Source organism: Flavobacterium sp. DW-iso2 (genome assembly GCF_058725285.1).
In genome coordinates this window covers 1-57,671 of record NZ_JBZXDY010000020.1, presented here as the reverse complement: position 1 = coordinate 57,671, position 57,671 = coordinate 1, and the positions used below count along the sequence as shown (strand labels likewise).

Below are 57,671 nucleotides of genomic sequence, written 5' to 3'. Positions count from 1 at the left end.
GGTGTTGTTCCGCAACAACCACCAATGATATTTACTAAATTATCGTCGAGATATGTTTTTATTTGTGCTTGCATTTCTGCGGGTGTTTCGTCGTATTCTCCAAAGGCATTGGGCAATCCTGCATTAGGATGCGCTGATACATTGAACGACGTATTTTGCGACAAGGTTTGTAGATATGGTTTCAATAAATCGGCACCAAGGGCGCAATTAAATCCTACACTCAATAACGGAATATGCGAAACCGAAACTAAAAATGCTTCTACTGTTTGTCCTGAAAGTGTTCTTCCTGAAGCATCAGTAATCGTTCCTGAAACCATGATTGGAATATCGATATTGCGTTCGTCTTTGACTTCTTCGATGGCAAAAAGTGCCGCTTTAGCATTTAAAGTATCGAAAATAGTTTCGACCAATAAGATATCACTTCCTCCGTCTATCAGCGCTTCCACTTGTTGCTTGTAAGCAATACGCAAATCATCAAAGGTTACGGCTCTGTATCCTGGATCGTTTACGTCTGGTGACATGCTTGCAGTCCGGTTTGTTGGACCTATTGAACCCGCTACAAAACGAGGTTGATCTGGATTTTTGGCTGTAAATTCATCGGCTACTTCACGGGCTATTTTGGCAGATTCATAATTGAGTTCATACACCAAATCTTCTAAATGGTAATCGGCCATACCTATTGTGGTGCCTGAGAAGGTATTGGTTTCTACAATATCTGCTCCCGCTTCAAAATAGGCTGCGTGAACGGCGCGAATCGCTTGTGGCTGGGTTATAGACAACAAATCGTTGTTTCCTTTTAGAGAATGTGGAAAATCTTTGAAACGTTCTCCTCTAAAATCTTCTTCGGAGAAATTATAGCGTTGCAACATGGTTCCCATAGCTCCATCGAGGATGAGAATGTTTTTTTTAATGGCTTCGTGAATATTGGACATAACTTTTTATTTCTTGAAAATCACAATCGGAATTGGGATTTTTACTTTTGATTACTAATTACAAAAGTTCACTATATAAATTCTTTAGCCCTGATGGAAGCGGCATCCTTTTATTCTGGGGTTCAGAATAAAAGATATAGCGTACAGCAGGAAGGATGATGGCAAAAAGCACCAATCATTCGCTCTAAAAAAAATAATATAAAAGTTGTCAAGAAAAGGTTTGAGAAATACTATGGAAGTATTCTTGTGTTATCTATCTTAGATACTGAAGTAAGTTCAGCATAAAGTAGAATGTAGCACCTTCTTTATAAGATAAAGGGTTGCTAAGGTTTCATTGGGTCTTTCCCTCCGCCTTTCGTGATAACGATCAATAAATATAGGAACACTGCAAAGAAAAGATATAGCGCTAACACTTGCAAGTATTAACGCCATATTTTTTTATTGGTTTTTATGCGAATTGTTATACAATGGCTTTAACCACTGCTTTTGGAGCTTCTTTACGAGTCCCGTCAAAACCATCAACTCCTGAAACTGTTGTGTATTTTAGCACATATTTCTTACCTGGATTGATAATTTGATAGGCAGCCTGACACATTAATGTCGCCTCATGAAAACCACAAAGAATTAATTTTAATTTCCCTGGGTACGTATTTACATCACCAATGGCGAAAATCCCTGGAATATTCGTCTGGTAATCCAATGCGTTGTCTACTTTGATGGCGTTTTTCTCAATTTCTAGTCCCCAGTTTCCTATTGGCCCTAATTTTGGTGTCAATCCGAAAAGAGGAATAAAGTAATCTGTAGGAATGGTTCTTCTTGCGCCATTTTCATCAAGTACAACGGATTCAATATGCTCTGCACCATTAAGCCCTACTACTTCAGCAGGTGTAATCAACCTGATTTTTCCAGCATCTTTTAATTCCTGCACTTTTTCTACAGAATCCAATGCTCCTCTAAATTCATTTCTTCTGTGAATTAAAGTTACTTCGGAAGCAATATTCGAAAGGAAGATACTCCAGTCTAAAGCGGAGTCTCCTCCACCAGAAATAACGACTCTTTTATCTCTAAATTTTTCTGGGTTTTTGATAAAATACTTCACGCCTTTATCTTCATAAAAATTGATTCCGTCGATAAGTGGTTTTCTTGGCTCAAAACTTCCCAAGCCTCCCGCTATCGCCACAACCGAAGCATGAATTTGCGTCCCTTTATTAGAGGTAACAATGAAACTTCCGTCTTCTTGTTTGTCTATTGTTTCAGCACGTTCTCCTAGTGTAAAACCTGGCTCAAATTGCTTTATTTGTTCCATTAGATTATCTACTAAATCCCCCGCTAAAACCTCTGGAAACCCAGGGATGTCGTAGATCGGTTTTTTAGGATATAGTTCTGAAAGTTGGCCACCCACTTGTGGTAACGCGTCTAATATGTGACATTTTAATTTTAATAATCCTGCTTCAAAAACGGCAAATAAACCAGTAGGACCGGCTCCTATAATAAGGATATCTGTTTTAATCATTTCTATATTCTTCATGTACTTTCTATTATGCTAAACTAATTTAATGCAAATTAACGATTGAATTTTACTTCATCAAATGATATTTATCATTCGCTTATTTTTATCTCTATTTATTTTTTAACGCTGCGGTAACCTCATTCATTTTTTGAACTTTCTCTTCAAAATTCCCTTTTAGGGTTTTGCGGTATTCATTCAGGTTCAAAACCATTTGGTTGATATCTTCTGGTATTATTTCTTCAAAAAACTCGCGCAATCTTTTGGCTGTTGTAGGTGATTTTCCATTTGTTGAAATCGCAATTTTGACATTTCCTTTGGTTACGATTCCTCCCAAATAATAATCGCATAATTCTGGCGTATCAGCGATATTGCAAATTAAATATCTTTCCCTACATAAATCATAAATTCTTTTATTCACTTCAAGATCATCCGTACAAGCAATAACCATATGCCTTTTCTTGAGCATCTTTTTCTTGAATTTCTTCATGGTCAGTTTTACCGAATCATGCTTATTGACTAACTCAATTAATTCAGGTAAAAATTTTGGAGCAACAACCTCAACATTAGCATTAGGACTAGATTTTAGCAAAAACGAAAGTTTTTCTAAGCCCACATTTCCTCCTCCTACAATAAGTACTTTGACTTGATGCATTTTTAAAAATATAGGATATAATTCATTCCTTTCCATATACCAATACTGTATTGTGGTTTGATTTTAATTCTTTATAAAAACCTGCTCTTTTCTTACTATCACCAACCACTTCTCCAATTACAATTATGGCAGGCGAACTTAATTTATTCTCCGCTACAACTTTCTGGATTGTATCGATAGTTCCAATTCCCACTTTCTCTTCTGGCGTAGTTCCGTTTTGAATAATCGCAACGGGCATTGCTCCTTTGGATTCGTTTTGGAATAACGCCACAATCTGATCCAGCTTGCTCATCCCCATCAAAATGACGACTGTTGCCGTCGATTGGGCCGCTAAAGCTACATCTGTAGATAATTTTCGTGCTGAAGTAGTTCCAGTAATCACCCAAAAGCTCTCTGAAACGCCTCTTTTTGTCAAAGAAATTCCTTGAGAAGCTGGAACCGCAATAGACGATGAGATACCAGGAATTACAAATGTAGGAATTCCAAAGCTTTCTACGAATTCTATTTCTTCACTTCCTCTTCCAAAGATAAAAGGATCACCACCTTTTAATCGTACTACATTACCATAAGTAAGTGCGTTATCTACAATTAACTGGTTGATTTCATCTTGAGAATACGCATGACATCCTTTTCTTTTCCCAACAAATATCTTCAATGCTTTTTTAGGAGCAAAAGACAACAGTTCTTCATTAGCCAAAGCATCATACAAAACGACATTCGCTTCAGCCAATGCTTTTGCCCCTTTGATAGTCAATAAATCCGGATCTCCCGGACCCGCTCCTACTAGTGTTACCTGAGGTTCTATTTTATTTTTCATCTTTTAGGTCTTTAAGTCTGAATGCTTCGATGGTGTCAAAGAAAGCAATTGCTTCTTGAATGTACTTTACAGCAAATTCTTCAGATGGTTCATTCTTATTGATTTGAAATACTAAGTCCTTTAATGTGGATTGCAATGGAATTTTATTCGTTTCTACAAAAACAGTATCAAATAAATCTATTATTCCCGCTTGATGGTTTGTTTTTTGGTTTTCTGAAAGTAACAAGGCTTTAGCACCATTTACAAAACCTGCATAGGCAAGATAAATAGCATCTGCCCAGTTTTTATCTTCGAAAGCTTCTTGTGCAAAAGTCAATTTATCTTTGGCCTCCAATAATAAAGTGGCCACTAAATCAATTACAACACCCGCGCATTCTCCAACTCCAACCGCTTTAACATAGTTATCAGCATTTCCCCAATCAATAAAATCAGCATCGACAAGATTTGTTGTGTCTGCCAATGGCTTTAGGAATTCGTAGAAATACTTTTCGCCTTGAGCGTCGTAATAATCTAAAAATGATTTACCATTCGCATTGGCACTAAAGTCATTTAAGATATAACGCAATGCATCAGGTCCTCTACGGCTTGGAATTTTAATAACTTTATCTGAAAAACGTCCTTTCCCATCTCCAAGGATTCCTCCTCCAAGTAATACTTGTAATGCTGGTGCCACTAATTTACCTGCATTAATAGACATTCCTTGAAAACCTATTGATGACATATTGTGTTGCCCACAAGCATTCATACAACCACTAATTTTTATCGTGATTTCTTGATTCTCTTTATATTGTGGGAATTCTAATTTTAAAACTCTTTCTAATTCTTCTGCAATTCCGGTACTGCTTGCAATTCCGAGATTACAGGTATCTGTTCCTGGGCATGCGGTTATATCGTTAATTGTATCGTAACCTAGTGTCACGAAGTCTAATTTGGCTAATTCTTGGTAAAAGAAAGCTAGGTTTTCTTCTTTTATATTTCGAAGTACAATGTTTTGTTTTAGTGAAAAACGCAATTCATTAGCACCGTAATTTTTGATTAAATCAGCTAATGCTCTGGCTTTATCTGTATAAAAATCTCCTAAAAGTACTTTGATACCAATGGCGTAATACCCTGCTTGTTTTTGAGCAATTACATTCGATTTTTTCCAAGCTTCAAAAGCGGCTGTATCTTCAATAGTTACTTTTGGCACTTCTAATAAAGTCACTGGAATAGTAACATCAAAATCAGTTGTGTCAATTTCGTAAAACTGGTATGACAGTGCTTTTTTCTCTTCGTCAACTAAACGTAAAAATTCATCGCGACCAATATCTTTGATTAGAAATTTCATACGTGCTTTTAAACGTTTGGCTCTTTCGCCAAAGCGATCAAATATTCTCAAAACCCCTTCAGTTGTTGGGATAATTTGGTTTACAGGAATAAATTCTGATAATAATTCGGCATGATGTGGCTGCGAACCTAATCCTCCTCCTAGCATTACTTTGAATCCGCGCTCACCATTAACAATCTTTGGAATAAATCCTAAATCATGCAAATAACTCAAGGCAGTATCTTTATCTGAAGATGAAAATGACATTTTGAATTTACGTCCCATTTCTTGACAAATAGGATTTCTCAAGAAAAACTGAAACATGGCGTGTGCATAGGGCGAAACATCAAAAGGTTCATCTACATCAACTCCTGCTAATTCACTTGCTGTAATATTTCTAACAGTGTTACCACAAGCCTCGCGAAGTGTAATGTCATCGATTGCTAATTGTGCCCAAAGTTCTGGAGTTCTATCTAAACTCACATAGTGAATCTGGATATCCTGACGCGTTGTGATATGCAAACGCCCCGTAGAATATTCATCAGAAACTTTACTAATACGTATTAATTGCTCGCTGCTTACTTTACCAAATGGCAATTTAATACGAATCATTTGTACGCCTTCTTGACGCTGACCATAAACACCACGTGCTAAACGCAGCGAACGAAAACGTTCCTCATCAATTTTACCATCTTTGAATAAAGCAATTTTTCTTTCTAAATCGATTATTTCTTTTTGAACAATCGGATTCTCTATTTCGGTTCTAAAACTTTCCATACCTATTTTTACTATTATCCTCCCCCCAGCCCCCTCCGAAGGAGGGGGAGCCGTTGAGGAGCTTTATTATGTTATATTCTGGTTCTGAATTTTCAATTCATCTTTACTATTCAATTTCAAAAAGACAAAAGCCATTGAGGAGTTTGATTCTTGTTATAACCTAGTCTAAAATACTTAACCACCAAGTTTATCTACAAACATTTTCGACAATCTCTCCCTCCCCTTCGGGGAGGGCCGGGGTGGGGATTACCTAATAAACCCTACTCCTGCTGTTGTATTGGTTGCTGCATCGATTAAGATAAAAGCACCATTTGATTTATTATCGTTGTATGCATCAAAATAAATTGCTTTGCTTAACTTGATATTTACTTCTCCTATTTCGTTAATTGCTAATTGAGACGCTTCGGTTGTTCCTGAGAAATCAGTTGCAATCACGTTTTTCACGCTGTCAATTTTAGCCAAAACTCTATTGGTGTTATGTTGCACAAAATATTTTGCACCTGGGACGAGTTTTTTACTGTCCATCCAACAAACTGTAGTATTAATGTCTTTTTCAACTTTAGGCAATTCAGATGATTTTACTATCATGTCTCCTCTAGTTACATTAATGTCATTTTCTAATTCGATCGTAATTGAAGATCCCACAGAAGCTTCATCAAATTGTTTATCAAAAAAGTGAATTTTAGACACTTTCGATTCTGTTAAAGAAGGTAATACAGTCACTGCATCTCCCACTTTAATATTGTTTCCGTGTAGTTTACCAGCATATCCTCTAAAATCGTGGTACTCTTCTGTTTTCGGTCGGATTACTGTTTGAACAGGGAAACGTGCTTTCCCTTTTTCATAAACATCTGCTGGCTCTAAAGCCTCGAGGTGTTCTAAGATTGTTTGCCCTTCGTACCACGGCATTCCACCCAATGATTCTACTACATTATCGCCAGTCAAAGCACTTAATGGAATGTAACTTACATTTTGTTCTTTAAAAGTACTTTTGGCGTTTAATGCTTCAAAGTCGGCTTTAATTTTATTATAGATTTCTTCTGAATAATCAACTAAATCCATTTTATTAACCGCAACAATTACTTCTTTTACTCTCAATAAATTATTGATAAAAAAGTGACGGTACGTTTGCTCAATTACGCCTTTACGAGCATCAATCAAAATGATAGATACTTGCGAAGTTGAAGCTCCTGTAACCATGTTACGCGTGTACTCAACGTGCCCTGGAGTATCTGCAATAATGTAACTTTTCTTAGCTGTAGAAAAATAAATGTGCGCCACATCAATGGTGATTCCTTGTTCTCTCTCTGCCACTAAACCATCTGTAGCTAAAGAAAAATCTAGATAATCGTATCCTTTTTGCTTGCTGCTTTTTTCTATTGCTTCTAGTTTGTCTGTAGTCAAAGATTGTGTATCGTACAATAACCTTCCGATTAATGTACTTTTTCCGTCATCTACACTTCCTGCCGTTGCTATTTTTAAAACTTCCATTTTATTTTTTGTTTAAAGTTTAAAAGTTTAAGGTTTCATTGATTGCCTTTATAAAAACCTTTAAATCTGAATGTTTTTATTTTTATTTTGTAAACAGATTTTAATCTGAATTATATTTTAATTTTATGAATGAGGCTGAATCTAATTATATCTCTATTAAAATAATCAACTCCGTTTACTCTTTCTTGAAAACTATTTAAATAACCTAATTCTAATGCAACGTTTGGACTAACCCCTATTTGCACTGCTGCATAAATTCGATTTTGATCAAATGTATTTTTGATAATTTTGTTTCCACCATTAATCATTATTTCATCATAAAATATCGCTTTTAAAAATCGTTTATCTTTTTTCCAAAAAGTCCAATCACCATAAATTCGGTATCTAAACCTTAGGTAAAATGTAGTTCCATCTTCTAACTGCAACTTACTTGCATTGCGGATAAACCGCTCTTCTAATTGGTACCTATGCGTTAGATTTACTTTTCCTAAAGCCTGCCTTATGCTTACATCCTGCTGCGCTCGATATTCTGGTACATGAAACTCATTTTTAACTTCAGGATTTTGTGTTGCCACAGAGAAATAAGCAAACCCAGCTCCTAACTCTACCTTATCTGTTATTTTATTCCTGATTTGAAGCCGACTAACAAATGTGTTTTGCGTTACTGGATTTATAAAAATCCTATTATCAATTTCAGTGTGAACGGCCCATTTAGCATTTAATTCCAGCTGATTGTAATATCGCACCCAAAGTAAACTTTGTTTGTCTACCACTTTCTCTGTTTGCGCCTTTACCCCAATACTCATCAAAAACAAACTCAACAGTATTTTAATTAACTTCATTCTAAAAGTATCCTTGTTGCTTTCTTTTCTCCATTGCAGCTTCAGAACGTTTATCATCAATTCTGGCACCTCTCTCTGATATAGTTGATAATCTAATTTCGCCTACCACTTCAGATATTGTAGCTGCATAAGAATCAACTGCTGCTGTACAACTCATATCTCCAACGGTTCTAAAACGAACAATTCTTTCTTCAATTTCTTCGTTTTCTTCTTGGTATACATAAGGAGAGTGTGACCAAATCATTCCGTCTCTCAAGAATACCTTACGTTTGTGAGAAAAGTAAATGGATGGAATTTCGATTTGTTCTTGTTCGATATAACTCCAAACATCTAATTCAGTCCAGTTTGAAATAGGAAAAACGCGCACATTTTGACCATTTTCAATTTTCCCGTTTAATAAATCGAATAACTCCGGACGTTGGTTTTTTTCATCCCATTGACCAAAATCATCACGTACCGAAAAAATACGTTCTTTTGCTCTTGCTTTTTCTTCGTCTCTACGTGCACCACCAATACAAGCATCAAATTTAAATTCTTCGATAGCATCTAAAAGTGTTGTGGTTTGCAGGCTATTTCTACTAGAATATTTTCCGGTTTCTTCTACTACTTTCCCCTCGTCAATTGCATCTTGTACATTTCGAACAATTAACTCTAATCCTAATTCTTTAACCAATCGGTCTCTGAATTCAATTGTTTCAGGAAAATTGTGTCCGGTATCCACATGTAATAACGGAAAAGGAATTTTAGCTGGAAAGAATGCTTTTTGTGCTAAGCGAACCAAAGTAATTGAATCTTTTCCTCCAGAAAAAAGCAATACTGGTTTGTCAAATTGAGAAATTACTTCTCTAAAAATGTATATCGCTTCGCTTTCTAATGCGTTTGTTTTTAATATTGTACTCATGGCTTATTTTTTATCCTCCCCCCAACCCCCTCCGAATGAGGGCGATAGCAAACGGAATTATATTCGTTTTTAAATTTTATTTTGAACCTCTATGTTCGTACTTCGAACCTTATTTCTGGTGCAAACCGCATTCTTTGTGACTCGATTCCCACCACCATCTTCCGGCTCTAATGTCTTCCCCTTCTGCAATTGCTCTTGTACACGGCGCACAACCAATGCTTACAAATCCTTTTTTGTGTAAAGCATTTTGTGGTACATTGTTTTTTTCTAAATAATCCTCTACTTCTTTCAATGACCATTTTAATAATGGGTTGAATTTGATTATTTCGAACTTGGCGTCGTATTCTAAAAGATGCAAGTCATTTCTGTTTTCTGATTGCTCGGCTCTTAATCCTGTAATCCAAACTGAATTTCCTTTTAAAGCTTTTGTTAATGGCGCTACTTTTCGAATAAAACAACACTCTTTTCTGTTTTCAACCGATTCATAAAAGCTATTCGGTCCTTTTGCATTCAATAGGTTTTGAACATCAGCAGCTTCAGGAAAATATACTTCAATATGTTTTTTATACTTTTTTAATGTCTTATGAAAAACATCATAAGTTTCTTGAAACAAACGTCCAGTATCTAAAGTAAAAATATTGATTGAAGCGTTACTATTAGCAATTAAAGCCGTAATCACCTGATCTTCTTGTCCAAAAGAAGTTGAAAAAACCACTTTGTCTTTATATTCATTTGCTAAAAAAGTAAAAGCCTCTTCTATTGAAAAGTCTTTTGTTTTTTCTATTAATGTTTGTATGATCGTTGTGCTCATTTTATTTTATTTATTACAAAATCTATTACCCTATCGGTTTAGTAGATTTAAAGGCAAAAGTAATACTTATTTCTAAAGTACAAAACAAAATTTGGATTTTTTATTCTAAATAAAATAATACCTTATAGACTCAAAAAAAGCACATTAGACCTTTATAAGCCAATAATTAGTGAATCAATAACTATTGGCACTTCCTTTTCTATTATTGCTAAATAATACTGTTCTATCTCCATTAATATTCAATTTTTAAAATATATTTCAATTAGTCTACTTTCCCTATAGGATAGTTGTTAAATAGTTATTAATTTTGACGAAAAATTAATTGTATGGATTTTCAAATAGGATTAGTCATCGCGGGTTTAACTGTTGGTTTTATTGTAGGATTAACAGGTGTTGGAGGCGGTTCACTAATGACTCCCATTTTATTATGGTTCGGAATTCCACCTACAACAGCTGTTGGAACTGATCTATTGTATGCGGCATTTACTAAAATGGGTGGTGTATATGTACATCATAAAAAAAAGAATATTAATTGGAAAATCACAGGTTGGCTTTCGTTAGGAAGTGTCCCAGCGGCCTTAGTAACATTATGGATTTTACATAGCATAAAAACAGATGTTTCGGCATTAAACGCAGTAATTAAATGTAGCTTAGGTTGGGCATTACTAATGACTTCCATAGCCGTTTTATTCAAAAAGAAGCTTTTAAACTTCTCTCAAAAGCATTCAGGAGATAAATTTCATAGTGAGAGTAAAACGCAAAACGTATTGACTGTTGCTATTGGAGTTTTATTAGGTGCTACTGTAACCTTAACATCAATTGGAGCTGGAGCACTTGGAACTGTTACCTTATTTTTCTTATACCCAATTTTAGCAACACCAAAACTAGTAGGCACCGAGATTGCACATGCTGTTCCTTTAACTTTAGTTGCCGGTTTAGGACATGCTACCATGGGGAATTTAGATTTAGGACTTTTAGGGCAATTATTAATAGGATCGCTTCCAGGAATTTTCATCGGCAGCATGTTAAGTGGTAAAGTACCCGATATATTACTTCGAAATGCCATTGCAGGAATGTTATTCTTTGTAGGTTACAAACTTGTTTTTATGGCTTAAAAAATAATTAATTGACAATAAAAGACCCTTTCATTATTTATCTAATGAAAGGGTCTTTTATTGTTATACTTAAGAATTAAAATGCTATATCTGCAAGAGAATTATTCTCTAATATTTTTAATGTATTATCACGGACTTCCGTCATTAACTTGCGTACTGCGCAAGAAACCTCATCTTTACAATCATCACATTTTTCATAAAAGTTATGACTTGCACAAGGCAATAATGCAATTGGGCCTTCAAGAATACGATAGACCTTGGCCATATTAATTTCCTTAGGGTCTTTGATTAAGTAATATCCGCCACCTTTTCCTTTTTTGGCACCCAAAAAACCCGAATGTCGTAAAAGCAATAATATGCTTTCCAAAAACTTAACCGAAATATTTTCACTTTTTGCAATATCAGCAATAGCAACAGGTGTTTGATCTTCTTGGCGAGCCAAAAAAGTCAACGCTTTAATTCCGTATTTTGTTTTCTTTGAAAGCATTTGTAAGGATTTATGATTGTTGAATGATGATAAAAATATTATTACCAAATCTACAATCAAAATTCGTTAATCACAAATCTAAGCCAAAGCTTGTTCCAAATCAGCGATAACATCTTTCACGGTTTCTAAACCTACAGAAACACGCACTAAACCATCAGTAATACTCACCGCCAATCTTTCATCAACTGATAATTTACTGTGCGTTGTTGAAGCGGGATGCGTTACAATTGTTCTGGTATCACCTAAATTTGGCGATAGTGAACATAATTTTATTTTATCTAAGAAGTTTCTTCCCGCTTCAAGTCCCCCTTTTATTTCAAAAGCGACAATATTACCTCCCGCTTTCATTTGTTTTTGGGCAATTTCATATTGTGGATGCGATTTTAAGAACGGATATTTTACGCGATTCACATTTGGATGCTGTTCTAAAAACTCAGCCACTTTCAGAGCATTTTCGCAATGTCTATCCAATCGAATCGCTAATGTCTCTAAACTCTTGGATAAAACCCACGCATTAAATGGAGATAAAGAAGGTCCCGTAAGTCGGGAAAACAAATATATTTTATGAATCAATTCAGGATCACCAACCGTTACTCCTCCCAAAACTCTTCCTTGGCCATCCATTAACTTTGTAGCCGAATGCACTACCAAATGCGCTCCCCATTTTATAGGTTGCTGTAAATAAGGAGTTGCAAAACAGTTGTCGATTACTAAAATCAAATTGTGCTTTTTGGCAATATTCCCGAGCAATTCTAAATCTATAATATCAACTGCAGGATTCGTTGGCGATTCAGCAAAAAGAATCTTTGTATCAGGCGTGATGAAACTTTCAATAGTTTCTGGCTCGTTGATATCAAAATACGATGTTTGAATGTTCCACTTTGGAAAATAATTAACAAACAAGGAATGTGTCGCTCCAAAAACACTACTGGAAGAGACAATATGATCACCAGATTTCAATAATGCAGCCATCGTTGAATACACCGCAGCCATTCCTGAAGCAAAGGCAAAACCAGCAGTTGCTCCTTCCATCTTACAAACTTTCTCTACAAACTCATTAGTATTCGGGTTGCTGTAGCGGCTATAAATATTTCTGTCTTTCTCTTCGGCAAATGAGGCACGCATATCTTCGGCGTCTTCAAATACAAAACTAGAGGTTAAATATAATGGTACGGAGTGCTCTAAATATTGGGTACGTTCTAATTGGGTGCGGATGGCTTCGGTTTCAAAACCAAATTCTTCTTCGTTCATGCTGTTGTTTGTTAAAAGTGTTCCACAAAGATTCACGAAGGAAACTCAGAGGCTCACAAAATAATAGTGAATTGTATTTAGTTCTAAAAGGAGGTAAATTAGACTTTTGCTAATTCCACTCCATTTAAAACTACTTTGTAATGTATCGTCGCTGTTGGCTCTAACGTTTTAGAAACCGAGCAATATTTGTCAAAAGATAATTGCGCTGCTTTTGCCGCTTTGTCTTCTTTTATATCGCCTTCTAAAGAAAACACCAAGTAGATGTCTTTAAACGGTTTTGCCTCTCCTACTTGCACCCGCTCGCCTTCTACCTCAGCTTTGAATGAAGTAATTTCTTGACGTTGTTTCTTTAAAATCGAAATCATATCAATGGCGCTACATCCTGCAACTCCCATTAAAACTAATTCCATTGGGCTTGGCCCTTGATCATCGCCACCAAATTCTGGACGGCTGTCTACGTTTACTATATGTCCTCTTTCGTTTTTTAATTCGAAATGGAAGTTGTCATTTACTCTGTTTAATGTAATTTTCATATTGTACTTTTTGAACGTTGCTCACGCTTTTTTTTTGAACGCGGATGACGCGGATTTAAAAACGATTGCAACGGATTTTTTATTTATTTTTCTGAATACTCAGCAACTGAACACTTTTCTATCCCTTATCAGACAACCTCAAAATATCTCCAAAAACCCCTCTTGCAGTAACGGCAGAACCGGCTCCTGCGCCTTGAATTACAATTGGTCGATCTCCATACGATTCGGTATATATTTCGAAGAACGAATCAGAACCTTTCAATCCTCCCAAAGCAGTATCCGAAGGTACGGAAACTAATTTTACTTCCAAAATTCCTTTGTCATGCTGTAAATCTCCAGATAATTCCCCAATGTATCTCAAGACGTGATTTGGTTTTTGTTCGCTTTTTATTTTATTGTAAATAGGGTCAAATTCCTTTAATTTAGTCAAGAAATCAGCGGCACTTCCTTCACGTAAATGTTCTGGAATTAAATTCTGAATATCTATTTCTTCAAATTCATTCTGCAAGTCTAATTCTCTTGCAAGAATCAATAATTTTCTACCTACGTCATTCCCGCATAAATCCTCTCTTGGATCTGGCTCTGTGAATCCGCTATCAATTGCTTCTTTCAAGATTTCACTAAACGGAACATCCTTAGAAGAGAAATTATTAAACAAATAACTCAAGGTTCCTGAGAACACCCCTTTTATTTTGGTAATATTTTCACCTGAAAGATGCAATAATTTAATAGTATCAATCAATGGTAATCCTGCTCCTACATTAGTTTCGTACAGATAATTCTTCTGATTTTTTTCTAAAACACCTCTTAGTTCTTTATAAAAACCATAACTCAATGTATTAGCCACTTTATTGGATGAAATTAAATCAAAACTACTATCAACCAGCGGAATATAATTTTCTACAAAACTTGCACTTGCCGTATTATCAATGGCAATCAAATTCTCTAAATGATGTTCATTTGCATAAGCGATAATATCATTTAAAGTATATGCAACTCCATCAGTATGTAACTCTTTTTTCCAGTTAGCGTTAATTCCTTTTTTATTAAGCAATACTTTTTTAGAATTGGCAATAGCAAAAACGTTGAGTTTAATATCTTTTCGTTTTTCGATAGCTCCAGCTGACTCTAATATTTGATTAATCAAAGTACCTCCCACTAATCCATGTCCGAAAATGGCAATGTTTATTTTCTTGGCTACGCCAAAAATCTCTCCATGAATAACATTCAACGCTTTGTTTAGTTCTGATTTTTTAACCACTAAACTCACGTTTTTACCCGTTACTGTATTATTGAAAAGAATAGGGACAATTTTGTTTTTTATCAATGCCGTATAAGGCTTGTGAAACGTGCTCAAATCCTGACCTATTATTGAAATCACAGATACATTGTCTACCACTGTAATCTTATTGACATCCTTAGAATAAAAATCGTTTTCAAATTCTTTCTCTAATTCAATCATTGCTTTTGTTGCTTTATCAGCAGCAACCACTAGTCCAATTCCTCGTTCAGAAGAACCTTGCGAAATGATACTCACACTAATATCATTATCTCCCATTACTCTAAAAATACGAGCATCAACTCCCGTTTTTCCAAGTAAACCTCTTCCTTCTAAATTCACCAAAGAAACATTTTCTAAAACAGATAATGTTTTAATTCCGCTCGCATTAGAATTTGACGTGATTAAAGTTCCATTATTTTTATGATTGAACGTATTCAGAATTCGAAGAGGGATATTTTTTTCTAACAGCGGAATGATGGTTTTGGCGTGCAAAATATTCGCTCCAAAATTAGCAATTTCATTTGCTTCGTTATAAGACAAAGATTCAATCTTTTTTGCATCTAAAACTAATTCAGGATTGGCAGTGTAAATTCCGTCAACATGAGTGAAGTTTTGCAATTCTTCGGCATTGATATAACTGGCAACTAATGATGCCGTATAATTACTTCCGTTTCTACCTAAAGTAGTGGTTTCGTGTTTTGCATTCGAACCAATAAAACCAGTAATCACCAAAACAACATCCTTGTTTTCTTTAAAAATTTGGATGAAATTCTTTTTCGAAACAGCGTCTAATGGTTGTGCATCGCCAAAATTAGAATCGGTTATAATTAATTCTCTGGTGTCTGCTAGTTTTGCAGGAATACCTCGTTCATTCAATAAAAACACCAATAATTTAGCCGAAAGCACTTCGCCATGTGCTAAAACTTGATCTTGAATCTTCACGCTATAATCGCCAATCAAGCTAACGCCTTCAAAAAGCTTATCTAATTTATCAAATTCAGTTGAAAAATCAACTTTATCAAAACCATCTTTTTGATAGGTTTTGAAACTTTCTAAAAGCGGTTTGTAATTCCCGTTTTTGGCTGCAATAGTAAGAATATCGTCCAGCTCATCTGTTGCTTTTCCTCTTGCCGAAACTACTACTGCAATTTTCTCTTCTTGTTTTATTTTACCCTCAATAATATCCAAAACTCTATCGATACCATCGCCGTTTGCCAAAGATTTACCGCCAAATTTTACTATTTTCATCTGCTTTTTATTTTTGAAAACAACTTCTAATAAATTGTCTAATTGTTCATATTCTATCAAAAAGGCATCGTGCCCGTGTTGTGAGTCAATCTCACTGTAGAATACATTATTTTTAAATTTTTTAATCTCGTTGTAAGTTTCTCGATTCTCCTTCGCTGTAAAAAATAAATCCGAATTGATTCCTACAATATATATGTTCGCGTCCACTTTAGATATAATTGATTCTAATGACTCGTGATTGCGAGTAATATCAATCGTTTTTAAAAGTTGGTTCATCATTTTATATGCCGACAGTTGAAACCTTTTTTCTAGTTTTTCGCCGTGGTAATTCAACCAACTTTCCACTTGAAAGGTTTCTAGTTGCACATTAATGTCTCTATTGAATTTCTCTTTAAAAGATTCTGGCGTGCGGTAACATAACATTGCGTGAATACGCGCATCTTCAATAGGTTTTTTAGAATTATTAAGGATTTTCTCTTGCAAATAGCAATTAGCAATCAACCAGTCAGTCGCTTTCCAATCTGTGGCGATGGGAATAAAGTTTTGCGCTAGTTTAGGCTCTAAGGCCAAAATTTCCCAAGCAATTCCACCACCAACAGAACCTCCGATGAGAGCGAATAAATTATCAATCTTTAAAACGCGAAGCCCTTCGATGAAAATTCTAGCAATATCTCTTGCGATAAAATCTCTGTAATTTTCGATAGTAGCCGAATTAAAACCGTTACCAGGCACATCAAAAGAGACAATAGTATATTTTCTAGTATCTATGGTTTTATCTACTCCCACGATATCATTCCACCATCCAGATTCCCCAATTACTTGTGAATTTCCCGTCAAGGCGTGATTTATTAAAATAATGGGAGCAGTATGCAAAGGAGCTCCAAAAACCTGAAAACTTAAGTTTAGGGTAGCATAAAAAGCACCATTGTGTGTGGTGAAATTTTGGATGGTAATATGGGATATTTTATTTTCCAATTTCAAATCTTTTATTGATTTTGATTTGTATTTGGAAATATTAGAAAGAAAAAACTAGGTAAATACTAGAGAAATTCTTGTTGTTATCTTTCCACTTTTAGGAGTGGTAGAATGCAGCACCTTCTCCGATTTCTCGAAGGGTTGCTAAGGCTTCATCGGGTCTAATCCCTCGTCCTTTCTTTATAACATTTCAATACGTGTGTGAACTTATTACTGCAAATTAACTACATATTTTTATAACAACCAAACTTTTACCATTGTCATTATTAGCGAAAAATATATTTAACAAAAAAACGCAAGACCTCGCTGAATCAAACAATTCAGAAATTACTCGCGTGTAAAAAGCTATGTCTTATAACTTTCAATTAAATAAAAAGTGTATCATTTTCCTTTGAATACATCAAAAGTTGCAATGAATTAACGATATCTTTAGCATTTTTCCCGTTTGATATGTTCATACCTAATCTTGGATTAACTAGTTCATCAATTGCAATTATATTGTTGCTGTTTTTATTACCCCTCATGTTTCTAAGAAGTCCCCATGCCCTTGAAAGTTTGTTTGCTGCACTCATGATATATGTATTTAAGTTGTTTGTTTTCTATTATTATTCTTTGATCTAGATATTAGTATAAAAAAAATCCTCTTGGAAAAAATACCAAAAGGATTTAAGTCATAAAAACTTATACTTTTAGTATCAACAGACTTCCACGCAAAACGTTGCGACAAGGATCTGAATCTTCTTATTTGAAAATATCTTCATTTATTTTTTTATTATGAAAGCTGAAATTTGTTTAAAAATAAAAGCCTCCCAATTATCTTAGGAGGCTCTTGCTATATTATATTTTTATATAATTTAAGGCAATTGCAAGCTCCCGAATTTCTTCGATACGACTACAAATTGTTTATAAATAGTAAAATTCATCTTTAGTATTTTTATTCAACAAATATCACGTTTAATCTTCTAATTTCCAAATTATTCACAATGAATTAACGCTAATTTCATCGATGCAATTAAAAAAATGGTCAATATTAACATTTGACAATAATCACACCCAAAATCACATAAATAATTAACATAAATTTTAAAAATGGGGCAATTAAAATGAATCAAAAACAGCTTTTAAATCGGCTTTTAAATCTTCAATGTCTTCTAAACCTACAGAAAGTCGTATCAAATCTTTAGAAACACCCGAAGCTAATTGTTGTTCGTCAGATAATTGCTGATGCGTTGTACTTGCCGGATGAATAATTAAAGATTTTGTATCTCCAATATTTGCTAGTAACGAAAATAGTTTTGTGTCGTCTGCTACTTTTTTAGCTGCTTCAAAACCACCTTTTAAACCAAAGGTTACTAATCCATTTTGTCCTTTTGGTAAATACCGTTTTGCTAAGTCATGATATTTACTCGATTGTAAACCTGGATAATTTACCCACTCTACTTGGTCTTGACTTTCTAGCCATTGTGCTAGTGCTAATCCGTTTTCGCTATGTCTTTTTACACGAACGGCTAATGTTTCTAAACCTTGAATAATTTGGAACGCATTAAACGGACTCAAAGCAGCACCATAATCACGTAATCCTTCGATTCTAACTCTGGCAATAAAAGCGGCGTTTCCTAAAGCTTCGTGATAAACCAAACCATGATAACCAGCATTAGGTGTCGTGAATTCAGGAAAACGACCACTACTCCAGTCAAAAGTTCCCGCATCAACAATAACGCCCCCTAAAGAAGTTCCGTTACCTGAAATATATTTGGTCAAAGAATGAATAACAATATTTGCTCCGTGCGCAATCGGATTTAGCAAATAAGGAGAAGCCACAGTGTTATCAACAATCAAAGGCACCTTTAACGCTTTTGCTTCAGCGGAAATAGCTTCAATATCTAATACATCTAACTTTGGGTTACCCAAACTTTCGATAAAAAACACTTTTGTATTTTCATTCGCTGCCTTAGTAAAGTTAGCCGGATCAGAAGGATCTACAAAAGTGGTTGTGATCCCAAGTCTAGGCAAAGTAGTTTGCAATAGATTAAATGTTCCTCCGTATAAACTACTTGAAGCTACAATATGATCGCCCGTTTTCAACAATACTAATAAAGCTGTTGTGATAGCCGCTGTTCCAGAAGCGGTAACTACAGCTCCTATTCCTCCCTCTAATGCTGCAAGGCGTTGTTCCAAGATATCATTTGTTGGATTATTCAATCTTGTATAAATATAACCTGCTTCAGAAAGGCCGAATAAATTAGCCGCGTGCTCAGAATTATCAAAAACATAGGATGATGTTTGGTAAATAGGAACTGCTCTAGTTCCTGCGTGTTTTGTTACATCATGTCCGGCATGTAATGCGTTTGTTTCAAATTTATTAATACTCATAATTTTAGTTTTTTGGTTTTATTGTTTTTTAATAATTTAAAAACCCTTTTAGATAGTTATCCAAAAGGGTTTTAAGTTGTCTTATAAACTTATACTTTTGGATCACCTAAAACAAACACACATCAAAGATTTTGTGCAAATCAAAGATTTGACAATTGATGGGTTGATTTGTTTAAAATTTAGATTGATCATTTTGAATTGTTATTTATTTAAAAAAAAAGGTTTTGTTTAGTGTGCAAAAAAAAGCTTCCCTTTTTGAGGGAAGCTTTTTGCTATATTTAAAATTTTAAATTGAAGCAATAGACTACCCTCAGGAATTTTCCTTCATGGTTTTTGACATATTACACACATTTAATTTCATTGTATTGGTTTTTTCTTGGAACAAATTTGCTAACAATAATTTATATATCCTAATATATTTCAAAAAATAACAATTAAAGCTGTTTCTGTTAAAACACATATAATCAATTATTTATAAAAAAATTAATTAAACTTCATGCTAAGTTTAATATTAGATCTATTTACAGATGCTACAAAGTATTTTTGCTCATATTATGTTTCATTAATGTAGGATTCCGTTCAACTATATAAACAAAATTTCATTTTCTTGACAATACATTTGAAGCAATAGTGAATTTGAAGCATTTTTAGCCCCAAAAGAGTTCGTTGTTTTGGCTTTGATTCTAGGGTGAACTAATTTATTTATTGGTTCTCCTTTTTCTCCTTTTTGCCCACTGAATTTAAAATCTGAATTTCCCGAAGTTGTTTTTGATGTTTTCATGATGATAATTTTTAGCCATTTGCTTTTCCTTTCCCTCTATTTAAGCTATTTAAATCAAATTGCTTAAATTTTCATATCTCTTCTAACTTACACTATTGCTACTACTAAACAACCGCTAAAAAAACAATTGAAAAATATGGGTACTTATGCTATTTTACAAAATGGAAACGCCATACTAAATTTTAAATAAAGAGAATCCCAAAATGTAATTTCACTTAAAGCACGCCTTAACAATTTTCATGTTAATTTTAACTACTCTCCTAATTTGTCTATCACTTAATCGTTTATTGTTGTATGCTTTTATAAGCCGCTTTTTCAACTCTTCCCACTTCTCTTTCATATAGGGATACAATGATATTGATCGTTCATCCCCTTTTAGTGCATTTAAATAATGCTTATTATATTCTTTAACATAATTATTATAATCATCGAGGTAACGATCCCATTTATCACTTCCAGTGTTGTGCTTTCTTAATTCTGTGTTTTCAATTACTAAAACCTTTTCGTTTGCTCTCATGATAAAATGTTTTTATGGTTTATAAATTGTTACTTATTCCTTCCTTAATTTTAATGTATGTGCAATAACCAGCTGTTATTTAGAGTTTTAAAAATAGAATAAAACATATAATCTAAAAAACAGACTATATTTGAATCCTTAGATTTAAGCTATACCAAATTTAACAAACTAGAAGTATTCGACTAAATAAACTCGTTTAAATACTACAATATCAGATGCATAACGTTTTTAAAGGGTTGCAGTTCAGAAAAAAGTTATAAAAATCATTCCATACGAATGAAAGTTATAGTAATGCTAAAATAAATCTATGATTCTAATCATAAGTAAACAGATCATTAATTTACTATTAAAAAATACTAAACTAAATAGCAGCATTGTATTGATAATTATACAAAGAAGCTTTTCGTTAATTAAAAAAACAGTTCTACCCAAATCAAAAAAAAAACTTAAGTTTAATTTACAATTCAAAATGGTTTCATACCTTTGCACTCAATTACAAGAGGAAAAATTTGAACTGATTGCAACCTCTTCATAATGAAACGAATTCATTATGGATGCTGAAAAATCTTCAGTAGAAAAAATGCTAAAGCAGAAACTCTTCTTTAGTATTTTCCCGCAATTATTTTTCCTCCCTTAATTTTAAATTTATATTTATTATGGCATATTTATTTACGTCAGAATCTGTAAGTGAGGGACACCCAGACAAAATTGCAGATCAAATTTCAGACGCATTAATCGATAACTTTTTGGCATTTGATGCTGATTCAAAAGTAGCTTGTGAAACATTAGTAACTACTGGACAAGTAATCTTAGCAGGTGAAGTAAAATCAAATACTTACTTAGATGTGCAACACATTGCACGTGAAGTAATCAGAAAAATTGGTTACACAAAAAGCGAATACATGTTTGAAGCCAACTCTTGTGGCATTCTTTCTGCTATTCACGAACAATCAGCAGATATAAACCAAGGTGTTGACAGAGCTAATCCTGAAGATCAGGGAGCAGGTGACCAAGGAATGATGTTTGGTTATGCTACTAATGAAACAGAGAACTTCATGCCATTGGCTTTGGATTTATCTCATAAATTATTGAAAGAATTGGCGATTTTGAGACGTGAGAACAAGGAGATTCCTTATTTGCGTCCAGATGCTAAATCTCAAGTTACACTAGAATATAGCGATGACAATGTGCCAGTGCGTATTGAAGCGATTGTAATCTCTACACAACATGACGATTTTGATGAAGAAGCTAGCATGCTTGCTAAAATCAAAAAAGATATTGTGGAAATCTTGATTCCTAGAATCATTGCAAAAAACCCAAAACACGCTCATTTATTTAATGACACTATTCAATATCACATTAACCCAACTGGTAAATTTGTAATTGGAGGACCTCACGGAGATACAGGACTTACAGGAAGAAAAATCATTGTAGATACTTACGGAGGAAAAGGAGCTCACGGTGGTGGTGCTTTCTCTGGAAAAGATCCAAGTAAAGTGGATAGAAGTGCCGCTTATGCTACACGTCATATCGCTAAAAACTTAGTTGCTGCTGGTGTTGCAAACGAAATTTTAGTTCAGGTTTCTTATGCTATTGGTGTAGCGAAACCAATGGGAATATTCATTGATACATACGGAACATCTAAACTAAACTTAAGAGACGGAGAAATCGCTAAGAGAGTAGAAGAAATCTTTGATATGCGTCCTTACTTTATTGAGCAACGTTTAAAACTAAGAAATCCTATTTATAGTGAAACTGCTGCTTACGGACACATGGGACGTACGCCAGAAACAGTAACAAAAACTTTCTCTGCTCCAGGAGGATTGACAAAAACTGTTGAAGTTGAGTTATTTACTTGGGAAAAATTAGATTTTGTTGACCAAGTGAAGGAAGCTTTTGGATTATAATTCGATTCAAATAAAATAAAAAGAAAACCAGCTCAAATTGAGCTGGTTTTCTTTTTATAAGCACTTACTACATTCAAGACCAAAGTATTATAATTTAAATTCAAAACTATTGACGTTTTTTTGTACTTTGCTCACCATATGAAAAAGCTTATCGCCTTCTTTTTTCTCTTTTCCCTTTCAGTTGCCTTTGGACAAAACCAAAAAATTTACGCCAATACAACAGACACCCTCAATATCATTGCTGATGATTTTATTGGTTACGATCAATTTGCATTTTATTATTATATAAAAGATGACGTTTTACATAAAACAAAAGGCAAAGAATCATTACAATATAAAAACCCTTCACTTGGAAAAATAACGAAAGTCGATATCCAAAATCCGCTAAAAATCGTTGTTTTCTATGAGAATTTCAATGTAGCTATCTTACTTGACAATCAATTAAATGAGATCCAAAAAGTAAATTTTTCAGAAAACACAAGTCCTATAACGGTGTCAGCAATAGGAATTGCTTCACAAAATCGGCTTTGGGTCTACAATATTTTAGATCAACAGATTGGTCTTTTTGATTATCTTAAAAATGACTATAAAACAATATCCACCTCTTTTCCAGAAAGCTTAAAATACTATCAAACTGATTTCAATACCTTCTATTGGATCGACAACAAAAACAATTGGTATTCCTGCGATATTTTTGGAAAAATAAAAACCAGAGGTAAAACCCCCGATTTTGACGCTATTGAAATCATTAATGAATCTCAATATATCTACTCAAAAAACAATGCTCTGTTTTTTGAAGACTTGGAAAAAAAGCAAAAACATGAAATTGAGATTTCAAAAAAAACGTTTAAAAAATTCTATTACAAAGACCAAATTTTATCTATTTTTACATCTGAAGGAATTATAAATTATAAAATCACAACACCGTAATGCACATAGCAGTAGCAGGAAATATAGGCTCAGGAAAAACCACTTTAACGCGTTTACTAGCAAAACATTTTAAATGGGAGCCTCATTATGAAGATGTAGTTGATAATCCGTACCTCGATGATTTCTATCACCAAATGGAACGCTGGTCTTTTAATTTGCAGATTTACTTCTTAAACAGTCGTTTCCGTCAAGTAATGCAAATACGCGAAAGCGGAAAAAAAATAATTCAAGACCGAACGATTTATGAAGATGCCCACATATTTGCGCCAAATCTTTATTCGATGGGTTTGATGACCAATCGTGATTTTCAGAATTATTCCTCTCTTTTTGAATTAATGGAATCTACGGTGAAAGCACCTGATTTATTAATTTATTTAAGAAGTTCAATTCCTAATTTAGTAGGTCAAATACATAAAAGAGGTCGTGAGTATGAAAATTCTATTTCTATTGATTACTTAAGCCGATTAAACGAACGCTATGAGGCTTGGGTTCATACCTACAATCGTGGAAAATTATTAATTATTGATGTCGACAATATTAATTTTGTAGATAATCCAGAAGATTTAGGAATAATTATTAACCGAATTGATGCCGAATTAAATGGATTGTTTTAATCTTTTTCTTCCCTGGTTAAAAATATAAAAAATAAAATGCCCATAAAAAAATGCCTCACTTTCGCGAGGCATTTTCTATTTATAAAAAAGTATACAGCTATTTCAAAGCATCAATCTTTGTTTGAACTTCAGCATCAGTCCCTTCAAAAACTTGAACATCTTCTTCCCCATTTGCAACTGTAGTCACTGTTGCTTTAACAACACCATCTACATTTGTTTTCTCAATAGTCACTTGTTTAGAGACCTCATGCATCATCTTAGCGCCCATCATATGTTCACAAGCTACATTGGTACAACCTTTAGCAACACATTCTTCTTTAGACATCGAAGTACATGCGCCAGTAGTAATGCAACAAGTCGCATTCTGAGCTATGGTATGACTTCCGCTCCCTAAAATTGGTGCCATTACTAAACCTATCAAACAAGTTAATTTAATCAATATATTCATTGATGGCCCAGAAGTATCTTTAAAAGGATCTCCAACAGTATCTCCAGTTACCGCAGCTTTATGCGCATCAGACCCTTTATAGGTCATCTCACCGTTAATCATAACTCCTGCTTCGAAAGATTTCTTGGCATTATCCCAAGCGCCTCCTGCATTGTTTTGAAATACTGCCCACAATACACCTGAAACAGTAACTCCTGCCATATATCCTCCCAGCATTTCTGCGACTAATTGATTGTTGTCCCCATAAACTAATTTCCCAAGAAGTACAACTGCTATAGGAAATCCAATTGTCAAAATTCCAGGTAACATCATTTCTCTTAGTGCAGCCTTAGTAGAAATATCAACACATTTAGCATATTCTGGTTTGCCAGTACCTTCCATAATCCCAGGAATTTCCTTGAACTGGCGACGTACTTCATTTACCATATCCATAGCGGCTTTACCAACAGAGTTCATCGCTAAAGCAGAGAAAACAACTGGAATCATACCCCCTACAAATAACATTGCCAATACAGGCGCTTTGAAAATATTGATGCCGTCAATCCCTGTAAAAGTAACATAAGCAGCGAATAAGGCTAACGAAGTCAATGCTGCCGAAGCAATTGCAAATCCTTTTCCAGTAGCCGCAGTCGTATTCCCTACAGAATCCAAGATATCAGTACGTGTACGTACTTCTTTTGGCAATTCACTCATTTCTGCAATTCCACCTGCATTATCCGATATAGGACCAAAAGCATCAATTGCTAATTGCATAGCCGTTGTTGCCATCATTGCTGAAGCGGCTAATGCTACTCCATAAAATCCTGCAAGTGCATAAGAAGTCCAAATGGCAGCTGCAAATAACAAAACAGTTGGAAATGTCGAAATCATTCCTGTAGCTAAACCTGCAATTACATTCGTTCCCGCTCCGGTACTCGATTTTTGAACTATCGCCATCACTGGTTTTGTTCCTAATCCTGTATAATATTCAGTTACAGATGAAATAACAGCTCCAACTACGAGTCCAACTATCGTTGCATAAAAAACCCTCATTGAGGAAATGTCCTGCATCCCTTCACCAAAGAATTCCATTTTCATATTGGCTGGCAACATATATTGTACTAAAAAATAACAAGCTACTGCTGTTAAACCTATAGAAACCCAGTTCCCTATGTTTAGCGCTTTTTGTACTTGTGCCTCTTTAGCATTTTCATCCGTAATTTTAACTAACATAGTTCCTATAATCGAGAATAAGATTCCGAAACCAGCAATTGCCATTGGCAATAAAATAGGTCCAATACCTCCAAAGGCATCATCTAAACTTCCTCCCATATCCTTGATAACATAATTACCAAGTACCATAGCCGCTAAAACGGTTGCTACGTAAGAACCGAACAAATCAGCTCCCATTCCGGCAACATCTCCTACGTTATCTCCTACGTTATCCGCAATTGTAGCAGGATTACGCGGGTCATCCTCTGGAATTCCAGCCTCAACTTTACCTACTAAATCAGCTCCTACATCGGCCGCTTTCGTATAAATACCTCCGCCCACACGAGCAAACAAGGCAATGGATTCCGCTCCAAGAGAAAAACCCGCCAATGTTTCTAAGACGATTGTCATGTCCTCAGTTGAAGTCCATGTTCCATTCATAAAAAAATGGAAGAAAAAGATAAAGAAAGAAGTTAAACCTAGAACAGCTAAACCAGCCACACCAAGTCCCATTACGGTTCCACCGCTAAAAGAAACTTTTAATGCTTGCGGCAAACTTGTGCGTGCCGCCTGTGTCGTTCTAACATTTGTTTTTGTTGCAATCTTCATTCCCATATTCCCTGCAAGAGCTGAGAAAACAGCACCGAAAACAAAGGCAACAACTATTAAAATATGTGTCGTAGGAACAAAATAAGATAGTCCTGCTAAAACGATGCTTGCTCCCACTACGAAGAAAGCGAGTAACCTATATTCTGCTTTTAAGAAAGCTAATGCACCTTCGTAAATATAATCTGAAATTTCTTTCATCTTACCATCTCCGGCGTCCTGTTTTAATACCCAAGATCTTTTAATCCACATGAACAGAAGTCCTATAATTGCCATTACTATTGGCAAATAAATCATAATTGTATTCATAAATTTGGTTTTTTGGTTTTTGGTTAATAATCAATATAGTACAAAAACGAATGTAAACAAAAAAGCAACACTCTTAAACAGAATGTTGCTTTTTTTATAAAATACAAGGGTATTTATTATTTAATACTAAATAATCCCTCTGGTTTATTTTCAATTTGATCAAAACGATCGGTACATTTCTTAATGATATCGTATGCTTCGTTTACATCTCCCCATCCACCTACATCAACTGTTTTGTTTTCAAGATCTTTGTACACTTGAAAAAAATGTTCAATTTCTTTTAACAAATGCGGGTTCATATCTGACAAGTCATTCAATGAATTCCAAATTGGATCAGACACTGGTACACAAATTACTTTTTCGTCCGGTCCTTTATCATCTGCCATGTGGAAAACACCAATAGGTTTTACTTCCATAACACATCCCGGAAAAGTAGGTTCATTTACTAAAACCAATACGTCTAGTGGATCACCATCTAGTGCAAGAGTTTCAGGAATAAATCCGTAATCTGCCGGATACATCATTGATGAAAACAACATTCTATCGAAACGCATTCTTTTTATTTCGAAATCGTATTCATATTTGTTTCTACTTCCTCTTGGAATTTCGATAAGAACATCGAAAGTTTTTATTTTGTCTGCAGTCATTTTAATTTTATTTTCTATAATAATCGCAACAAAAATAAGCAAACCATCTGTTTTTACAATATAAAATCGCTCTTATCTACACATTAAATAGCAAAGAAACTAATATTGATACACTATTGTCCTCTTTCTTTTTTTGAGATAATAATGCCACAATAGAAAAGTAGCAACAGAACGATACGGACTCCATTTTTCAGCATGTACCTCCATAGCTTCTTTATCGTGAATATTGAGCAATTCTTTCATCGTATTTACCACTGCAACATCTCCTAGCGGAAGCAAATCAGGAGCTTGAAGACAAAACATTAAATAGACATCAATAGTCCAGTTTCCTATTCCTTTGATTTTAATAAGCTCTTCACGCACCTCATCTGTAGTTTTGCTTACCAAAGATTCTAAATCTATGTTCTTGCTAAGTACTGCTAATGATAATGCCTTAATGTAGGACGATTTTTGCCGGCTTACGCCAAGGAGTCTAAACTCTTCATCCGCTACTTCAACTAAAATAGTCGGCTCAAAAATCTTTATCCTTTCTCTCAATTTTAAAAAGGTAGCTTTGGCTGAATCAATAGATACTTGCTGTTCTAAAATCAGTAGCACTAGCGTCTCAAAACCTTGTGGCCGTTTTGGTCTAGTTGGTATTCCGTATTTTTCAATTATGATATTGAAAATTGGGTCTACTGCCGAAAGATATTCAATAGCTGCTTTCATGCGCTGATTTTTTTAGCCCAGATAGAAGTGGAAATCCTTTTCCTTTTTTCTTTAAAAAGGAAAAGATTGCAACGAATAGCTGGACACGAGCGAAGCGAACAAACGAAGTAAATAGCTCCTAAAAATAAAAACCAAAAGATCCTTTTACTGAAAATCGCTGTGTATCTGGTGTGTTTAAATAATTTCCTCTCCAGGCGAAATCGATCCGGAATACTTTGAAGATATTCCCAATTCCGGCGCTATACTCCCAATACACGTTTTCGGGAGCAATATATTGTAGACCCGAAGCATTTATCGCTCTGTTAGCATCTGAAATGGTACCGTAAACTCCCTTTACTCCAATGATTTCTCTCCAATTCAGTTTTCGCATAAATGGAACTCTAGAAAAAATACGTCCGCCAAAATTATGATCCCATTGCACCGTTGCATACTGATCTGACACAAACTCGTAGAAATTAAGGTTGCTAAAGGTGTTACCGATAGTAAAATAAGTTTGATTCCCAGGAATAACACTCACCAAACCTAGAGGAATTGTACCAAAGGTTTTACCCATCTCCACAGTCACATTTGATCGTCCTAGCGGCCCAATGATAAAAGGTTGTTTATAATACAATTGGATTTTTTCATATTTAAAATCACTGTTTAGTAATCCTTTAAACCCATGACTGTAGTTCACAAAAAACCGACTAAAAGGGCTGTCTACATTGTCTCTCTCTACAGCGTATCCAATCGTTTTTCGTTTTGGCGTATATTCTATCTGAAAATTTACTTCTGATTGTTTTACATCACTTCTTGTAGCGGTTTGTCCAGCATCTGTATAGTAATCCAAACTAAATGTTGGCGAAGCCGACTCTAATGTTCGATAAGAAAAACCAGTTTGAAAGGTCAGGTTTTTGACAGGTTCAATTTCGACAGCAACATTACTTAGATTTATATTTGTCAACTTGCCATTACTCCCTGATGAAAATAAAGAGGAAGAAGCAAAACTTCGACCCAAAACATCATTTGTAGTAGTTAAACTTGCGCCTATTTGTTCGACATCCCGCCTATTTCCCCCTGACAGGATAATTCTATTTCTCTTGTCGACCATCCACTTTCCTGAAAGTCCGTATTTGAATTTATTATCTTTAAAGCCATAGGCCGTATAGCCTTGTAGTCTCCAAGTATCGGTAGTACCAAAATAGGTTCTTCCCCCTGCTCTCAATCGAACTCCCTCTACTTCGTTGAAACCAAAAGAGGAAAAAATAGGGCCGTAGTCGAAATTTCCGTAATTTACGTATCCACTGGCAAGAACAGTTACTAGACTTGTGATCTGTTTAAATTTCCTAACCGTTTGTAAGGTATCAAGCATTCTATAAACTCCAAGTTCATCCTTACTTAAATTTTCATAGCGGTTTTTATGCCAGTATTGATCTGACTTATTGTATATAGAATCGTTAGCATAAGCAACCTCTTCTTTATAAAAAGAAGCTGGCTTTTCTTTATTGAACTCATGATTGCCATAGAAGGAAGTACGCTTTCCATAAAGTCCTTTTGAATCTTCTTTTTTATTTACTGCAAAATCTGACATCAAATAATCACGGGTTAATAGAAAAACGGAATCATTCACAACATCAAATTCCTGTTCTAAATAAATATCCTTAACCCAGTTAATATTGGCACTTTTAGTAACCGCCATATTAATTTTCTTAATGGCATAGGTCGTATCGTTCACCCAAAAATCACCTTTAAAAGTCAATTCATTCTTACGTCGTGGATAAAATACGATATTATAACACCACTTTTTATTAATATATGCACTATCTTTTAGGACATAATTATAGACATCAATTCCCGTTGTAGAAATAGGACTGGTAAAACTTTTGTCAAAAAAAGTAAGGTGATTATCATACACATTATAATCTGAATACAAATCTTTTACAAAAGACAGCAATTGCTGATTCCCTTTAAAACCAGAGCTTTTATTTCCCTTTATTTTTTCTTTTACTTTTTTTAGTTTATTGTCCCCATAAATATCTGACATGGTTTCGTTTATAAAAATAGGTAAATACGTCTTTCCGGTAACCCTAGAAGTATCGACATGATTAAAGATAAACTCCATTCCTCTGAACAGTTTATTTTTCATAAAAGCACTGTCGATTGTGTTCATATCAAACTCAATCTTCTCATACTTCTCCATTTGGTACTGATCAAATTGATACAATCCATTTTTACGTTTTCTTTCCCATATTTTTCTAAGAATATCCAGCGCGGGGTTGTTCTTTTTTGAAGTTTTACCTGTAAAAATAACTACTTCATTTAAGCTTTCAGCTTCTTTCAACAACACCTTAAAATTATAACTTACCGCTTTTTCCAAAGCAATCTCCCGATCTGAAAAACCAACAGAAGTAATCACTAAAGTCGTATATGTTTTAGTAGATTCAATATAGAAACGACCATCCTCATTAGCAACAGCTCCCTCATTAGAATCTTTAAAAGCAATATTTGCAAAAGGAACAGGCTGGTCTGATTTATCCACTACAATACCGCTCACTTTTGTTTGCGCAAAAACAGCATTGGTCATCATCAATAAAAGAAACACAGTAAATAAAAAATTCTTTTTCATAATTCTATTTAAAACAAAAAGCTTCATCAAACGAACGAATGATGAAGCTTTAATATCATATTAATTGTATTATTTATACATTACTTTTTTAACCGCTTTAATCACGTCATCTGCATTAGGCAACCATTCTTTCAACAAGACTGGAGAATAAGGTGCCGGCGTATCAGCAGTTGTAATTCTTTGAATGGGCGCGTCAAGAAAATCAAAAGCACGTTCTTGAACAATATAAGTAATCTCAGAAGCAACACTTGCAAAAGGCCAAGCCTCTTCAAGAACTACTAATCTATTTGTTTTTTTAACTGACGTTAAAATAGTGTCATAATCCATAGGACGTACTGTTCTCAAATCGATAATTTCACAAGAAATTCCTTCTTTGGCTAATTCCTCAGCAGCGATATGAGCTTCTTTTATAATTTTTCCAAAAGATACGATAGTAACGTCCGTTCCTTCACGTTTAATATCAGCAACACCTATTGGAATAGTGTACTCACCATCTGGAACTTCTCCTTTATCACCATACATTTGCTCTGACTCCATGAAAATCACAGGATCATTATCGCGGATAGCAGACTTTAACAACCCTTTAGCATCATAAACAGTAGAGGGAACTATTACTTTCAAACCTGGTGTATTAGCAAACCAGTTTTCTAATGCTTGCGAGTGAGTCGCTCCTAATTGTCCTGCCGAAGCTGTTGGGCCACGAAAAACAATAGGCACGTTAAACTGACCACCGGTCATTTGACGCATCTTAGCGGCATTGTTTATAATTTGGTCAATTCCTACCAGGCAGAAGTTGAAGGTCATATATTCTACAATCGGTCTACAACCATTCATTGCTGAACCTACTGCAATTCCAGTAAAACCAAGCTCAGCAATAGGAGTGTCAATTACTCTTTTTTCTCCAAACTCGGCAAGCATACCTTTAGACGCTTTATAAGCACCATTATATTCAGCAACTTCTTCACCCATTAAATATATAGACTCATCATTACGCATTTCTTCACTCATCGCTTCGCAAATGGCCTCTCTAAATTGTATCGTTCTCATATATGATATTGTATCTGTGTATTTTTCGAAAAGCAAAAATAAATCTTTTAAATCACTTTTATGCATAAATTACTGTAAAATAATCAGGAGCTATTTCCGGCTATCCGCTATATCTTCCTGTGGTCTAGTTCCAAAAAACTAGACCACAGGAAGGATGTCACTGCTATCCGGGCTACGAAAACGTAATAGCTCACTAAAAAAAACTATGCACGCATAGTATATTATTCAATTTATTACTTTAAATTTGTAAAAGCATTTTAGAAAAATAAAAAAAACAATCCTATGAAAATATTAGTTTGCATCAGTCACGTTCCTGATACTACTTCAAAAATTAATTTTACCAATGGTGATTCAGAATTCGATACCAATGGGGTACAGTATGTAATTAATCCAAATGACGAATTCGGATTAACACGTGCAATATGGTTTCAAGAACAACAAGGAGCAACAGTAACTGTTGTAAATGTTGGAGGACCAGAAACAGAACCTACTTTAAGGAAAGCATTAGCCATTGGAGCAAACGAAGCAATTCGTGTAAACGCGACTCCTACTGATGGTTTTTTTGTAGCAAAACAACTTGCTGACGTGATAAAAAACGGTGGTTACGACCTTGTGATCGCAGGAAAAGAATCATTAGACTACAACGGAGGAATGGTTCCTGGAATGATTGCAGGTATCCTTGGTTACAATTTTATTAATTCTTGTACTGCCCTTACCGTTGATGGAACCGCTGTAAAAGCAGTTCGTGAAATTGACGGCGGAAAAGAAACTGTCTCTACTGCACTTCCACTAATTATTGGTGGACAAAAAGGCTTAGTGGAAGAAAAAGACTTGCGTATTCCAAACATGAGAGGAATCATGACTGCTAGAAGTAAAGCATTAACTATAGTAGAACCTATTGACGCTCCCGTAAATACTAAAGCAGTAAAATTTGAAAAACCAGCACCTAGATCAGCAGTGAAATTAATTTCTGCAGACAATCTAGATGAACTAATCGACTTATTACACAACGAAGCAAAAGTAATCTAGAAATCAGTGTTCAGTATTCAGTGTTCAGTGATAAACTTTACACCTGGAACTTTAAACTTTAAAAAAATAAATCATGTCAATATTAATATATGCAGAATCTGCGGAAGGAAAATTCAAAAAAGTAGCTTTTGAATTAGCTTCTTATGCAAAAAAAGTAGCCGAATCTTTAGGAACAACTGTAACAGCAGTAACAGTTAACGCTGGTGATGTTTCGGAATTATCAAAATACGGAGTAGACAAAGTATTAAAAGTAAACAACGACAAATTAGCCGGTTTTACTGCTAAAGCGTATGCTGATGTTATCAAACAAGCAGCACAAAAAGAAAGCGCTAAAGTGATTTTACTTTCATCAACAACAGACAGTATCTACCTTTCATCACTTGTTGCAGTAGCTTTGGAAGCTGGTTTTGCTTCAAATGTTGTGGGATTGCCATTAAGCACTTCTCCTTTTCAAGTAAAAAGAAATGCCTTTTCAAACAAAGCATTTAATATAACTGAAATTAGCACTGACGTAAAAGTTCTTGGACTCGCCAAAAACTCTTATGGAATTTTTGAAACTCCATCCACACTTACTGAAGAAGATTTTAATCCAACTATTGGAGAAAATGATTTTGGAGTAAAAGTAGAATCAGTAGAAAAATTATCAGGAAAAGTATCTATCGCTGATGCTGACATCGTAGTTTCTGCAGGTCGTGGATTAAAAGGACCAGAAAACTGGGGAATGATTGAAGAATTAGCAACTGTCCTTGGCGCAGCAACTGCTTGTTCTAAACCAGTTTCTGACTTAGGCTGGAGACCTCATGGAGAACACGTTGGTCAAACTGGAAAACCGGTAGCAACTAACTTATATATTGCAATAGGAATCTCTGGAGCAATCCAACACATTGCAGGAATAAGTTCTTCAAAAATAAAAGTAGTTATCAATAGTGACCCAGAAGCTCCCTTTTTTAAAGTGGCAGACTACGGAATTGTTGGTGATGCGTTTGACATTGTTCCTACATTAATCGAGAAATTTAAAGCATTCAAGGCACAACAATCGTAATGTAATATTCTTCAAGAAATATAGCTGCCTGAAAACAAGATAATCGTACCTTTGTTTTCAGGCAGTTTTTTTGTCTGCCATTTTGTTATTAAAATTGTACCCAAATTTAATAACAAAATTAAATCTTTAAATTAGGTACTCTGTACTTTTCATTTCAGTAAATATGAGTTTAGTTAAATTATCGATAAAAGGAATTTCATACAGCCAAACACAAAATGGAGCTTACGCTCTTATTTTGAACGAAGTTGATGGCGACAGAAAACTACCAATTGTCATCGGTGCTTTTGAAGCACAATCTATAGCAATCGCCTTAGAGAAAGAAATTAAACCCCCTCGTCCGTTGACGCATGATCTATTCAAAAACTTTGCAGAACGTTTTGATATTACTGTAAAACAAGTCATCATACATAAGCTTGTTGATGGTGTATTTTACTCGAGTATTATTTGCGAAAGAGACAAAATTGAAGAAATAATAGATGCACGCACCTCTGATGCAATTGCATTGGCATTGCGATTTAACGCACCAATTTTTACTTATAAAAACATCCTGGATAAAGCCGGAATCTATCTAAACGCAAATCCACAAGAGGCCGACAAAGACTCGCAGGAAATAGATGATATTCTTTCAAACCCCGAAACTTTTGGCAATGAGCAAGAAAGCAATCAGTCTGGTCGCATTTACATGAAGCATAGCCTTCAAGAATTAAATGAATTACTTGAACAGGCCGTACAGCACGAAGATTATGAAAAAGCAGCTAACATAAGAGACGAAATTTCGAGAAGAGAATCTTAGTTGTATAAACTTTAATTTGGTTGTTTTTGAATTCAACATCCGATTATCTATTATCAAACAAATATTTCAATGAAGCAATATTTAGACTTAGTACAACACGTTATAGACAACGGTTGTCAAAAAGGAGATCGTACTGGAACAGGAACAAAAAGTGTTTTCGGTTATCAGATGCGTTTTGACTTAAGTGAAGGTTTTCCAATGGTAACCACTAAAAAATTGCACTTCAAATCGATTGTTTATGAATTGCTTTGGTTCTTAAAAGGAGATACAAATATTAAATATCTTCAAGAAAACGGAGTAAAAATCTGGGATGCTTGGGCTGATTCCAATGGCGACCTAGGTCCTGTTTATGGACATCAATGGCGCAACTGGAATAGTGAAGAGATCGACCAAATATCAGATTTAATCTCTGAATTAAAAACGAATCCAAACAGTCGCAGAATGCTTGTTTCCGCTTGGAATCCTTCTGTACTTCCAGACACCACAAAATCCTTTGAGGAAAATGTAGCAAGCAATAAAGCGGCATTACCGCCTTGCCATGCATTCTTTCAATTTTATGTAGCCAATGGTAAATTATCCTGTCAATTGTACCAACGCAGTGCTGATATCTTTTTAGGAGTCCCTTTTAATATTGCCTCTTACGCACTTCTTACTATGATGATCGCACAAGTTTGCGATCTGGAAGCAGGTGAATTTATCCATACTTTTGGAGACGCACACATCTACAACAATCATATCGAGCAATTAGAACTTCAATTATCAAGAGAGCCAAAATCATTACCAAAAATGATTTTGAATCCAGCGATAAAAGACCTATTCAAATTTGAATTTGATGATTTCACGCTAGAAGGATACGAACCTCATGCGCTAATTAAAGGAACTGTTGCCGTATAATAGATAAAAAAAGTGCTTTAGAGTTAAACCTCTAAAACACTATTTTCTGCTCCTGCAAATTCGTTCCATTTGAAAGAATCAGCTTCAGATTCATTTACAAAGTCACCGTCTATTACGTACTTAAATTCGTAGGCAGCATCTTTTTCTATGTTAAAAACGCCTTTAAAAGTTCCGTTTTTTAACTTATTTAACGCCCCTTCTTCTGGGCTCCAATTGTTAAAATCTCCTATAACCGCGACTTCATTAGCCTGTTTTGCCTCCACTGAAAAAGTAACCTTACATACTGCTTTTGTCTTTATAAATTGCTTCTTAATCGCCATAACTATTTCATTTTTAATGTTATATAACAAAGTAAACACATTTTAACGAGCTTTGAGCGTAGCTAACAAAGATTTAATAGAATGACCTAAACTGTGTTAAAATTTAGCTGATTATTTAAATATCGATATCTTTAATTTTGTAATATAAAAAAGAAAACGTTTTCATAATAAATATAATATATCTTAAATGATGACTTTCCAAATTAAATTTTATCTTTATAAACAAAAAAGCAACTTATGGAAAGAGAACAACATGAACTATATGAATATGCCAGAAAAAGATTAAAACAAAAAAAAGGGTTGTATTTTCATTTTGTTCTTCTATTTTTAGCTAGCTTATTTTTGTTTGTATCCACCAAAATTTTTAATTTTGGCATAGATTCAAATTGGTACATTTACCTCATTACCGTATGGTTTTTTATTTTTCTTTTACATTTCATCAAAGTGTACATCACCGATCGTTTTATGAATAAAAACTGGGAAAGAGAGCAAATTGATAGACTGGTTTCATTACAAAAAAACAAAATAGCAGAATTACAAGCACACATAACTGAAGACACTTCAATATAAGCACTAGAAACATGATTATAATGATTGCGGCAGCATCAGAAAATAATGCACTTGGAAAAAATAATGAATTGGTTTGGCATTTACCGAATGATTTCAAAAGATTCAAAAGTCTTACCTCAGGACATCATATCATAATGGGAAGAAAAACTTTCGAAAGCTTCCCTAAACCACTACCTAACCGAACTCATATCGTAATAAGCCGTCAAGAAAATTATGCGCCACAAGGTTGTATCGTCGTTAAAAGTATGGCAAAGGCGATCGAAATATGCCCTTTAGGTGAATCAGTATACATTATAGGAGGTGGGGAAATTTATAATTTAGGACTTCCTTTTTCAGACAAAATCGAATTGACACGCGTCCATCACAACTTTGAAGCGGATGCTTTTTTTCCTGAAATAAATCCTCAAGATTGGGAAATAGTAAATTCTGAATTTCAACCAAAGGACGACAAACATCAATTTGATTATACCTATCAGACCTACGTTAGAAAATAAAAAAACACCCTAAAAAAGGGTGTTTTCTCTTTAAAACAATGATCGGGAAAATGACCTACTCTTGAAACAGTATTTGATAACACAATCCAAAAATAACGAATGTTAATAAAACTCCAGAAATGAAGATAATAACATTTGATGTTTTCTGAGCGTACATCTCAAAAAAGCCTTTAATACCAAATACCACGAAGGTACTAAAGACAAAAAAAATTAAAATTTCCAAAAACAAATTTAATCCTAAGAACGTGTGCTGCGCAACAGATACACTACCGTTTTTTACAACAGTACCGTCAAACCCGCATACAAGAACAAGTGATATAACTAGCGCAAAAAGCAACCACCTGCTTTGGATCATTAATTCCCTTTTAATCATTGAAAAATTATTATAATTTTATGCTGTAAACTTCGATATAAAAAAAATTGCATACAATACCCACTTTTAGTGATATTTCAATTTATTCAAAAACCGATCTTTTAAACCTATTCCTTCACAAATTCGAGCTAAAATATACTTATATTTTTTTCGTAGTCTTTTGAAATCTAGATTACAGTTTAAAATAGATTGTATTATATTTGTGAAAATTTAAAAAATGTCAAAAAACATAACTCCCTATAAAAATTCCGATTTAGGCAAGAAAGAACAGGTTGCAAAAATGTTTGATACGATTTCTGGGAATTACGATAATTTAAATCGTGTTATTTCTTTTGGAATTGATATAAAGTGGCGAAAAAAGGTATTAGCGATAGTTGCAAAATCAAATCCAGAGACTATTTTGGATATTGCAACTGGGACCGGTGACTTAGCTATTTTAATGACACAAACCAATGCCAAAAAAATTATTGGGTTAGATATTTCTGCAGGAATGCTCGAAGTAGGCGTTAAAAAAATTGCCGACAAGAAACTGTCAAATACGATAGAAATGGTTTTGGGAGATTCTGAAAACATGCCTTTTGATGATAATTATTTTGACGCAATAACGGTTGCCTTTGGTGTACGTAATTTTGAAACACTTGAAAAAGGATTAAAAGAAATATTACGAGTTTTAAAACCAAATGGCGTTTTTGTGATTTTAGAAACCTCTGTCCCAGATAAAACGCCTTACAAGCAAGGATATAATTTCTACAGTAAAAACATACTACCGATCATTGGTAAACTATTTTCAAAAGATGATGTGGCTTATGGCTATTTGTCAGAATCAGCGGCAGCATTTCCTTACGGAGAAGCTTTAAACAATATATTAAGAAAAATCGGGTTTATAGATGTGATAGCCCTACCACAAACATTTGGGGTAGCTACTATTTATTCGGCATCTAAAAACTAATACGGAAATACATTCAGCCCAAACATGAAAAAATTTATTGTCTTACTTTTACTCGTTTTATCCATTAAAGGAAACTCACAGTTTAAAAAAAGCATGTTTGCTAAAGACCCTATAATTAATTTAGAAAATTTTCAAAAATCTAGAGTCTATTATGGCTTTTATTTAGGATTCAACTCCTTTGATTTCAAAATCGACTACAGAACTGTCGGGCCAGACGTACTTGTAAAAAAAACGACAGGATTTAACGTGGGAATTGTAGGCGATTTGAAACTTCAAGAATATATAAATTTGCGATTTGAACCTGGTTTATATTATACCCAAAGAGACCTTTACTTTCCTGGATTTACCAGAAAAACAGATATTTTAAGAGAAGTAAGCAGTACCTATATTCATTTCCCATTATTATTAAAATTTTCTTCCTTAAGGACAGGTAACATTCGTCCATATCTTGTGGGAGGAGTTTCTGCTACTTTAAATTTGTCGAGCAATTCAAAATCAATTGACGATAATTACGAACAAAAATTCAGAGTAAAACCCTGGACTACAAATTACGAAGTAGGTTTTGGAATTGATCTTTTCTCTGAATATTTCATATTCTCCCCTTCTATAAGAGGTGTTTTTGGAATTAATGATGAGTTGATACGGGATAACAATCCTAACAGCCCTTGGACCGGAAACATTCAATCTCTAAAAACGAGAGCCGTATTGATTAATTTCACCTTTCATTAAAGAGTTTAAACTCTACCTCCTAAATTCACTTAGTACAATGGCTGTGGCAGTTGCTACATTTAAACTTTCTGTTTTTTGGATTTCTCCAAAACGAGGTATCGATATCCTGTTTTTTATCATTTTTTCAAGCTCCTTTGAAATACCATTTGCTTCATTCCCCATGACAACAATACCTTCCAGCGGCAATGTAGTCTTGTAAATGTTCACCCCATCCATAAAAGTACCATAAACTGGTAAATGAGTAGCGGAAATAAAAGAATTCAAATCAACATAACTTACATTAACTCTTGCGATGGAACCCATCGTTGCCTGAACCACTTTTGGGTTGTATAAATCTACTGTCTCTTTTGAACACACAATTTCTTTAATACCAAACCAATCACACAATCTCAATATCGTCCCTAAGTTACCCGGATCGCGTATAGAGTCTAAAGCAATCATTAATCCTGACTCCTCCATTATTTTCTCGTTGGGTATTTTAAATACTGCCAAACAAGTATTTGCTGTTGCTAATGCACTGATTTTTTTCAAATCTGCATCGTGAATCAATGATTTTTTTGATGCCACTACAGCCTCAAAATCGTTTTGAGTGGAATACAAATGTTCCAATTCGAAATTTGAATCTAGCAGTTCCTGAATTACTTTTACGCCTTCGGCAAAAAATAATTTATTGATGGTTCTATATTTTTTTTGCTGTAAACTCGTTATAAGCTTTATTTGGTTTTTACTAACCATAAAATAATGTACTTTTGAATTAAATATTTTATAACACTTGAAGAAGATTTCTACAAAAATAGCAGCATTTATTCTAATTGCAATATTTATTTGCGCCTGTAATGTCGTAAAAAGAGTTCCTGACGGAAAACAACTCCTTACTAAAAACCAAATTATAGTAAACGAGAAAGCGACAACGGCCGAAAATGTCTTTAATCAGTTGTATCAAAAACCAAATAGCACTTTGTTATTAGGTTTTCGTCTGCGTTTGCATTTGTACAATTTGGCTAATCTGAATCCAGATTCAACCTACCAAGCGAAATTTAGAAATCATCCCGGAAAATATGAGAGAAAATCAAAATGGCTTTCAGCAAAACAAGTAGATAAGCTTGGGAAATCTTTTTGGTATCATGGGATTCATGATTTTCTTGAAAAAACAGGAGAAGCTCCAGTGCTAATTGACAGTAGCAAAACTGAAAAATCTATTTTGCGATTAAAGTATTATTATTTCAATAATGGTTTTTTTAATGTAAATGCAACTTATAAAGTAGATACAATAAGCTTAAAAAAGGCGAAAATAAAATATGCGATTAGTACCGGAAAACCATACATGCTGGATACTATACAAACAGCCATTGCTACGCCAGTATTAGATTCCTTGTATGAAACAATCAAATCCAAGTCAGTCATTAAATCGGGTAATCAATACAAAACAATCGATTTTGACGAGGAGAAAAACCGTATTACTACCCATTTTAGAAATAATGGCGCCTACTATTTTCAGCCTACCTATATCAATTTCGACATCGACACCATTCAAAAAGGAGATAAAGCTAATGTAAATGTAATCATCAATAATTATTCCTTTCAGGATAAGGATTCTACCAGAACCGAGCCCTTCAAACTATATAAAATAAGCGATGTAAACATCTATACGGACTATTCCCCTAACAACAGTAATTTAAAAATTACAGATAGCACCACGTTTAAAAATTTTAATTTATACAGCCAAAAAAAATTAAAATACAAGCCGTATGCAATAACAGATGCCATATTTATCACTAAAGGAGGCCTTTTTGCAGATAACAAAACAGTTTTAACCACACGTTATCTAAATAACCTTAAAATATTCAATTATCCGAGTGTACAATATGAAATTGATACTAGAGACACTACTTACAGTTCGTTGATTGCCAAAATATACCTGACACCAAGAAAAAAATACAGTTTTGGAGCCTCTTTTGACGTAACACATTCTAATATTCAAGATATTGGAATCGCATTTAGTCCATCACTATCAATACGAAATGTCTTTAATGGTGCTGAAACACTGGAACTTTCAGGTCGTGCAAACATTGGTTCATCCAAAGATTTAGCTAATCCAAACAATCAATTTTTTAATGTTTCAGAATATGGAGTGGACTTAAAATTAAACGTCCCAAGGATTTTCATGCCTTTCTCTACCGAAAAAATAATTAAAAAAAGTATGATTCCTTCTACGCTAATGGCTATTGGATTTTCTAGACAAACAAACATTGGATTAGACAAAGAAAATCTAACTGGAGCCTTTACCTATAATTGGACGCCCAAGAAAAACAACACTGCTCGTTTTGACCTTTTCAACGCCCAATTTGTCCAAAATCTGAATCCCCAAAACTACTTTAATGTGTACGGTTCCTCCTATAAAGCTTTGAATGAAATTGGTAAAACCTACAATACAAAACCAAGCTATTTTAATAACGATGAGGATCGCGATTTAATAATAGAAAATGGGACATCGGGATTTATTAACGACGTATTATCAGATAATACTGGATTGACTCTTTCAGCTAGAGATTATGCCGCTGTAAAAAGTATTGAAGAAAGAAGACTAAGACTGACTGAAAATGACTTTATTTTAGCCACCAGTTACACGTTTACAAAAACCACCAAGACCGATTTACTAGATAATACTTTTTATCTCTTCAAAACAAAAATTGAATCTGCTGGAACATTATTAACTTTAATTTCAAATACGACAAATCAAGTTGAAAATAAAAACGGCAATTTTGAACTCTTTAATATAGAGTACTCAGAATATATTAAAACCGAATTCGACTATATTAAGCACTGGGATTTAACCAAAGAAAAGGTGTTTGCAGTCAGAACTTTCTTTGGTATAGCAATTCCTTTTGGAAATTCTAATTACGTTCCGTTTTCCAGAAGTTACTTTTCTGGGGGTTCAAATGACAACAGAGCTTGGCAACCTTATAGTTTAGGACCTGGACGTAGTGGAGCAAAAGACGATTTTAACGAAGCAAATATGAAAATTGCATTGAGTAGTGAATTCCGATTTAAACTTTTAGGAGATTTAAAAGGAGCTCTTTTTGCTGATGCAGGTAACATTTGGAATGTTTACGACAACGTGATTGATGAGAAGTCAACTTTCAGTGGTTTTAAAAGTCTAAAGGACATCGCATTAGGAACTGGATTCGGATTAAGATATGATTTAAACTTTTTTGTTATCCGATTTGATTTCGGATTTAAAACCTATAATCCTGCCAACGAACCTGGCAAAAAATGGTTTAGAGAATACAATTTAGGACACTCTGTTTTAAATTTTGGAATAAATTACCCCTTCTAATGCTATTTAATTCTTATTTTTGCAGTCTTGAACTAAAAACAAAAAAACCAACTAAAAAAAATTAAAATGGGACATAACATCAAACCGGGCGTAGCTACAGGAGATCAAGTACAGGAAATTTTCAATTATGCAAAAGAAAAAGGCTTTGCTCTACCTGCAGTAAATGTTACTGGTTCTAACACCATAAATGGAGTTCTTGAGACTGCTGCAAAATTAAACGCACCTGTTATCATACAATTTTCTAACGGAGGAGCGCAATTTAACGCTGGTAAAGGACTTTCTAATACTAATGAAAAAGCAGCTATCGCTGGAGGTATTGCGGGCGCAAAACACATCCATACTTTAGCAGAAGCATACGGAGCTACAGTAATTTTACATACTGACCACTGTGCTAAAAAATTATTACCTTGGATTGACGGATTATTAGATGCTTCTGAAGAACATTTTGCTGCAACTGGTAAACCATTATTTAGCTCACATATGATTGACTTGTCTGAAGAGCCAATCGAAGAGAATATTGAAATTTGCAAAGGATACTTAGCTAGAATGAGCAAAATGGGAATGACTCTTGAAATCGAACTTGGAATCACAGGTGGAGAAGAAGATGGTGTTGACAACTCAGATGTAGACAGTTCTAAATTATACACTCAGCCAGAAGAAGTAGCTTATGCTTACGAAGAATTATCTAAAATAAGCCCAAGATTTACTATTGCTGCTGCTTTTGGAAACGTACATGGCGTTTACAAACCAGGTAATGTAAAATTGACTCCGAAAATTTTGAAAAACTCTCAAGATTTCGTTCAAAAGAAATTCAACACAGGAAACAATCCAGTTGATTTTGTTTTCCATGGTGGTTCAGGTTCTACTCTAGAAGAAATCAGAGAAGGAATTAGCTACGGAGTGATAAAAATGAACATCGATACTGACTTACAATTTGCCTTTACTGAAGGTGGACGTGATTATATGGTTAAAAACATTGACTATTTGAAAACTCAAATTGGCAACCCAGAAGGTGCTGATGTTCCAAATAAAAAACATTACGACCCAAGAAAATGGTTGCGTGAAAGCGAAATGACTTTCAACGCAAGACTAGAGCAAGCATTTGCCGACTTGAACAACGTGAATACACTTTAAAAATAGTATTCAGTGTTCCGTTTTTAGTATTCAGTTAGCAAACTGATTATTAAACACTAAAAGCTGAACACTGAATATTTGATTACTGAACACTGAATACTAGAAAAATGGCTTGGTTTAAAAGAAAAGAAAAAGGAATTACAACTGCGACTGAAGACAAAATGGATGTTCCAAAAGGTCTCTGGTACAAATCTCCTACAGGAAAAATTATTGATGCCGACGAGTTGGAACGCAATTTATTTGTAAGTCCAGAAGATGGTTTTCATGTTAGAATTGGTAGTGCAACCTATTTTGAAATCTTATTTGACAACAATGAATTTGTTGAATTAGATAAAAACTTAACGTCTAAAGACCCTTTGCACTTTGTTGACACAAAGAAATATGCAGACCGACTTAAAGATGTTATGGAGAAAACCAAACTTAAAGACGCGGTGCGTACTGGAGTTGGAAAATCCAAAGGTAAAGATGTAGTGATTTGTTGTATGGATTTTGCCTTTATTGGTGGATCAATGGGAGCTGTTGTAGGTGAAAAAATCTCAAGAGGAATTGATCACGCGATTAAAAACAAACTTCCATTTATCATGATATCAAAATCTGGTGGTGCAAGAATGATGGAAGCAGCCTATTCTTTGATGCAATTAGCAAAAACATCCGTTAAACTAGCACAACTCGCTGAAGCAAACCTACCTTATATCTCTCTATGCACTGACCCAACTACAGGTGGAACTACAGCATCTTATGCCATGTTAGGAGATATTAATATCTCTGAGCCAGGCGCATTAATAGGATTCGCTGGACCTAGAGTTGTAAGAGACACTACGGGTAAAGATTTACCTGAAGGTTTCCAAACTGCTGAGTTTCTTTTAGAACATGGTTTCCTAGACTTTATTACAGCTAGAAAAGAATTAAAAAACAAGATTAACTTGTATATCGATTTGATTCAAAATAATGATATTAGATAGTTTTAAAACTACCTATACCAAAAAATCCCAAGAAGCACTTCTTGGGATTTTTTTTGTACCTAACTTGCCTAAAACTTATACCAGTACTATTTATAAAACAGTCCAATTGTCAGTTCGAGCGGAGTCGAGAACCACTATTGCATCTCGACTCCGCTCGATGTGCCAAAAATTAGTTTGGACTATATTGTACTTGTTTTTGGCATTAATTCTTTTCTTGAAGCAGAGTGATTCTCATTTTCAAGAGACATCCCTCCTGCTCTACGCTATATCTTTTATCTTGTCTCGTTCTAAAAACGAGACAAGATAAAAGGATGTCGCTGCGATCAGGGCTACTAAGAAAATTGTAGTTTTCATAATTATGTTTCTTAAAATCCCCACGCTAGGCGCAATCACGCAGCTAGGGCAATAAAGTAGACAAAAGCAATGCTGAAACAAAACTTCGTTTGGTATTACATCCCCGTTCTAATCGCTTCAACAGGGTCTAATTTTGAAGCAGTAATCGCAGGCAATATTCCTGAAATCAAACCAATTAATCCTGCTAATAATGTCCCTAAAAGTATATTTCCCATCCCTAAAACAAATTCAAAATCTAATACATTAGTCAATACCAATGCAATAATCCAGACTAAAAACAATCCAATCACACCCCCAATAACAGACAATATAACTGCTTCGAATAAAAATTGAAACAAGATAAAACGATTTTTAGCCCCTAATGATTTTTGAATTCCTATTAGATTCGTGCGCTCTTTTACGGAAACAAACATAATATTAGCAATACCAAATCCTCCCACTAAAAGCGAAAATCCGCTAATCATCCATCCCCCAAATTTCATATTTAAGATTATCCCATCAATTAAATCCGTAAACCCAGAGATTACATTGATGAAAAAGTTATCAATCTCACCCGCTTTCACCCCTCTATAACCTCTAAGTTTTTGCGAAATTTCAGCCTTATATGCCGCCATATCAACTCCTTTATTGGGTTTAAAAACAATAACATTTACTAACGATTCATTATTATCTCCATACAACTGTCTAAGAAAATTAACTGGGATGTATGCCGAAGTGTCATCACTGTCCCCAAACAATTCAGCGCCTTTTTTCTTTAGCACGCCAATTACATTAAAACGTTGACCATATACTCTGACGTTTTTACCAATTGGCTCTAATTCATTAAAAAGTGATTTTGCAATTTCACTCCCTAAAACAATAACTTTCGAACCTGAATTTGCTTCCGACTCATTATAAAACCTTCCTTTATCAAATTCCAATCCTTGAATATCTATAAATTCATAGGAAACCGGCACCATATTAACATCACTGACTGTATTTGAATCGTATTTTAGGGATTCTCTTTTAGTGAAAATTTGATAACCCAATTGATCCGTATTGGTCATCGCCCCTTTCATATAAGTGTATTCATCATACTTAATATTAGGGAACTGCTCTCTTTTCCATTTCGGAATCTCAGAAGGCCCAAAAGAAAATTTCATTAAATAAATAGTATTTTTATCTAAACCACTTAAATCCTTTGAGATCTTTCTGTCCAATGAATCTACGGCGGCAAGGACGGCTATAATTGAGAATATCCCAATAGTCACTCCCAATAAAGAAAGTAACGTTCGCAACATATTACTTCGCAACGCATTTATTGCAAAAGCAAAGCTTTCTTTCAATAATCGGAGATATACTAGCATAAAATCTTTTTTGTGTTATCGTAAAAATCCGAAAATATTATTCAAAAACCAAATAATAAACGGCACTACAAGTTGGTATGATCTTTTAAGATAATGTTACAACACTTCATATAAATTTATAATCAAAAAATAACTATTTTTGCACTTTATAACTATAACTACATAATGAATACAACTAAAACGATTCAATCAGCATTAATTTCAGTATTTTCAAAAGAAGGTTTAGAACCCATAGTTAGAAAATTACATTCTCAAAATGTTATTTTATATTCTACAGGTGGAACTGAAGATTTTATAAAAAACTTAGGTATTCCAGTAGTACCTGTAGAAGATGTTACTTCTTACCCTTCGATCCTAGGCGGAAGAGTTAAGACATTACACCCGAAAGTTTTTGGAGGTATCTTAAATCGTCAAGATAACGAAAGTGATGTTCAACAAATGGAGGAATTTAATATTCCCCAAATCGATTTAGTAATTGTTGATTTGTACCCTTTTGAAAAAACAGTTGCTTCTGGAGCTAGTGAAAGTGATATTATTGAAAAAATAGATATCGGCGGAATTTCTTTAATTCGTGCTGCTGCAAAAAATTTCAAGGATACCGTTATTGTTGCTTCAGTAGATCAATATAATTTGCTTTTGGATTTGATAACAGATCAAAATGGCGCAACAACCCTTGCAGACAGAAAACTATTGGCAACAAGAGCTTTTCATGTTTCTTCCCATTATGATACTGCTATTTTTAACTATTTTAATACTGATGAAACTATTTTTAAAGCAAGTATTGCAGATGGTCAAATATTAAGATATGGAGAAAACCCGCATCAAAAAGGATTCTTCTTTGGTGATTTTGACGCCATGTTTAATAAATTACACGGCAAAGAATTATCATACAATAATTTACTAGACGTTGATGCAGCTGTAACTTTGATTAGTGAGTTCAAAACTGACGACGCTACTTTTGCCATATTAAAACACAATAATGCATGTGGTCTAGCCACAAGAAAAACGATAAGTGATGCTTATAACGTTGCTTTAGCATGCGACCCAACATCCGCTTTTGGAGGTGTATTAATTGCAAACACAAAAATCGATGTTGCTACAGCAACTGAAATAAATAAATTATTTTGTGAAGTAGTTATTGCTCCAAATTATGATGCTGACGCTATTACACTTTTGCAAGAAAAGAAAAACAGAATTATATTAGTTCAAAACGAAGTAGAATTACCTCAGAAACAAGTTAGATCTTGCTTAAACGGACTTTTAATTCAAGAAAGAAATAATATTACAGACAATAAAAAAGATCTAAAAACCGTTACTATAACCACTCCTACAGAACAGGAAATTCAAGATTTAATTTTTGCTTCCAAAATTTGTAAAAACACGAAGTCTAACACTATTGTTTTTGCAAAAAACGGAACACTAATTTCATCTGGTACCGGACAAACTTCAAGAGTTGATGCTTTACTTCAAGCAATTGAAAAAGCGAAAACTTTTGGTTTTGATTTAAACGGAGCTGTCATGGCTAGTGATGCTTTTTTCCCTTTCCCAGATTGCGTGGCGATTGCAAAAGACGCCGGCATAACAGCTGTTATTCAGCCAGGAGGATCCATAAAAGATCAATTAAGCATAGACTATTGTAATGAGAACAAACTTGCAATGGTATTTACAGGAACACGTCATTTTAAGCATTAATTTGTCTAACTTTGTACGCTCCTAATTTTTAACTTTTTAAACCCCTGAAAAACTTATGGGATTTTTTGATTTCATGACCGAGGATATTGCGATAGACCTTGGTACCGCTAACACTTTAATCATACATAATGATAAAGTCGTAATTGACAGCCCATCAATAGTTGCTAGAGACAGGATCTCGGGTAAAATCATTGCTGTTGGTAAAGAAGCCAACTTGATGCAGGGTAAGACACATGAAAACATTAAAACAATAAGGCCTTTGAAAGACGGTGTAATTGCTGATTTTGATGCTTCAGAAAAAATGATAAGTATGTTTATAAAGAGCATACCTGCATTAAAAAAAAGAATGTTCACTCCTGCTCTACGAATGGTTGTATGTATTCCCTCTGGAATTACTGAGGTCGAAATGAGAGCGGTGAAAGAATCGTGTGAAAGAGTAAATGGCAAAGAAGTCTATTTAATTCATGAACCTATGGCTGCAGCAATTGGTATCGGTATCGATATTATGCAACCTAAAGGTAATATGATTGTTGATATAGGTGGAGGTACGACTGAAATCGCAGTAATTGCACTTGGTGGAATTGTATGTGATAAATCAGTAAAAATTGCTGGAGACGTTTTTACAAATGACATCGTATATTATATGCGTACGCAACACAATCTATTTGTTGGAGAAAGCACAGCTGAAAAAATAAAAATACAAATAGGAGCCGCTATCGAAGACTTAGAAACTCCTCCAGAAGACATGTCTGTTCAAGGAAGAGATTTACTTACCGGTAAACCAAAACAAGTAGAGGTTTCTTATAGAGAAATCGCTAAAGCGTTAGACAAATCGATTCAAAGAATTGAGGATGCGGTTATGGAAACTTTATCTCAAACTCCTCCAGAATTAGCAGCAGACATCTACAATACTGGGATTTACCTTGCTGGTGGTGGTTCTATGTTGCGTGGATTAGACAAAAGAATTTCTCAAAAAACAGATCTACCTGTTTACATTGCAGAAGATCCATTGAGAGCAGTAGTTCGAGGAACAGGTATGGCACTTAAAAACATTAGTAAATTCAAAAGTATCTTAATAAAATAAGTTTTTAAAGAATTCCGTTTAGAAGCAAATCCTGAAACAAAATAATTATACAAGAGAATGCAGCAAATATTTAATTTTATATTCAGAAACAGTACTAGAATACTGTTTTTGCTGTTATTGTGCATTTCGTTTTTGCTTACTATACAAGCTCACTCTTACCATAGAAGTAAAATAATAAGCTCCGCTAACTATTTAAGTGGCGGCGTGTATGAAAACATCAACAATGTAAGTGAGTATTTGAATTTAAAAACCCAAAATGATGCTTTGGCAATTGAAAACGCCAGACTAAAAAGTATTTTGTTTGCTACTACCGACTCTATTTCGATTACAAAATTAGAAAAAACAAAGGAAAATCAACCTTACGATATTGTGGTTTCAAAAGTGATTCATAACTCTTACAATGTTCATGAAAACTACCTAACCCTAAATTCTGGCGATTTACAAGGCGTGAAATCTGATATGGGAGTGATTAATAATTTAGGATTGGTAGGAATCATAGACAATACTTCTCCAAAATATTCCACTGTTATCAGCATTTTGAATGTCAAATCTCGAATAAATGCCAAAATAAAAAAATCAAATCATTTTGGTTCTTTAATATGGGACGGTAAAAGTACTGGTTTCGTTCAATTGATAGATGTACCAAGATTAGCAGCTATTAGAAAAGGGGATACTATCGTAACCGGAGGACAATCTGTTATTTTTCCCGAAAACATCAACATTGGAACAATTGACAAAGTAGAAATCGATGACCAAACCCATTATTATACAATAACTGTTAAGCTATTTAACGACATGACTAATTTAGGTCACGTATACATTATAAAAAGTAACAATAGAGAAGAACTAAATAATCTAGAAAAAACAACGAAAAATGAATAGCACATTGTTAGTCAACATTTCTCGATTTATTTTATTATTGGCCGTACAGATTGTTATTTTTAACAATATGAATTTTTTAGGTTTTATAATGCCACTTCCGTATATGTTGTTCATTGTTTTATATCCTGTTAACGGAAACAGAGCAGCGCTTTTACTAGCTAGTTTTTTGTTAGGGCTCACAATGGATGTGTTTTCTAATTCAGGAGGAGTACATGCTGCCGCCTGTTTGACTCTAGCATACCTCAGACCTTCTATATTTAAATTTTCGTTTGGGATTAGTTACGAATACCAAACCATAAAATTAAATGATGTTTTAACCCCTGAACGATTTTCTTTTATATTAATTTCAGTAGTAATTCATCATTTTACGCTATTCATATTAGAAGCGTTCCAGGTCAGTTTCTTCTGGGATATATTAATCCGAACATTATTAAGTACTGTGTTTACTATCATTAGCTGTATCATAATAATATACCTAATCAAGCCAAACAAAAGATGAGAAAATTTCTGATGCCTTCCTTAATTATCGTTGGAGCATTGTTGCTGCTGATTCGGATATTTTATTTGCAGGTGATCAATGACAGCTTCAAATTAAAATCAGATAATAACGCCATTAAAATAAAATATGACTATCCCGAAAGAGGTTATATTTTTGATCGATATGGAAAGTTGCTAGTATCAAACCAAGCATCTTACGACATCATGGTAATTCCAAGAGAGTTAAAAAACATTGACACGCTGGAGTTTTGCCAATTATTAAATATCACTAAGGAGGATTTTATCGAAAAAATAGCGAAAGCTAAAGTATACAGCCCACGACTTCCTTCGGTGTTTTTACCTCAATTAAATAAGAGTGAGTTTGCAGCATTCCAAGAAAAATTAAGGAAATTTGAGGGCTTTTACTTTCAAAAACGTTCTCTTCGTGACTACGAAGTAGATTTTGGAGCCAATGTTTTTGGAGGTATCACTCAAGTCAACGAACAATTAATTGCTAAAAATCCTTACTATAATAGTGGTGATTTAATAGGAACACAAGGAGTTGAGGAAAGTTACGAGGAAATTTTGAGAGGAATAAAAGGGGTTAAATATTTTCAAAAAGACAAATACAATAGAGAAATAGGTTCCTATAAAGACGGGAAATACGACACTATCGCTGTACAAGGAGAAGATATAAATCTTACTCTTGATGCTGAACTACAAAAGTACGGTCAGCAGTTAATGATTAACAAAAGAGGAGGAATTGTAGCTATCGAACCTAAAACTGGTGAAATTTTAGCTCTTGTCACCGCACCATCTTACGATCCGTCGATTTTAGTTGGGAGACAACGCTCTAAAAACTATACCTTATTGTATTATGATTCTATAGCAAAACCACTTTACGATAGAGGGCTTTTGGCAGAATATCCCCCAGGCTCCCCATTTAAGATATTAACAGGATTGATTGGGCTGCAAGAAGGAGTGGTCGACGAACAAACTACTTTTATGTGTCATCATGGTTTTAGTTACGGAAGAGGGCGCTTTATGAAATGTCACAGTCATCCCCCTAGTCAACAGTTAAATAACGGAATTTACAATTCTTGTAATACTTATTTTGCTAACGTCTACATGAGAACTATCAATAAATATGCGAAGCCATCGGTTGCTGTGGACGTCTGGAGCAATCATGTGAAAAGTTTTGGTCTTGGCCAATTTATGGGTTACGATTTACCAACAGGAAAAAGAGGTAATATTCCGGATTCAAAAACATACAAAAGAATCTATCCTAACGGAGGCTGGAGAAGTACTACCATCATATCAAACTCTATCGGACAAGGAGAAGTTCTTATGACTCCCATTCAATTAGCCAATATGATGGCCACGGTTGCTAATGAAGGTTATTATTACACCCCTCATATCATCAAGAAAATTAAAGGAACAGCAATTGACCCTAAATTCAAGGTAAAACATCAAACAACTATCGACAAAAAATATTTCAAACCTATGATTAGCGGTCTATTTGACGTTTATAATTTAGGTACAGCTCGTGCATTGCGAGTAGAAGGAATCGACATTGCTGGTAAAACGGGTACAGCAGAAAATTTTGCCAAAATTGGAGGAAAAAGAGTAAAACTTGAAGATCATTCCATTTTTGTGGCTTTTGCTCCTAAAGACAACCCCAAAATTGCCATAGCTATACTAGTTGAAAACGGGGGCTATGGAGCTGCAATAGCAGGACCAATCGCCAGCTTAATGATCGAAAAATACCTCAGAAAAAAAATTACAAGAACAGATTTAGAAACTAAAATACTGAACACTAGCTTAAAAGACAGATATGCAAAATTAGGAGGAATGAAGGAAGCAAGTGCCATCGAAACTACCCCTAAGGATTCTATTGGAAATAAAAATGGGATGACCAATTTTTCCCCAATTGATTCTACTAATCAAAATTAAAAAGAGATTCGTTTCAAATGAAAAACCAAAGTATAAAGAAAAATCTTGACTGGACATGTATACTAATTTATAGTGCACTTGTGATAATGGGTTGGTTAAACATCTACTCCTCCTCCTTGTCCTCTATAGAAGACACATACCAGAAACAGCTTATATTTATTATATTGACTATTCCACTAATTTTCATACTACTTACTATTGATGGTAAATTTTATGAAAAATATGCGAGCATCATCTTTGGCGTCTCACTCCTGTCACTAGCAGGACTGTTTTTATTTGGAAAAACAATAGCAGGACAGCGATGCTGGTATGCAATAGGTAGTTTCACATTACAGCCCTCTGAATTCGCTAAAGCAGCAACTTCTTTAGCTTTAGCAAAATTTTTAAGTGACTCACAAATTAATTTAAAAGAAGTAAACCGTCAAATACAAGCATTAGCGATTGTGTTTTTACCCGTTCTTCTTATCTTACCACAGCCAGACCCTGGTAGTGCGCTCATTTATAGTATTTTTATTATTGTTTTATACCGTGAAGGACTCCCTTCTTGGTATGTATGGACCGGTTTTGTTGCTATTGCTTTATTTGTGCTAACATTAGTTTTACAACCACAATACGTGATATTACTATCACTACTAGTGATCTTAATCATACATTTTAAATCAAGATTAGGAGATCGCAATATCGTTTTAAGCAGTATTCTATTTGCGATAATTTCAGGCTTTGTATTGTCTGTTAGTTATGTTTTTCAAAATGTATTTAAACAACACCATAGAGATCGCTTTAATATATTATTAGGTAAAACGGTCGACTTAAAAGGAATTGGATACAATACTAATCAATCAGAAATTGCAATTGGTTCTGGAGGATGGCTAGGAAGAGGTTTCCTTGAAGGAACCCAGACAAAAGGAGGATTTGTACCGGAACAACATACCGACTACATTTTTACCACTGTTGGTGAAGAATGGGGCTTTGCAGGATCTCTTGTGGTAATTGCACTATTTGTAAGCTTATTTCTTAGGGTTATTTATTTGGCCGAAAGGCAAAAAACAAAATTTAGTCGGGTCTATGGATATTGTGTAGCGGGTATATTATTCACCCATTTCTTCGTAAACATCGCAATGGTAGTTGGTGTTTTCCCTACAATTGGAGTTCCGTTACCTTTCTTTTCCTATGGAGGATCCGGACTTTGGGGATTTACTATTTTACTCTTTATATTCCTTAAAATGGACGCCAATAAAGTAAATGAATGGTAGTCTAGCTAAAGAAAACTTGATTCCTAGTTAAAAACCCAACTACTATAATCAGTGTTCTTTTCTAAGTCATTTTCAATTATATCTTCTAGCTTCGGGAAAAAATCAATCCCCGTTAGTTGTTCAATTTTATCCACGGACACTACAAAATTATAGAGTGGCTTTTCGCTTGGTTCATTTGGAACTAGAAAAGCAATCATTCTATAATCACCATTACTCCTTTTTAATACTATTTTGTAGAAAGAATCTGGAACAACCACTTTTTCTTTACAAATTGTTTTAGTCGAATTCTTAAGAATTCCGCCAGTAACTACATAAACACCATCATATCTAACAGCCCAATAGCGCACTTTTTGTTCCAGCCGATTCCAAAACCCTGTATTAAACTCATGATTTTGCGGAGCAATATTAGATGTATAAAAAGTATCATCGTATGCATCTATATCAAACTGCATGTCTCCTGCAGGACAGAGATGCCCTTTATCATATCCAGAATTTTTATAATTCCTCCAGTCAGCAGAAACACTTTTTACTTTTGGATCTTCAATGAAGTAAGGTCTTCTAAAATTACTTTTGGTGACGTACTCTTTCTTTAATTCATAAGCCATCCACTCTGCCTGCTCCGCTTTTTCGTTATACGAAAGAGTAAAGTACTTGTGCTTGACTATTTCGTTTGAAGAAACTGCTGGTAAATAGTCGAATGCGACATTGAATGTAACTACCGTATTTTTTATTATTAAAGTATCAGTCAATAAATTGTTACTTATTACCTTAGTGCTTTCAAAATCTTTTTTACAAGATGATAAGAGCGACAAACATACTATTGAGAACATTAATAACAGCGCGTACTTCATCTACAAATAATTATTACCCCTTAACATCTAAGGCATCACGCAAAGCATTACCCATCATCATAAACGCTAATGTTATCAACATAATTGCAGTACCGGGCACCATTGCTAAATAGGGCTTACCTAAAATAATATAACTATAATGGTCTTTTATGATACTCCCCCAACTAGGAATTGGTGGTTGCGCCCCCAAGCCCAAAAAACTAAGCCCGCTTTCCACTAAAATAGCTGAAGCAAAATTGGCGGCTGAAATTACAATTACCGGTGCCATAATATTAGGTAATATATGATTGAATATAATTCGAAAATTACCAAACCCTAAAGCTCTGGCAGCGGTAACATATTGCATTTCCTTCACACTTATCACTTGACCACGCACGACACGCGCCACCTCAACCCACATTGTTAAGCCCACTGCAACAAAAACCTGCCAAAACCCTTTTCCTAGTGCTAAGGTTATCGCTATTACTAAAAGAAGTGTAGGTATCGACCAAATGATATTGACCAACCACATAATTAATGCATCCACTTTACCGCCAAAATACCCGCCTATTGCACCAAAAAAAATTCCTACAATTAGAGAAATTACGACGGCTACAATACCGATAGAAATCGAAACTCTCGAACCGATCAACATCCTGCTAAGCAAATCTCTACCATATTTATCTGTACCCAGATAAAAAGTTCTATTATTAATAAAGTTCTGCTCGACTGATGCAATTGTGTTTTGTCCAGCAAAAGACTTTAGATCAATTTCTTTAATCATTTTTAATGACGGCTCATCATTATACTCAACATACACGATAGTGTTTCCGATGACCTTATAGCTTTCAACAGCGACCTCCGTCACACTATTAGGAAAACCCATAAAATAATTTTTAAAAGTCGTTATTGGTTTTAAATCTAAAGGAATAGACAGCATCGTCACATTAAAACCTGGCGGTTTTGAATGTATGGATAGATGCATTTGATTTGCATTTTCTGAATTATCAGGTGCGAGAACATATGCAAAAATCGAAACGAAAAGTAATATTACGATGAACGCAAAACTGAAAACGCCCCAAAAATTCTTTTTGAATTTATGGAGCGCAATTGCAGTTAATGATTGTGTTGTATTATTCATTTTAAAGAAGTGTACACTTATGATTTAGCTAGTTTCTCTTTTTTTGGATTAGAAGAACCTTCTTTTTTTAAAATAATTTTCGTTTGTAAATCATCTAAAACATTTAATGCTTCCTCCACATAAATATCTTTAGCTAAATTTTCATGCCATCTATCCCTTTTCTCTTTCAATATACTATCCTTACTAGTCTCAATTACTTCAGATGGTAGAGAAACAAACTGTAATGAATTCTTGTATTGCGAAATAGGTTTGTATTTTTTAGCTTTTTCTTCAATTGCATTTTGCGCCATTTTAAATTTTTCTATATTTAAACTGTACGTGTTTTCATTACTTCGGCTATCGATCCATTTAGCATTATCCTCGATTAATTTAAATTGCTCATTATGTGCAATTCTTTCTTTACTATTCAAAACGGCTTTGTTGAAATTAGCTGTTTTATCCCATACCGTATAAGATGCAGCATCAATCTTATCCCAAGGCATAGCATGCTCTACATCTCGTTCTCCCATTTTTAAATAAGCATATCTATCTGGCATAACAATATCACTACTCACCCCTTCTAATTGGGTTGAACCTCCGTTTATTCTATAAAATTTTTGGGTTGTTGTTTTTAATGCCCCTAAATCTCCAACATCACTATTTCGTACAAACTCATTTAGATCGATAACATTTTGTACCGTCCCTTTCCCATATGTTTGTTTGCTACCAATAATAATTCCTCTTTTATAATCCTGGATTGCAGCAGCTAATATTTCTGAAGCTGAGGCCGAGAAACTATTAACCATAATTACTAACGGTCCATCCCATTCAATTTTTTTATCTCTATCGTACAAAACTTCCTTCTTTCTTCCGGCTGATTTGATTTGAACAATAGGACCTTGCTCGATGAACAATCCAGCAATATCAACAACAGTAGATAACGAACCTCCGCCGTCATCTCGAACATCCAGAACAATACCATCTACTTTTGCTCCTTTTAGTCTCTCAACTTCTAAAGCAATATCTTTCCCAGCATCTCTACCTTCTTTATTTTCAAAATCAATATAGAACTTAGGCAAATAAATGACCCCGTATTTCAAGCCATTTTTAGTCACAATGCTAGACTTAGCATAAGTTTCCTCAATCTCTACGATGTCTCTAATTATAGAAATAACTGCAATTGTACCATCCACTTTTTTAACGGTAAGACGAACTTCTGATCCTTTAGGACCCTTAATTTTTTTGACAACATCATCAAGTCGCATTCCTACAACATCAACAGGAGTCGCATTTCCTTGAGCTACCTTCATTACTAAATCCCCTGCTTCGAGCTGTTTTCCTCTCCAAGCCGGACCTCCTGAAATCAATTCAGATATTTCGGTAAAATCATTCTTCTTTTGAAGACGTGCCCCGATACCTTCTAATTTTCCACTAATACTTACATCAAAACGTTCTTTTTCTTCCGGAGCAAAATAATTAGTATGTGGATCAAAACCTGCCGTGATAGAATTTATGTAAACTGAAAACCAATCGTCTCGGTCTAAATCATTCATAAAACCAAAATATTCATCCAAAGATTTTTTAGCACTTTCACGTGTTTCTTTTTCTAATTCAACAAATGTTTTCAGCTTTTCATTATCCTTAGATATGTCACTTTTTACGTCAATGCCTTTACTTTTGTTTTCTTGAATACGCAAACGATCTGTCAAAGATGCAAGCGCAGATAATTTGATTTGCTTTCTCCATCTTTCAGTAAGTTCATTAGTGTTTTTTGCATAAGGCGCTTTGTCATAATCAGTGTCAAAGCTCTCATCAATTGCATAGTCAAAAGGCACAAGCATTATCCCACTATATATTTTTTTACTTTCCTCCATTCTTTTCATCAAGCGATCGTAAGAAAGGTTAAAGAAAGTCAAGTCCCTATTAATTAATGCATCATCTAATTTCAATTCAAATTCTGAAAATTCATCAATATCAGATTGTAAGAAAAAACGTTTTGATGGATCTAGAGCCTCAACATAATCTTTATATATCCCCTTTGAGAACGTATCATCTATAGTCGCTGGATCGTAATGCCATCTTTCAAGTACAAAAGATAATAATTCTAATCGTAATTTGTCTTTATCAGGATTGGCATCAACCCCTGATTTTAAATTAAATGCAAATAATGTCGCCGAAAGAAGAACAATTGCAAGTAATATTTTATAATTTCTTTTCATAAAGTTAAGAATAGTATTCATCCAAATTTTTAAACTAATATACGGTAAAAACTATGCCACCCCCCGCAAGTCCTCCATAAATTTTTGTTAAAGATATAAAATTGTTTTTTTGTTTTGCTTTATTCATCCAAGTTAATAAATTTTGGGAGAATTCAATAACCTAACGCAACAAATGATAAATTTTATCTTTGTTGAATTATGAAAAAAACGTACAAGCGAATT

The 57,671-nt window shown here is 34.4% G+C and carries 51 protein-coding genes and 2 riboswitches (1 of these 53 running past the window's edge); of the genes, 22 read left to right on the top strand and 29 right to left on the bottom strand.

Features of this window, described 5'->3' with window-relative positions:
* The 9 genes from AC4PRO_RS13360 to AC4PRO_RS13320 form a co-directional block, all read right to left on the bottom strand.
* Window positions 1-932, bottom strand: partial view of a homocysteine S-methyltransferase family protein gene (locus tag AC4PRO_RS13360; protein WP_492117673.1) — the 5' portion only. 70 nt of this gene lie to the left of the window's left edge; the window shows 932 of its 1,002 coding nt (coding positions 1-932); the start codon lies at window positions 930-932; its stop codon lies beyond the left edge, outside the window.
* Between the two features lie 246 nt (window positions 933-1,178).
* Window positions 1,179-1,299: riboswitch (SAM riboswitch) on the bottom strand.
* A 93-nt stretch (window positions 1,300-1,392) separates the two neighbouring features.
* Window positions 1,393-2,445 (bottom strand): NAD(P)/FAD-dependent oxidoreductase, encoded by a 1,053-nt coding sequence (locus AC4PRO_RS13355; RefSeq protein WP_492117681.1) that lies wholly within the window; start codon window positions 2,443-2,445, stop codon window positions 1,393-1,395.
* Between the two features lie 106 nt (window positions 2,446-2,551).
* Window positions 2,552-3,130 carry a precorrin-2 dehydrogenase/sirohydrochlorin ferrochelatase family protein gene (locus AC4PRO_RS13350; RefSeq protein ID WP_492117672.1) on the bottom strand — a complete coding sequence of 193 codons (579 nt, stop codon included), beginning with the start codon at window positions 3,128-3,130 and terminating at the stop codon, window positions 2,552-2,554.
* Complete coding sequence (cobA, locus tag AC4PRO_RS13345) at window positions 3,117-3,911, bottom strand: uroporphyrinogen-III C-methyltransferase (protein WP_492117671.1); 795 nt, start codon at window positions 3,909-3,911, stop codon at window positions 3,117-3,119. Before cobA ends, AC4PRO_RS13350 begins: the two co-directional genes overlap by 14 nt.
* Window positions 3,901-5,994: a ferredoxin-like domain-containing protein gene (locus AC4PRO_RS13340; protein ID WP_492117670.1), complete on the bottom strand. Its 2,094-nt coding sequence runs from the start codon at window positions 5,992-5,994 to the stop codon at window positions 3,901-3,903. The genes cobA and AC4PRO_RS13340 overlap by 11 nt, the downstream gene beginning before the upstream one ends.
* A gap of 246 nt (window positions 5,995-6,240) precedes the next feature.
* Window positions 6,241-7,485 (bottom strand): sulfate adenylyltransferase subunit 1, encoded by a 1,245-nt coding sequence (locus tag AC4PRO_RS13335; protein ID WP_074721008.1) that lies wholly within the window; start codon window positions 7,483-7,485, stop codon window positions 6,241-6,243.
* A 110-nt stretch (window positions 7,486-7,595) separates the two neighbouring features.
* Window positions 7,596-8,327 (bottom strand): DUF2490 domain-containing protein, encoded by a 732-nt coding sequence (locus AC4PRO_RS13330; protein WP_492117669.1) that lies wholly within the window; start codon window positions 8,325-8,327, stop codon window positions 7,596-7,598.
* A gap of 1 nt (window position 8,328) precedes the next feature.
* Window positions 8,329-9,228, bottom strand: a complete 900-nt coding sequence (gene cysD, locus AC4PRO_RS13325; RefSeq protein WP_074721004.1) for a sulfate adenylyltransferase subunit CysD — start codon at window positions 9,226-9,228, stop codon at window positions 8,329-8,331.
* A gap of 109 nt (window positions 9,229-9,337) precedes the next feature.
* Window positions 9,338-10,039, bottom strand: a complete 702-nt coding sequence (locus AC4PRO_RS13320) for a phosphoadenylyl-sulfate reductase (protein ID WP_492117668.1) — start codon at window positions 10,037-10,039, stop codon at window positions 9,338-9,340.
* 326 nt (window positions 10,040-10,365) lie between these two features.
* Between AC4PRO_RS13320 and AC4PRO_RS13315 the strand changes: the two genes are divergently transcribed.
* Window positions 10,366-11,154, top strand: a complete 789-nt coding sequence (locus AC4PRO_RS13315; RefSeq protein ID WP_074721000.1) for a sulfite exporter TauE/SafE family protein — start codon at window positions 10,366-10,368, stop codon at window positions 11,152-11,154.
* 76 nt (window positions 11,155-11,230) lie between these two features.
* Here AC4PRO_RS13315 and AC4PRO_RS13310 read toward each other — a convergent pair whose 3' ends face one another.
* From AC4PRO_RS13310 to AC4PRO_RS13275, 8 genes are all read right to left on the bottom strand, one after another.
* Complete coding sequence (locus tag AC4PRO_RS13310; RefSeq protein WP_074720998.1) at window positions 11,231-11,641, bottom strand: RrF2 family transcriptional regulator; 411 nt, start codon at window positions 11,639-11,641, stop codon at window positions 11,231-11,233.
* 78 nt (window positions 11,642-11,719) lie between these two features.
* On the bottom strand, window positions 11,720-12,892 hold the full coding sequence (locus AC4PRO_RS13305) for a trans-sulfuration enzyme family protein (RefSeq protein ID WP_492117667.1): 1,173 nt from the start codon (window positions 12,890-12,892) through the stop codon (window positions 11,720-11,722).
* Window positions 12,893-12,990: 98 nt separating this feature from the next.
* The gene (locus tag AC4PRO_RS13300) at window positions 12,991-13,425 is read right to left on the bottom strand and encodes an OsmC family protein (RefSeq protein ID WP_074720994.1); all 435 of its coding nucleotides are present in this window, start codon (window positions 13,423-13,425) and stop codon (window positions 12,991-12,993) included.
* A 118-nt stretch (window positions 13,426-13,543) separates the two neighbouring features.
* Window positions 13,544-16,930: a bifunctional aspartate kinase/homoserine dehydrogenase I gene (gene thrA, locus AC4PRO_RS13295; RefSeq protein WP_074720992.1), complete on the bottom strand. Its 3,387-nt coding sequence runs from the start codon at window positions 16,928-16,930 to the stop codon at window positions 13,544-13,546.
* 80 nt (window positions 16,931-17,010) lie between these two features.
* Window positions 17,011-17,119: riboswitch (SAM riboswitch) on the bottom strand.
* A 176-nt stretch (window positions 17,120-17,295) separates the two neighbouring features.
* Window positions 17,296-17,502 (bottom strand): hypothetical protein, encoded by a 207-nt coding sequence (locus AC4PRO_RS13290; RefSeq protein ID WP_074720990.1) that lies wholly within the window; start codon window positions 17,500-17,502, stop codon window positions 17,296-17,298.
* 526 nt (window positions 17,503-18,028) lie between these two features.
* Entirely contained in the window at window positions 18,029-19,303 is a 1,275-nt protein-coding gene (locus AC4PRO_RS13285) for an O-acetylhomoserine aminocarboxypropyltransferase/cysteine synthase family protein (protein ID WP_492117666.1), read from the bottom strand.
* Window positions 19,304-19,886: 583 nt separating this feature from the next.
* Window positions 19,887-20,084 carry a hypothetical protein gene (locus tag AC4PRO_RS13280; protein WP_492117665.1) on the bottom strand — a complete coding sequence of 66 codons (198 nt, stop codon included), beginning with the start codon at window positions 20,082-20,084 and terminating at the stop codon, window positions 19,887-19,889.
* 211 nt (window positions 20,085-20,295) lie between these two features.
* Window positions 20,296-20,601, bottom strand: a complete 306-nt coding sequence (locus tag AC4PRO_RS13275; protein WP_074720984.1) for a hypothetical protein — start codon at window positions 20,599-20,601, stop codon at window positions 20,296-20,298.
* Between the two features lie 656 nt (window positions 20,602-21,257).
* Between AC4PRO_RS13275 and metK the strand changes: the two genes are divergently transcribed.
* The 3 genes from metK to AC4PRO_RS13260 all read left to right on the top strand — a co-directional run bounded on the left by metK (window position 21,258) and on the right by AC4PRO_RS13260 (window position 24,052).
* Window positions 21,258-22,508, top strand: coding sequence for a methionine adenosyltransferase (metK, locus tag AC4PRO_RS13270; RefSeq protein WP_074720982.1), 1,251 nt, complete (start codon window positions 21,258-21,260; stop codon window positions 22,506-22,508).
* A 138-nt stretch (window positions 22,509-22,646) separates the two neighbouring features.
* Entirely contained in the window at window positions 22,647-23,438 is a 792-nt protein-coding gene (locus tag AC4PRO_RS13265) for a hypothetical protein (RefSeq protein ID WP_492117664.1), read from the top strand.
* Window positions 23,438-24,052 carry a deoxynucleoside kinase gene (locus AC4PRO_RS13260; RefSeq protein WP_074720978.1) on the top strand — a complete coding sequence of 205 codons (615 nt, stop codon included), beginning with the start codon at window positions 23,438-23,440 and terminating at the stop codon, window positions 24,050-24,052. Before AC4PRO_RS13265 ends, AC4PRO_RS13260 begins: the two co-directional genes overlap by 1 nt.
* Window positions 24,053-24,149: 97 nt before the next feature.
* Here AC4PRO_RS13260 and AC4PRO_RS13255 read toward each other — a convergent pair whose 3' ends face one another.
* The 5 genes from AC4PRO_RS13255 to AC4PRO_RS13235 all read right to left on the bottom strand — a co-directional run bounded on the left by AC4PRO_RS13255 (window position 24,150) and on the right by AC4PRO_RS13235 (window position 31,613).
* The gene (locus AC4PRO_RS13255) at window positions 24,150-26,606 is read right to left on the bottom strand and encodes a sodium-translocating pyrophosphatase (RefSeq protein WP_492117663.1); all 2,457 of its coding nucleotides are present in this window, start codon (window positions 26,604-26,606) and stop codon (window positions 24,150-24,152) included.
* Window positions 26,607-26,722: 116 nt separating this feature from the next.
* A complete protein-coding gene (locus AC4PRO_RS13250; RefSeq protein ID WP_074720974.1) occupies window positions 26,723-27,253 on the bottom strand; it encodes an inorganic diphosphatase in 531 nt (176 codons plus the stop codon).
* A gap of 99 nt (window positions 27,254-27,352) precedes the next feature.
* Window positions 27,353-27,961 carry a DNA-3-methyladenine glycosylase family protein gene (locus AC4PRO_RS13245; RefSeq protein ID WP_492117662.1) on the bottom strand — a complete coding sequence of 203 codons (609 nt, stop codon included), beginning with the start codon at window positions 27,959-27,961 and terminating at the stop codon, window positions 27,353-27,355.
* A gap of 118 nt (window positions 27,962-28,079) precedes the next feature.
* Complete coding sequence (locus tag AC4PRO_RS13240) at window positions 28,080-30,566, bottom strand: DUF5686 and carboxypeptidase-like regulatory domain-containing protein (protein WP_492117661.1); 2,487 nt, start codon at window positions 30,564-30,566, stop codon at window positions 28,080-28,082.
* 69 nt (window positions 30,567-30,635) lie between these two features.
* Complete coding sequence (locus AC4PRO_RS13235) at window positions 30,636-31,613, bottom strand: pyruvate dehydrogenase complex E1 component subunit beta (RefSeq protein WP_074721166.1); 978 nt, start codon at window positions 31,611-31,613, stop codon at window positions 30,636-30,638.
* A gap of 282 nt (window positions 31,614-31,895) precedes the next feature.
* Here AC4PRO_RS13235 and AC4PRO_RS13230 point away from each other — a divergent pair, with 282 nt between their 5' ends.
* The 4 genes from AC4PRO_RS13230 (at window position 31,896) to AC4PRO_RS13215 (ending at window position 35,371) form a co-directional block, all read left to right on the top strand.
* Entirely contained in the window at window positions 31,896-32,642 is a 747-nt protein-coding gene (locus AC4PRO_RS13230; RefSeq protein WP_074720968.1) for an electron transfer flavoprotein subunit beta/FixA family protein, read from the top strand.
* A 73-nt stretch (window positions 32,643-32,715) separates the two neighbouring features.
* Window positions 32,716-33,684 carry an electron transfer flavoprotein subunit alpha/FixB family protein gene (locus tag AC4PRO_RS13225; protein ID WP_074720966.1) on the top strand — a complete coding sequence of 323 codons (969 nt, stop codon included), beginning with the start codon at window positions 32,716-32,718 and terminating at the stop codon, window positions 33,682-33,684.
* A gap of 163 nt (window positions 33,685-33,847) precedes the next feature.
* A complete protein-coding gene (locus AC4PRO_RS13220) occupies window positions 33,848-34,477 on the top strand; it encodes a bifunctional nuclease family protein (protein WP_074720964.1) in 630 nt (209 codons plus the stop codon).
* 69 nt (window positions 34,478-34,546) lie between these two features.
* Window positions 34,547-35,371 (top strand): thymidylate synthase, encoded by an 825-nt coding sequence (locus AC4PRO_RS13215; RefSeq protein WP_492117660.1) that lies wholly within the window; start codon window positions 34,547-34,549, stop codon window positions 35,369-35,371.
* Window positions 35,372-35,394: 23 nt separating this feature from the next.
* Here AC4PRO_RS13215 and AC4PRO_RS13210 read toward each other — a convergent pair whose 3' ends face one another.
* Window positions 35,395-35,691 carry an isoamylase early set domain-containing protein gene (locus tag AC4PRO_RS13210; protein ID WP_492117659.1) on the bottom strand — a complete coding sequence of 99 codons (297 nt, stop codon included), beginning with the start codon at window positions 35,689-35,691 and terminating at the stop codon, window positions 35,395-35,397.
* 237 nt (window positions 35,692-35,928) lie between these two features.
* On the opposite strand from AC4PRO_RS13210, the gene AC4PRO_RS13205 reads away from it, so the two are divergent.
* Together AC4PRO_RS13205 and AC4PRO_RS13200 are read left to right on the top strand one after the other, a co-directional pair.
* Window positions 35,929-36,261, top strand: a complete 333-nt coding sequence (locus AC4PRO_RS13205; RefSeq protein WP_074720958.1) for a 2TM domain-containing protein — start codon at window positions 35,929-35,931, stop codon at window positions 36,259-36,261.
* An 11-nt stretch (window positions 36,262-36,272) separates the two neighbouring features.
* Entirely contained in the window at window positions 36,273-36,755 is a 483-nt protein-coding gene (locus AC4PRO_RS13200; protein ID WP_074720956.1) for a dihydrofolate reductase, read from the top strand.
* A gap of 55 nt (window positions 36,756-36,810) precedes the next feature.
* Here the strand turns inward: AC4PRO_RS13200 and AC4PRO_RS13195 are convergent, their stop codons facing one another.
* Window positions 36,811-37,128, bottom strand: coding sequence for a hypothetical protein (locus AC4PRO_RS13195; RefSeq protein WP_492117658.1), 318 nt, complete (start codon window positions 37,126-37,128; stop codon window positions 36,811-36,813).
* Between the two features lie 217 nt (window positions 37,129-37,345).
* Here AC4PRO_RS13195 and ubiE point away from each other — a divergent pair, with 217 nt between their 5' ends.
* Both ubiE and porT read left to right on the top strand, forming a co-directional pair.
* Window positions 37,346-38,077 carry a bifunctional demethylmenaquinone methyltransferase/2-methoxy-6-polyprenyl-1,4-benzoquinol methylase UbiE gene (gene ubiE / locus AC4PRO_RS13190; protein WP_492117657.1) on the top strand — a complete coding sequence of 244 codons (732 nt, stop codon included), beginning with the start codon at window positions 37,346-37,348 and terminating at the stop codon, window positions 38,075-38,077.
* A gap of 24 nt (window positions 38,078-38,101) precedes the next feature.
* Window positions 38,102-38,806 carry a type IX secretion/gliding motility protein PorT/SprT gene (gene porT / locus AC4PRO_RS13185; RefSeq protein WP_492117656.1) on the top strand — a complete coding sequence of 235 codons (705 nt, stop codon included), beginning with the start codon at window positions 38,102-38,104 and terminating at the stop codon, window positions 38,804-38,806.
* A 12-nt stretch (window positions 38,807-38,818) separates the two neighbouring features.
* On the opposite strand, the gene AC4PRO_RS13180 is transcribed toward porT, so the two are convergent.
* Window positions 38,819-39,541, bottom strand: a complete 723-nt coding sequence (locus tag AC4PRO_RS13180; RefSeq protein WP_074720950.1) for an RNA methyltransferase — start codon at window positions 39,539-39,541, stop codon at window positions 38,819-38,821.
* A 37-nt stretch (window positions 39,542-39,578) separates the two neighbouring features.
* On the opposite strand from AC4PRO_RS13180, the gene tamL reads away from it, so the two are divergent.
* The 4 genes from tamL (at window position 39,579) to AC4PRO_RS13160 (ending at window position 44,546) form a co-directional block, all read left to right on the top strand.
* A complete protein-coding gene (tamL, locus tag AC4PRO_RS13175; protein ID WP_492117655.1) occupies window positions 39,579-42,143 on the top strand; it encodes a translocation and assembly module lipoprotein TamL in 2,565 nt (854 codons plus the stop codon).
* A 66-nt stretch (window positions 42,144-42,209) separates the two neighbouring features.
* Entirely contained in the window at window positions 42,210-43,277 is a 1,068-nt protein-coding gene (gene fbaA / locus AC4PRO_RS13170; RefSeq protein ID WP_074720948.1) for a class II fructose-bisphosphate aldolase, read from the top strand.
* A gap of 107 nt (window positions 43,278-43,384) precedes the next feature.
* Window positions 43,385-44,239 (top strand): acetyl-CoA carboxylase, carboxyltransferase subunit beta, encoded by an 855-nt coding sequence (gene accD / locus AC4PRO_RS13165; RefSeq protein WP_492117654.1) that lies wholly within the window; start codon window positions 43,385-43,387, stop codon window positions 44,237-44,239.
* Window positions 44,226-44,546: a hypothetical protein gene (locus AC4PRO_RS13160; protein WP_492117653.1), complete on the top strand. Its 321-nt coding sequence runs from the start codon at window positions 44,226-44,228 to the stop codon at window positions 44,544-44,546. The genes accD and AC4PRO_RS13160 overlap by 14 nt, the downstream gene beginning before the upstream one ends.
* A gap of 142 nt (window positions 44,547-44,688) precedes the next feature.
* Here AC4PRO_RS13160 and AC4PRO_RS13155 read toward each other — a convergent pair whose 3' ends face one another.
* Entirely contained in the window at window positions 44,689-45,939 is a 1,251-nt protein-coding gene (locus AC4PRO_RS13155) for an ABC transporter permease (RefSeq protein ID WP_492117652.1), read from the bottom strand.
* A gap of 165 nt (window positions 45,940-46,104) precedes the next feature.
* Between AC4PRO_RS13155 and purH the strand changes: the two genes are divergently transcribed.
* Genes purH through rodA form a run of 6 tightly spaced genes read left to right on the top strand, consistent with a single transcriptional unit; the run spans window position 46,105 to window position 53,280 of the window.
* Window positions 46,105-47,631 (top strand): bifunctional phosphoribosylaminoimidazolecarboxamide formyltransferase/IMP cyclohydrolase, encoded by a 1,527-nt coding sequence (gene purH, locus AC4PRO_RS13150; protein ID WP_492117651.1) that lies wholly within the window; start codon window positions 46,105-46,107, stop codon window positions 47,629-47,631.
* Window positions 47,632-47,686: 55 nt separating this feature from the next.
* Window positions 47,687-48,715 (top strand): rod shape-determining protein, encoded by a 1,029-nt coding sequence (locus AC4PRO_RS13145; protein WP_074720940.1) that lies wholly within the window; start codon window positions 47,687-47,689, stop codon window positions 48,713-48,715.
* A gap of 57 nt (window positions 48,716-48,772) precedes the next feature.
* Window positions 48,773-49,597, top strand: coding sequence for a rod shape-determining protein MreC (gene mreC / locus AC4PRO_RS13140; protein WP_492117650.1), 825 nt, complete (start codon window positions 48,773-48,775; stop codon window positions 49,595-49,597).
* Window positions 49,590-50,096: a rod shape-determining protein MreD gene (locus tag AC4PRO_RS13135; protein ID WP_074720936.1), complete on the top strand. Its 507-nt coding sequence runs from the start codon at window positions 49,590-49,592 to the stop codon at window positions 50,094-50,096. The genes mreC and AC4PRO_RS13135 overlap by 8 nt, the downstream gene beginning before the upstream one ends.
* Window positions 50,093-52,027: a peptidoglycan D,D-transpeptidase FtsI family protein gene (locus AC4PRO_RS13130; protein ID WP_492117649.1), complete on the top strand. Its 1,935-nt coding sequence runs from the start codon at window positions 50,093-50,095 to the stop codon at window positions 52,025-52,027. Before AC4PRO_RS13135 ends, AC4PRO_RS13130 begins: the two co-directional genes overlap by 4 nt.
* A 17-nt stretch (window positions 52,028-52,044) precedes the next feature.
* Window positions 52,045-53,280, top strand: coding sequence for a rod shape-determining protein RodA (gene rodA, locus AC4PRO_RS13125; RefSeq protein ID WP_492117648.1), 1,236 nt, complete (start codon window positions 52,045-52,047; stop codon window positions 53,278-53,280).
* 23 nt (window positions 53,281-53,303) lie between these two features.
* Here the strand turns inward: rodA and AC4PRO_RS13120 are convergent, their stop codons facing one another.
* From AC4PRO_RS13120 to AC4PRO_RS13110, 3 genes are read right to left on the bottom strand one after another with little or no spacing between them, the layout of a single operon-like run.
* Window positions 53,304-54,131: a DNA/RNA non-specific endonuclease gene (locus tag AC4PRO_RS13120; protein WP_492117647.1), complete on the bottom strand. Its 828-nt coding sequence runs from the start codon at window positions 54,129-54,131 to the stop codon at window positions 53,304-53,306.
* Window positions 54,132-54,144: 13 nt separating this feature from the next.
* Window positions 54,145-55,251 (bottom strand): ABC transporter permease, encoded by a 1,107-nt coding sequence (locus tag AC4PRO_RS13115; RefSeq protein WP_492117646.1) that lies wholly within the window; start codon window positions 55,249-55,251, stop codon window positions 54,145-54,147.
* A gap of 17 nt (window positions 55,252-55,268) precedes the next feature.
* Entirely contained in the window at window positions 55,269-57,470 is a 2,202-nt protein-coding gene (locus tag AC4PRO_RS13110; RefSeq protein ID WP_492117645.1) for a carboxy terminal-processing peptidase, read from the bottom strand.
* Window positions 57,471-57,671 lie beyond the last annotated feature (201 nt).

Excerpts from the sequence above, each read along its gene's own strand:
- AC4PRO_RS13355 (WP_492117681.1), bottom strand. The coding sequence starts at position 2,445 with ATGATTAAAACAGATATCCTTATTATAGGAGCCGGTCCTACTGGTTTA.
- AC4PRO_RS13350 (WP_492117672.1), bottom strand. The coding sequence starts at position 3,130 with ATGGAAAGGAATGAATTATATCCTATATTTTTAAAAATGCATCAAGTC.
- cobA (WP_492117671.1), bottom strand. The coding sequence starts at position 3,911 with ATGAAAAATAAAATAGAACCTCAGGTAACACTAGTAGGAGCGGGTCCG.
- AC4PRO_RS13340 (WP_492117670.1), bottom strand. The coding sequence starts at position 5,994 with ATGGAAAGTTTTAGAACCGAAATAGAGAATCCGATTGTTCAAAAAGAA.
- AC4PRO_RS13335 (WP_074721008.1), bottom strand. The coding sequence starts at position 7,485 with ATGGAAGTTTTAAAAATAGCAACGGCAGGAAGTGTAGATGACGGAAAA.
- AC4PRO_RS13330 (WP_492117669.1), bottom strand. The coding sequence starts at position 8,327 with ATGAAGTTAATTAAAATACTGTTGAGTTTGTTTTTGATGAGTATTGGG.
- cysD (WP_074721004.1), bottom strand. The coding sequence starts at position 9,228 with ATGAGTACAATATTAAAAACAAACGCATTAGAAAGCGAAGCGATATAC.
- AC4PRO_RS13320 (WP_492117668.1), bottom strand. The coding sequence starts at position 10,039 with ATGAGCACAACGATCATACAAACATTAATAGAAAAAACAAAAGACTTT.
- AC4PRO_RS13315 (WP_074721000.1), top strand. The coding sequence starts at position 10,366 with ATGGATTTTCAAATAGGATTAGTCATCGCGGGTTTAACTGTTGGTTTT.
- AC4PRO_RS13310 (WP_074720998.1), bottom strand. The coding sequence starts at position 11,641 with ATGCTTTCAAAGAAAACAAAATACGGAATTAAAGCGTTGACTTTTTTG.
- AC4PRO_RS13305 (WP_492117667.1), bottom strand. The coding sequence starts at position 12,892 with ATGAACGAAGAAGAATTTGGTTTTGAAACCGAAGCCATCCGCACCCAA.
- AC4PRO_RS13300 (WP_074720994.1), bottom strand. The coding sequence starts at position 13,425 with ATGAAAATTACATTAAACAGAGTAAATGACAACTTCCATTTCGAATTA.
- AC4PRO_RS13290 (WP_074720990.1), bottom strand. The coding sequence starts at position 17,502 with ATGAGTGCAGCAAACAAACTTTCAAGGGCATGGGGACTTCTTAGAAAC.
- AC4PRO_RS13285 (WP_492117666.1), bottom strand. The coding sequence starts at position 19,303 with ATGAGTATTAATAAATTTGAAACAAACGCATTACATGCCGGACATGAT.
- AC4PRO_RS13280 (WP_492117665.1), bottom strand. The coding sequence starts at position 20,084 with ATGAAAACATCAAAAACAACTTCGGGAAATTCAGATTTTAAATTCAGT.
- AC4PRO_RS13275 (WP_074720984.1), bottom strand. The coding sequence starts at position 20,601 with ATGAGAGCAAACGAAAAGGTTTTAGTAATTGAAAACACAGAATTAAGA.
- metK (WP_074720982.1), top strand. The coding sequence starts at position 21,258 with ATGGCATATTTATTTACGTCAGAATCTGTAAGTGAGGGACACCCAGAC.
- AC4PRO_RS13265 (WP_492117664.1), top strand. The coding sequence starts at position 22,647 with ATGAAAAAGCTTATCGCCTTCTTTTTTCTCTTTTCCCTTTCAGTTGCC.
- AC4PRO_RS13260 (WP_074720978.1), top strand. The coding sequence starts at position 23,438 with ATGCACATAGCAGTAGCAGGAAATATAGGCTCAGGAAAAACCACTTTA.
- AC4PRO_RS13255 (WP_492117663.1), bottom strand. The coding sequence starts at position 26,606 with ATGAATACAATTATGATTTATTTGCCAATAGTAATGGCAATTATAGGA.
- AC4PRO_RS13250 (WP_074720974.1), bottom strand. The coding sequence starts at position 27,253 with ATGACTGCAGACAAAATAAAAACTTTCGATGTTCTTATCGAAATTCCA.
- AC4PRO_RS13245 (WP_492117662.1), bottom strand. The coding sequence starts at position 27,961 with ATGAAAGCAGCTATTGAATATCTTTCGGCAGTAGACCCAATTTTCAAT.
- AC4PRO_RS13240 (WP_492117661.1), bottom strand. The coding sequence starts at position 30,566 with ATGAAAAAGAATTTTTTATTTACTGTGTTTCTTTTATTGATGATGACC.
- AC4PRO_RS13235 (WP_074721166.1), bottom strand. The coding sequence starts at position 31,613 with ATGAGAACGATACAATTTAGAGAGGCCATTTGCGAAGCGATGAGTGAA.
- AC4PRO_RS13230 (WP_074720968.1), top strand. The coding sequence starts at position 31,896 with ATGAAAATATTAGTTTGCATCAGTCACGTTCCTGATACTACTTCAAAA.
- AC4PRO_RS13225 (WP_074720966.1), top strand. The coding sequence starts at position 32,716 with ATGTCAATATTAATATATGCAGAATCTGCGGAAGGAAAATTCAAAAAA.
- AC4PRO_RS13220 (WP_074720964.1), top strand. The coding sequence starts at position 33,848 with ATGAGTTTAGTTAAATTATCGATAAAAGGAATTTCATACAGCCAAACA.
- AC4PRO_RS13215 (WP_492117660.1), top strand. The coding sequence starts at position 34,547 with ATGAAGCAATATTTAGACTTAGTACAACACGTTATAGACAACGGTTGT.
- AC4PRO_RS13210 (WP_492117659.1), bottom strand. The coding sequence starts at position 35,691 with ATGGCGATTAAGAAGCAATTTATAAAGACAAAAGCAGTATGTAAGGTT.
- AC4PRO_RS13205 (WP_074720958.1), top strand. The coding sequence starts at position 35,929 with ATGGAAAGAGAACAACATGAACTATATGAATATGCCAGAAAAAGATTA.
- AC4PRO_RS13200 (WP_074720956.1), top strand. The coding sequence starts at position 36,273 with ATGATTATAATGATTGCGGCAGCATCAGAAAATAATGCACTTGGAAAA.
- AC4PRO_RS13195 (WP_492117658.1), bottom strand. The coding sequence starts at position 37,128 with ATGATTAAAAGGGAATTAATGATCCAAAGCAGGTGGTTGCTTTTTGCG.
- ubiE (WP_492117657.1), top strand. The coding sequence starts at position 37,346 with ATGTCAAAAAACATAACTCCCTATAAAAATTCCGATTTAGGCAAGAAA.
- porT (WP_492117656.1), top strand. The coding sequence starts at position 38,102 with ATGAAAAAATTTATTGTCTTACTTTTACTCGTTTTATCCATTAAAGGA.
- AC4PRO_RS13180 (WP_074720950.1), bottom strand. The coding sequence starts at position 39,541 with ATGGTTAGTAAAAACCAAATAAAGCTTATAACGAGTTTACAGCAAAAA.
- fbaA (WP_074720948.1), top strand. The coding sequence starts at position 42,210 with ATGGGACATAACATCAAACCGGGCGTAGCTACAGGAGATCAAGTACAG.
- accD (WP_492117654.1), top strand. The coding sequence starts at position 43,385 with ATGGCTTGGTTTAAAAGAAAAGAAAAAGGAATTACAACTGCGACTGAA.
- AC4PRO_RS13160 (WP_492117653.1), top strand. The coding sequence starts at position 44,226 with ATGATATTAGATAGTTTTAAAACTACCTATACCAAAAAATCCCAAGAA.
- AC4PRO_RS13155 (WP_492117652.1), bottom strand. The coding sequence starts at position 45,939 with ATGCTAGTATATCTCCGATTATTGAAAGAAAGCTTTGCTTTTGCAATA.
- purH (WP_492117651.1), top strand. The coding sequence starts at position 46,105 with ATGAATACAACTAAAACGATTCAATCAGCATTAATTTCAGTATTTTCA.
- AC4PRO_RS13145 (WP_074720940.1), top strand. The coding sequence starts at position 47,687 with ATGGGATTTTTTGATTTCATGACCGAGGATATTGCGATAGACCTTGGT.
- mreC (WP_492117650.1), top strand. The coding sequence starts at position 48,773 with ATGCAGCAAATATTTAATTTTATATTCAGAAACAGTACTAGAATACTG.
- AC4PRO_RS13135 (WP_074720936.1), top strand. The coding sequence starts at position 49,590 with ATGAATAGCACATTGTTAGTCAACATTTCTCGATTTATTTTATTATTG.
- AC4PRO_RS13130 (WP_492117649.1), top strand. The coding sequence starts at position 50,093 with ATGAGAAAATTTCTGATGCCTTCCTTAATTATCGTTGGAGCATTGTTG.
- rodA (WP_492117648.1), top strand. The coding sequence starts at position 52,045 with ATGAAAAACCAAAGTATAAAGAAAAATCTTGACTGGACATGTATACTA.
- AC4PRO_RS13120 (WP_492117647.1), bottom strand. The coding sequence starts at position 54,131 with ATGAAGTACGCGCTGTTATTAATGTTCTCAATAGTATGTTTGTCGCTC.
- AC4PRO_RS13115 (WP_492117646.1), bottom strand. The coding sequence starts at position 55,251 with ATGAATAATACAACACAATCATTAACTGCAATTGCGCTCCATAAATTC.
- AC4PRO_RS13110 (WP_492117645.1), bottom strand. The coding sequence starts at position 57,470 with ATGAATACTATTCTTAACTTTATGAAAAGAAATTATAAAATATTACTT.